The sequence below is a fragment of the Vibrio ostreae genome, from assembly GCF_019226825.1.
Lineage (GTDB): Bacteria > Pseudomonadota > Gammaproteobacteria > Enterobacterales > Vibrionaceae > Vibrio > Vibrio ostreae.
This window is the reverse complement of sequence record NZ_CP076642.1, coordinates 114920-172590: the sequence shown is the minus strand read 5'-3', so window position 1 is coordinate 172590 and position 57671 is coordinate 114920. Positions and strand designations below refer to the sequence as shown.

At 50.6% G+C, this 57671-nt stretch carries 52 protein-coding genes and 1 pseudogene (2 of these 53 running past the window's edge); 28 read left to right on the top strand and 25 right to left on the bottom strand.

The genetic code is table 11. The annotated features are described in order from the left end of the window. From KNV97_RS00765 to KNV97_RS00740, 6 genes are all read right to left on the bottom strand, one after another. Window positions 1-700, bottom strand: the 5' portion of a protein-coding gene (locus KNV97_RS00765) for an MDR family MFS transporter (RefSeq protein WP_136486761.1). It extends 527 nt beyond the left edge of the window; only the first 700 of its 1227 coding nucleotides appear in the window; it begins with the start codon at window positions 698-700; its stop codon lies beyond the left edge, outside the window. Further along, window positions 700-1512: an ABC transporter ATP-binding protein gene (locus KNV97_RS00760; RefSeq protein ID WP_218561862.1), complete on the bottom strand. Its 813-nt coding sequence runs from the start codon at window positions 1510-1512 to the stop codon at window positions 700-702. The genes KNV97_RS00765 and KNV97_RS00760 overlap by 1 nt, the downstream gene beginning before the upstream one ends. A gap of 2 nt (window positions 1513-1514) precedes the next feature. Next, complete coding sequence (locus tag KNV97_RS00755) at window positions 1515-2567, bottom strand: FecCD family ABC transporter permease (RefSeq protein ID WP_136486765.1); 1053 nt, start codon at window positions 2565-2567, stop codon at window positions 1515-1517. 713 nt (window positions 2568-3280) lie between these two features. Beyond that, a complete protein-coding gene (locus tag KNV97_RS00750; RefSeq protein WP_218561861.1) occupies window positions 3281-4246 on the bottom strand; it encodes a TRAP transporter substrate-binding protein in 966 nt (321 codons plus the stop codon). A gap of 43 nt (window positions 4247-4289) precedes the next feature. Next, complete coding sequence (locus KNV97_RS00745) at window positions 4290-5648, bottom strand: TRAP transporter large permease (protein WP_256611679.1); 1359 nt, start codon at window positions 5646-5648, stop codon at window positions 4290-4292. A gap of 21 nt (window positions 5649-5669) precedes the next feature. Beyond that, the gene (locus tag KNV97_RS00740; protein WP_218561860.1) at window positions 5670-6191 is read right to left on the bottom strand and encodes a TRAP transporter small permease; all 522 of its coding nucleotides are present in this window, start codon (window positions 6189-6191) and stop codon (window positions 5670-5672) included. A 369-nt stretch (window positions 6192-6560) separates the two neighbouring features. Between KNV97_RS00740 and uxaC the strand changes: the two genes are divergently transcribed. The 3 genes from uxaC (at window position 6561) to KNV97_RS00725 (ending at window position 11038) form a co-directional block, all read left to right on the top strand. Beyond that, a complete protein-coding gene (gene uxaC / locus KNV97_RS00735) occupies window positions 6561-7979 on the top strand; it encodes a glucuronate isomerase (RefSeq protein WP_218561859.1) in 1419 nt (472 codons plus the stop codon). 100 nt (window positions 7980-8079) lie between these two features. After that, the gene (locus KNV97_RS00730) at window positions 8080-9540 is read left to right on the top strand and encodes a tagaturonate reductase (protein WP_218561858.1); all 1461 of its coding nucleotides are present in this window, start codon (window positions 8080-8082) and stop codon (window positions 9538-9540) included. Between the two features lie 10 nt (window positions 9541-9550). Continuing rightward, window positions 9551-11038, top strand: a complete 1488-nt coding sequence (locus KNV97_RS00725) for a UxaA family hydrolase (RefSeq protein ID WP_322972673.1) — start codon at window positions 9551-9553, stop codon at window positions 11036-11038. Window positions 11039-11201: 163 nt separating this feature from the next. Here the strand turns inward: KNV97_RS00725 and KNV97_RS00720 are convergent, their stop codons facing one another. Then, complete coding sequence (locus KNV97_RS00720; RefSeq protein WP_218561857.1) at window positions 11202-11951, bottom strand: FCD domain-containing protein; 750 nt, start codon at window positions 11949-11951, stop codon at window positions 11202-11204. A 181-nt stretch (window positions 11952-12132) separates the two neighbouring features. On the opposite strand from KNV97_RS00720, the gene KNV97_RS00715 reads away from it, so the two are divergent. The 4 genes from KNV97_RS00715 to KNV97_RS00700 all read left to right on the top strand — a co-directional run bounded on the left by KNV97_RS00715 (window position 12133) and on the right by KNV97_RS00700 (window position 16647). After that, on the top strand, window positions 12133-12822 hold the full coding sequence (locus tag KNV97_RS00715; protein ID WP_218561856.1) for a DNA-3-methyladenine glycosylase I: 690 nt from the start codon (window positions 12133-12135) through the stop codon (window positions 12820-12822). A 612-nt stretch (window positions 12823-13434) separates the two neighbouring features. Continuing rightward, a complete protein-coding gene (pdhA, locus tag KNV97_RS00710) occupies window positions 13435-14526 on the top strand; it encodes a pyruvate dehydrogenase (acetyl-transferring) E1 component subunit alpha (RefSeq protein WP_218561855.1) in 1092 nt (363 codons plus the stop codon). Continuing rightward, window positions 14519-15502 carry an alpha-ketoacid dehydrogenase subunit beta gene (locus KNV97_RS00705; protein ID WP_136486775.1) on the top strand — a complete coding sequence of 328 codons (984 nt, stop codon included), beginning with the start codon at window positions 14519-14521 and terminating at the stop codon, window positions 15500-15502. Before pdhA ends, KNV97_RS00705 begins: the two co-directional genes overlap by 8 nt. Beyond that, window positions 15499-16647, top strand: coding sequence for a dihydrolipoamide acetyltransferase family protein (locus KNV97_RS00700; RefSeq protein WP_136486777.1), 1149 nt, complete (start codon window positions 15499-15501; stop codon window positions 16645-16647). The genes KNV97_RS00705 and KNV97_RS00700 overlap by 4 nt, the downstream gene beginning before the upstream one ends. A 155-nt stretch (window positions 16648-16802) precedes the next feature. Here KNV97_RS00700 and KNV97_RS00695 read toward each other — a convergent pair whose 3' ends face one another. Together KNV97_RS00695 and KNV97_RS00690 are read right to left on the bottom strand one after the other, a co-directional pair. After that, window positions 16803-17738, bottom strand: a complete 936-nt coding sequence (locus KNV97_RS00695) for an electron transfer flavoprotein subunit alpha/FixB family protein (RefSeq protein ID WP_218561854.1) — start codon at window positions 17736-17738, stop codon at window positions 16803-16805. Between the two features lie 50 nt (window positions 17739-17788). Further along, complete coding sequence (locus KNV97_RS00690; protein WP_218561853.1) at window positions 17789-18541, bottom strand: electron transfer flavoprotein subunit beta/FixA family protein; 753 nt, start codon at window positions 18539-18541, stop codon at window positions 17789-17791. Window positions 18542-18755: 214 nt separating this feature from the next. On the opposite strand from KNV97_RS00690, the gene KNV97_RS00685 reads away from it, so the two are divergent. After that, a complete protein-coding gene (locus KNV97_RS00685) occupies window positions 18756-20438 on the top strand; it encodes an electron transfer flavoprotein-ubiquinone oxidoreductase (protein WP_136486783.1) in 1683 nt (560 codons plus the stop codon). A 107-nt stretch (window positions 20439-20545) separates the two neighbouring features. On the opposite strand, the gene yghU is transcribed toward KNV97_RS00685, so the two are convergent. Then, window positions 20546-21406 carry a glutathione-dependent disulfide-bond oxidoreductase gene (gene yghU, locus KNV97_RS00680; RefSeq protein WP_136486785.1) on the bottom strand — a complete coding sequence of 287 codons (861 nt, stop codon included), beginning with the start codon at window positions 21404-21406 and terminating at the stop codon, window positions 20546-20548. A 314-nt stretch (window positions 21407-21720) separates the two neighbouring features. Here yghU and KNV97_RS00675 point away from each other — a divergent pair, with 314 nt between their 5' ends. The 6 genes from KNV97_RS00675 to KNV97_RS00650 all read left to right on the top strand — a co-directional run bounded on the left by KNV97_RS00675 (window position 21721) and on the right by KNV97_RS00650 (window position 30792). Next, window positions 21721-24177 (top strand): glycoside hydrolase family 3 C-terminal domain-containing protein, encoded by a 2457-nt coding sequence (locus KNV97_RS00675; RefSeq protein WP_218561852.1) that lies wholly within the window; start codon window positions 21721-21723, stop codon window positions 24175-24177. A 309-nt stretch (window positions 24178-24486) separates the two neighbouring features. Then, a complete protein-coding gene (locus KNV97_RS00670) occupies window positions 24487-25494 on the top strand; it encodes a helix-turn-helix transcriptional regulator (RefSeq protein ID WP_256611672.1) in 1008 nt (335 codons plus the stop codon). Window positions 25495-25648: 154 nt separating this feature from the next. Then, window positions 25649-26506, top strand: a complete 858-nt coding sequence (locus KNV97_RS00665) for an ATP-binding cassette domain-containing protein (protein WP_218561851.1) — start codon at window positions 25649-25651, stop codon at window positions 26504-26506. Continuing rightward, the gene (locus KNV97_RS00660) at window positions 26503-27318 is read left to right on the top strand and encodes an ATP-binding cassette domain-containing protein (protein ID WP_218561850.1); all 816 of its coding nucleotides are present in this window, start codon (window positions 26503-26505) and stop codon (window positions 27316-27318) included. The genes KNV97_RS00665 and KNV97_RS00660 overlap by 4 nt, the downstream gene beginning before the upstream one ends. 115 nt (window positions 27319-27433) lie before the next feature. Next, window positions 27434-28957: an ABC transporter substrate-binding protein gene (locus tag KNV97_RS00655; RefSeq protein ID WP_218561849.1), complete on the top strand. Its 1524-nt coding sequence runs from the start codon at window positions 27434-27436 to the stop codon at window positions 28955-28957. A 14-nt stretch (window positions 28958-28971) separates the two neighbouring features. Beyond that, entirely contained in the window at window positions 28972-30792 is a 1821-nt protein-coding gene (locus tag KNV97_RS00650) for an ABC transporter permease subunit (protein WP_256611669.1), read from the top strand. A 94-nt stretch (window positions 30793-30886) separates the two neighbouring features. Here the strand turns inward: KNV97_RS00650 and KNV97_RS00645 are convergent, their stop codons facing one another. Next, complete coding sequence (locus KNV97_RS00645) at window positions 30887-31444, bottom strand: helix-turn-helix domain-containing protein (RefSeq protein WP_218561848.1); 558 nt, start codon at window positions 31442-31444, stop codon at window positions 30887-30889. Window positions 31445-31643: 199 nt separating this feature from the next. On the opposite strand from KNV97_RS00645, the gene KNV97_RS00640 reads away from it, so the two are divergent. Next, entirely contained in the window at window positions 31644-32258 is a 615-nt protein-coding gene (locus tag KNV97_RS00640; protein ID WP_218561847.1) for a LysE family translocator, read from the top strand. Window positions 32259-32271: 13 nt separating this feature from the next. Here the strand turns inward: KNV97_RS00640 and KNV97_RS00635 are convergent, their stop codons facing one another. After that, complete coding sequence (locus KNV97_RS00635) at window positions 32272-32655, bottom strand: hypothetical protein (protein WP_136486801.1); 384 nt, start codon at window positions 32653-32655, stop codon at window positions 32272-32274. 466 nt (window positions 32656-33121) lie between these two features. Between KNV97_RS00635 and KNV97_RS00630 the strand changes: the two genes are divergently transcribed. The 5 genes from KNV97_RS00630 to KNV97_RS00610 all read left to right on the top strand — a co-directional run bounded on the left by KNV97_RS00630 (window position 33122) and on the right by KNV97_RS00610 (window position 37065). After that, window positions 33122-34126: a TRAP transporter substrate-binding protein gene (locus KNV97_RS00630; RefSeq protein ID WP_218561846.1), complete on the top strand. Its 1005-nt coding sequence runs from the start codon at window positions 33122-33124 to the stop codon at window positions 34124-34126. A gap of 90 nt (window positions 34127-34216) precedes the next feature. Further along, the gene (locus tag KNV97_RS00625) at window positions 34217-34723 is read left to right on the top strand and encodes a TRAP transporter small permease (RefSeq protein WP_168797039.1); all 507 of its coding nucleotides are present in this window, start codon (window positions 34217-34219) and stop codon (window positions 34721-34723) included. Window positions 34724-34725: 2 nt separating this feature from the next. Continuing rightward, window positions 34726-36015 carry a TRAP transporter large permease gene (locus tag KNV97_RS00620; RefSeq protein ID WP_218561845.1) on the top strand — a complete coding sequence of 430 codons (1290 nt, stop codon included), beginning with the start codon at window positions 34726-34728 and terminating at the stop codon, window positions 36013-36015. A 27-nt stretch (window positions 36016-36042) separates the two neighbouring features. Continuing rightward, the gene (locus tag KNV97_RS00615) at window positions 36043-36726 is read left to right on the top strand and encodes a GntR family transcriptional regulator (protein WP_218561844.1); all 684 of its coding nucleotides are present in this window, start codon (window positions 36043-36045) and stop codon (window positions 36724-36726) included. A gap of 84 nt (window positions 36727-36810) precedes the next feature. Next, window positions 36811-37065 (top strand): GlsB/YeaQ/YmgE family stress response membrane protein, encoded by a 255-nt coding sequence (locus tag KNV97_RS00610; protein WP_136486811.1) that lies wholly within the window; start codon window positions 36811-36813, stop codon window positions 37063-37065. A 213-nt stretch (window positions 37066-37278) separates the two neighbouring features. Here the strand turns inward: KNV97_RS00610 and KNV97_RS00605 are convergent, their stop codons facing one another. The 3 genes from KNV97_RS00605 to KNV97_RS00595 form a co-directional block, all read right to left on the bottom strand. After that, window positions 37279-37530 (bottom strand): DUF2999 family protein, encoded by a 252-nt coding sequence (locus KNV97_RS00605; protein WP_136486813.1) that lies wholly within the window; start codon window positions 37528-37530, stop codon window positions 37279-37281. 177 nt (window positions 37531-37707) lie between these two features. Further along, window positions 37708-37947 (bottom strand): YdcH family protein, encoded by a 240-nt coding sequence (locus tag KNV97_RS00600; RefSeq protein ID WP_136486815.1) that lies wholly within the window; start codon window positions 37945-37947, stop codon window positions 37708-37710. A gap of 199 nt (window positions 37948-38146) precedes the next feature. Then, window positions 38147-38950, bottom strand: a complete 804-nt coding sequence (locus tag KNV97_RS00595; RefSeq protein ID WP_218561843.1) for a MetQ/NlpA family ABC transporter substrate-binding protein — start codon at window positions 38948-38950, stop codon at window positions 38147-38149. 240 nt (window positions 38951-39190) lie between these two features. Between KNV97_RS00595 and KNV97_RS00590 the strand changes: the two genes are divergently transcribed. Further along, the gene (locus tag KNV97_RS00590) at window positions 39191-39940 is read left to right on the top strand and encodes a glutamine amidotransferase (RefSeq protein WP_218561842.1); all 750 of its coding nucleotides are present in this window, start codon (window positions 39191-39193) and stop codon (window positions 39938-39940) included. A 104-nt stretch (window positions 39941-40044) separates the two neighbouring features. On the opposite strand, the gene KNV97_RS00585 is transcribed toward KNV97_RS00590, so the two are convergent. The 7 genes and pseudogenes from KNV97_RS00585 to KNV97_RS00555 all read right to left on the bottom strand — a co-directional run bounded on the left by KNV97_RS00585 (window position 40045) and on the right by KNV97_RS00555 (window position 47870). Next, window positions 40045-40803, bottom strand: a complete 759-nt coding sequence (locus KNV97_RS00585) for an SDR family oxidoreductase (protein WP_218561841.1) — start codon at window positions 40801-40803, stop codon at window positions 40045-40047. A gap of 27 nt (window positions 40804-40830) precedes the next feature. Then, a complete protein-coding gene (gene mmsB, locus KNV97_RS00580) occupies window positions 40831-41733 on the bottom strand; it encodes a 3-hydroxyisobutyrate dehydrogenase (RefSeq protein WP_218561840.1) in 903 nt (300 codons plus the stop codon). Beyond that, on the bottom strand, window positions 41730-42887 hold the full coding sequence (locus KNV97_RS00575) for an enoyl-CoA hydratase/isomerase family protein (RefSeq protein ID WP_136486825.1): 1158 nt from the start codon (window positions 42885-42887) through the stop codon (window positions 41730-41732). Before KNV97_RS00575 ends, mmsB begins: the two co-directional genes overlap by 4 nt. Window positions 42888-42920: 33 nt before the next feature. After that, complete coding sequence (locus KNV97_RS00570) at window positions 42921-43715, bottom strand: enoyl-CoA hydratase (protein WP_218561839.1); 795 nt, start codon at window positions 43713-43715, stop codon at window positions 42921-42923. Window positions 43716-43742: 27 nt separating this feature from the next. Next, a complete protein-coding gene (locus KNV97_RS00565; protein WP_136486829.1) occupies window positions 43743-44897 on the bottom strand; it encodes an acyl-CoA dehydrogenase family protein in 1155 nt (384 codons plus the stop codon). Window positions 44898-45028: 131 nt separating this feature from the next. After that, window positions 45029-46523 (bottom strand): annotated as a pseudogene (locus KNV97_RS00560) (CoA-acylating methylmalonate-semialdehyde dehydrogenase). 114 nt (window positions 46524-46637) lie between these two features. Then, complete coding sequence (locus tag KNV97_RS00555) at window positions 46638-47870, bottom strand: thiolase family protein (protein ID WP_218561838.1); 1233 nt, start codon at window positions 47868-47870, stop codon at window positions 46638-46640. A 297-nt stretch (window positions 47871-48167) separates the two neighbouring features. On the opposite strand from KNV97_RS00555, the gene KNV97_RS00550 reads away from it, so the two are divergent. From KNV97_RS00550 to ahpF, 7 genes are all read left to right on the top strand, one after another. Beyond that, window positions 48168-48539, top strand: a complete 372-nt coding sequence (locus KNV97_RS00550) for a MerR family transcriptional regulator (protein WP_136486835.1) — start codon at window positions 48168-48170, stop codon at window positions 48537-48539. A gap of 169 nt (window positions 48540-48708) precedes the next feature. After that, entirely contained in the window at window positions 48709-49878 is a 1170-nt protein-coding gene (locus tag KNV97_RS00545) for an isovaleryl-CoA dehydrogenase (protein WP_136486837.1), read from the top strand. An 18-nt stretch (window positions 49879-49896) separates the two neighbouring features. After that, entirely contained in the window at window positions 49897-51498 is a 1602-nt protein-coding gene (locus KNV97_RS00540; RefSeq protein WP_136486840.1) for a carboxyl transferase domain-containing protein, read from the top strand. Window positions 51499-51513: 15 nt separating this feature from the next. Next, the gene (locus KNV97_RS00535) at window positions 51514-52344 is read left to right on the top strand and encodes an enoyl-CoA hydratase-related protein (protein WP_136486842.1); all 831 of its coding nucleotides are present in this window, start codon (window positions 51514-51516) and stop codon (window positions 52342-52344) included. Continuing rightward, window positions 52341-53288, top strand: a complete 948-nt coding sequence (locus tag KNV97_RS00530; RefSeq protein WP_136486844.1) for a hydroxymethylglutaryl-CoA lyase — start codon at window positions 52341-52343, stop codon at window positions 53286-53288. The genes KNV97_RS00535 and KNV97_RS00530 overlap by 4 nt, the downstream gene beginning before the upstream one ends. A gap of 218 nt (window positions 53289-53506) precedes the next feature. Beyond that, window positions 53507-54064, top strand: a complete 558-nt coding sequence (ahpC, locus tag KNV97_RS00525) for an alkyl hydroperoxide reductase subunit C (protein WP_136486846.1) — start codon at window positions 53507-53509, stop codon at window positions 54062-54064. Between the two features lie 156 nt (window positions 54065-54220). Further along, window positions 54221-55789: an alkyl hydroperoxide reductase subunit F gene (gene ahpF, locus KNV97_RS00520; RefSeq protein ID WP_136486848.1), complete on the top strand. Its 1569-nt coding sequence runs from the start codon at window positions 54221-54223 to the stop codon at window positions 55787-55789. Between the two features lie 65 nt (window positions 55790-55854). Here the strand turns inward: ahpF and KNV97_RS00515 are convergent, their stop codons facing one another. The 3 genes from KNV97_RS00515 to KNV97_RS00505 form a co-directional block, all read right to left on the bottom strand. Continuing rightward, window positions 55855-56415 (bottom strand): outer membrane beta-barrel protein, encoded by a 561-nt coding sequence (locus KNV97_RS00515; RefSeq protein ID WP_136486850.1) that lies wholly within the window; start codon window positions 56413-56415, stop codon window positions 55855-55857. A gap of 128 nt (window positions 56416-56543) precedes the next feature. Next, window positions 56544-57302 carry an alpha/beta fold hydrolase gene (locus KNV97_RS00510; protein ID WP_240798201.1) on the bottom strand — a complete coding sequence of 253 codons (759 nt, stop codon included), beginning with the start codon at window positions 57300-57302 and terminating at the stop codon, window positions 56544-56546. Between the two features lie 66 nt (window positions 57303-57368). Continuing rightward, a protein-coding gene (locus tag KNV97_RS00505) for a helix-turn-helix domain-containing protein (RefSeq protein WP_136486852.1) crosses the window boundary here: on the bottom strand, window positions 57369-57671 show its final stretch. 549 nt of this gene lie beyond the right edge of the window; only the last 303 of its 852 coding nucleotides appear in the window; its start codon lies beyond the right edge, outside the window; the stop codon is at window positions 57369-57371.

Below are 57671 nucleotides of genomic sequence, written 5' to 3'. Positions count from 1 at the left end.
GATGAAACAGGATCTGATACACACACGCCGCCATGACAAAACGCATGAAAGGCCGGTTTTGCAGCATCTGCCACCAGTCCGCCAGCACGCCCTGACGCTGTTGTTCAACACTATGATGCGTATCTTTTGGCAGGTAATACCATTGCAGTAGCAGCAGAATAAAGAACACCGCCGCCGCAGAAAGTCCGACCCACATGAAGCTAACAGCAAACAGGCTGAGACCAATTAAAGGCCCGAGTAACATACCAGCTTCGCTGGCCAGATTCTGCAGCGCAAACACCCGGTTGCGCTCTTTCTGTTGCGGATACTCCGAGGACAAATAGGCCTGGCTGCTTGGCGTAAACAGCGCACCGGCAAAGCCGGTACAAAATGCACCGAGCACTATCGCCACAAACGTGTCGCTGACCCCGAGTAAAAAGAAGCCGACAATCCGCACCGCACAGCCGATCAGAATCATCGGCTTGTAACCAAAACGGTCGCCCAGAGTCCCGCCAATCAGGAACAATCCCTGCTGACTCAATACCCGCAGGCCGATGATTAAACCGATATACCAGCCACTAAAACCAAGATTTTGCAGATGCTCAGCCAGATACGGCAGTAACATATAAAAGCCAAGATTAAAGCTGAAGCTGTTAAAGACCAGCACTCGCCCTGCTGCAGAGAGCAGACGCCAGTCATTCATCACGTGGTTAAGCTTCATTACGCTACCTTTTTCGACCGCAGAGTCCGTACAAACGGAATCCCGTTTTCATCACTGATCACCGTGGCTTCAACGTTATAAATATCCTGTACCAGTTCGGACGTCAGGATGGACTTAGGATGCCCGCAGGCCACCAGCTCACCCTCTTTAAGAACCAATAAATTATCGGCATACTGAGCGGCAAGATTAAGATCATGCAACACCATCAAAGTGATGTACTGCTGCTCACGCGTCTGAGTCACCAGGTGTTCGAGCAGGACATGCTGATGGTGTAAATCCAGCGCACTGACCGGTTCATCCAGCATCAAAATCTGTGGCTCGCGCATCAATGCCTGTGCAAACAGAATCATCTGACACTGACCACCACTTAACGTGCGTACATCCCGGTTGGCGAGGTGGGCAAGCCCCATACTTTGTAAGATCTCTAACGCCGCGTGCAACATATGATCTTCAACACGTAAACTCAAGGCATCCAAACGACCGAGTAACACGACTTCGATTACCGTCAGATTCACATCGAGATGAATATCCTGCGGCATATAACCGAAACGTTGCCGCCAATGTAGCAGTCGTTTTATATCGAGCGAATCCTGACCATGATGAATCGAGCCGCTATCCAGTTTGAGTTCACCAAACAGAGTTTTGAGCAAAGTGCTTTTTCCCGTTCCGTTCGGACCGAGAATCGCAGTCACCTGACCGGGCTTGAGCTGGAAACTGATATCCCGCGCCAGAGTGAGCGCACCGATCTGAATATTTAGTTTCTGTGCGGTCAGACATTTAACCGGCTCAGTCACGCAGTGTTGCTTCAACATGATTAACCTCGCTTAGCCACAATCAACCAGAAAAAGAACGGCACGCCGATGATGGCCGTAACAATACCTATCGGAAACAGAGCACCGGGAACAATTGACTTGGACAAGACCGAAGCAGTCGATAACAGGCAGGCTCCGATAATAAATGACAGGGGCAGAAAGAATCGCTGATCTTCGCCTACCAGCATCTTGGCAATGTTCGGCGCAACGATGCCAATAAATCCGATGATACCGACAAAACTGGTCACGGTGGCCGTCATTACCGCCACGATAAACAAGATCTTCAAACGTAAACGGGTGACATCAACACCAACACTTTTCGCCCGCTCTTCACCCAGACGTAACGCAGTGAGTTTCCAGGAATCCTGCATCAGAAGTAAGAAGCCGCCCAGAACCACGACAGCGGTGATCCCCAGATTGCCCCAGGTAGCTTTAGACAAACTACCAAACAACCAAAACAAAATCTGCTGACTCAGTTCAGGAGAAGAAACAAACTGCACCAGCGAAAGCAATGACTGAAACAAAAACAACAGCGCAATACCAGCCAAAATTAATTGCCCGGAACTGATATGACGCATCGACGCCAACATAAATAAGAAGCATGCCGACAGCATACAACATAAAAATGCACCGATGGGCACAGCAAGGTTGCTGTCTAAGCCTAACGAACCAATGTACAACATGATCGCAGCACCAAACCCCGCAGCAGCAGCCATACCCAGTGTATAAGGGCTGGCCATCGGGTTATTCAGCAAAGTCTGCATTTCAGCGCCGCCAACGCCCAAAGACCCGCCGACGATGATCGCCATCAGAGCAATCGGTAAACGCAGATTAGTCACGATTACCTGAGTAGAAGCATCAACTTGGAACGGGAGCCCAATAAATTCCAGTAAAGCATTCATAACATGCGAGGCGTTCAACATAGATGGCCCCGTCATAATATCGAGCACAAATGAAGCCAGTAAAACACTACCAAACAACATCAAAACCAACCAGCGCCGCCGCTCACTGCTACGTTGGTGGTCAATCGCTTGTAATAAAATTTCAGATTGCATCGTGGCTTACCTGTACATCAAAACTTATGGTTATCGGTCTGCGATACCTCGGGCATGAGCCCCTGCAACATAGTCCCGGACAAAATCACATCGTCCTTCTGTAAAAAGCGCAACACTCCTTACTCCGAGCGCCGGCTCTCACCTCACGATTTGCTATGCGGTCACGCAGCCGTTTTTAAATTCACACAGGGCGCTATACTATAACAACACACATCAATATCAATATAAATCGTTATGGTAATCACTATCATTTGTTAGCTCTGCGTCCCATCCTGCCCCACTCTAATCAACTGTTTTTTTTAAGTTAAAAGCCATAGGCCACGCCAACGCCACCATTCACACCGCTATAACACCGCTCAGCACGGCGACAACCACCCCGTACAGGTTCAAATTTAGTAATTTTATTACGTAAACACCGCTAATAAGGCGATGAAACTGATATTTATTGAATTAAAATTACAGTTTTGATTTGATCTAACGCACACAAAAGAGTAAAGTGTGACCCATACCTCATTTACTTATGTCGATAAAAGGTGACGCTATGTTAGATAAAAAACAATCACTGTCTGTTCGTGAGCTGTTCGGCATGCTGGCAATGTTTTCTGCAACTTCTCTGGTTGTGATGATGCTAAGCCTGACCTGGGTTAACATCTAATCCGGTCAACCCCTCGCGAAAGCAAGAAAAAAGGCACTGTTTACAGTGCCTTTTGTGTTTATGGAGTTTGTTGTATTTGCTCAAGCAACGGAACTAATTCCGGATTATCAGTTTTAAATTTATCGTACACAGGCTGAACTGCTGCCTGAAATTTGGCGACATCGCTTTCCACAAACGTAATATTATGTTGCTTCAAATCCTGAGTCGCTTTTTCTACATACTTAGCCCAGTTATCTTCCTGCACTTTAGCTGTCTCTTTGGCCGCTTTACGAATACCTTCTCGCTGTGCGTCCGTTAATGAGTCCCATACACTAGTCGACATGACCAATACATCCGGCACTACTGTATGGTTATCACGTGAGAATACTGTTTTTACTTCGTAATGTCGGGAAGAATAATAAGAAGGTACATTGTTCTCGGCACCATCAACTACGCCCTGCTGCATAGCCGAATAAAGTTCACCATATGGCAGCGGAACAGGCGTACCACCGAGGGCCTTAATCGTATCAATCGACAACGCCGAGTTTTGAACCCGAATCTTCATCCCTTTTAAATCTTGCGGTGTTTTAATTGGCTTGCTGGTATAAAAGCTACGTGAACCAGCGTCCAGAAAGGCCAGTCCGATAAAACCTGCATTGCGAGATGAAGCCAGGATTTCTTCGCCAATAGGTCCGTTCAGCACCGCATCATACTGTGCACGATCCCGATATAAATAAGGGAGTGAAAGTAACTTGTAATCCGGAGCAAATGTATTAAGTGTAGCCGCACTGGCTTTAGTAAACGCAACCGTGCCATTTTGTACCATTTGCAGACCTTCAGACTCATCACCTAATGTACCGTTCGGATACACTTTTACTCGTAATTGAGCCTCTTTGCGGACCTCCTTGGCAAAAAATTCCAGAGATTGGTGTACCGGATGCTCAGTTGGCAGTGCGTGAGACATTTTCAATGTGGCAGCATAGACATTGCTACTCATCAGCGTTGATACAGTGCAAGCTAAAAGCAGTTTATTCAGAGTTTTCATTTCACAGTCCTGTTTTACGTTATTGGCTTTAAGTTGTTTTTGTTTAAGAGCTATAGCCTGCCAAGTGTGGCAACCAGAGCGATAACGACGGAATTAAAGTGACGATGGCAAGCGTAATAACCATGATGAAGAACAGCGGAATCATCTTAGGCACGACCTGGCCTAATTTGGTTTCATAAACACTGCAACCGACAAATAAGGCGGTCCCCACAGGAGGAGTGCAGATACCGATGCACAGGTTGAACACCATAATGATGCCGAAGTGAATCGGGTCTATACCCATTTGAGTCGCTATTGGCAGAAAAATTGGCGTAAATATCAGTACCGCAGGCGTCATATCCATAAAGGTACCGATAATCAGCAGAATGATGTTCATCAGCAAAATGATCATCAGCGGGTTTTCAGAAGCTTCGAGAATAAAATCAGAAATAAATGTCGGAATATCCGCATTAGCCATAGACCAAGACATTGCTGAAGACGTCGCAACCATCAATAACACAATTGAAGTTGTCACCACACTGTCAACCAAAATTGGAAAGATATCGCCAGATTTAAGTTCTTTATAAATAAAACCTAGTAGTAAGCTATATACCACTGCAATGGCTGAGGCTTCTGTTGCGGTAAATATTCCTGCCAATATCCCGCCCATGATGATAATTACTAAACCCAGACTGGGTAGTGCATCAAGAACAACCTTACTGGTTTTTTCGGTAAACTCATACTTTTCACGTGGGATATTAAATTTCGCTCCCAGTAAAAATATCCCCACCATAATACCCAGTCCCATAAGTATTCCAGGTAAATAACCGGCAATAAACAAATACTGGACGGAAGTCGAACTAACCAATGCATACAGAATCAAAATATTAGAAGGTGGAATCAACAACCCTGCAGGACAGGAAGAAACATTTACTGCAGTAGAAAAATCCGCAGGATAATTATGTTTATCCTGCAATGGCCGCATAATACCGCCCACTGCGGCCGCAGATGCAGTCGCGGATCCCGAGAGCGCGCCAAACATCATGTTAGCAATCACGTTGACATGTGACAAAGCACCTGGTAGGCGCCCACCAAACAGCATCGCGAAGTTAATCAGGCGATTGGCAAGTCCTCCCCGGTTCATCAAATTACCAGCGACAATAAAAAACGGCAGAGCTAATAAGCCAAAGTTATTGAGTCCATTGGCGAGTTTCTGCGACATCAAAATCGAAGTTTTATCAATCGGAAAATCGACAAATACGGTCAAGAAAGCCGCTAAACCAATTGAAAAAGCAATCGGTACTCCAATGACCAACAACAACGCCAAAGTACCGAATAGCACGATAACAGGAAATAGATCATAGAAGAAATCAGGTGCATTTAGCAGAAATTCTTGTGAGAATAACAAATCGGTTAAAGTCATAATATTTTCCTACCGCAGTGATTATGCGTTTTGTTGACTGCGATTATTACTAAGGAAGTAAATAGCTCGAATAATATCGAGCGATCCGAAATAGGTAATTAATACTCCTGCGACAGGTACAACGAGATAAACATAACCAATCAATAAATGTTTACCGCCGATCACTATCCCGGGAGAAATCTGCCCATTGGCCAACGTTGATGTAACCAGTAAATATCCACCGTAAATAAATGCAATACTGGATAGCAGCACCACTATCGCATTAGTGATCACGGCTAAAACTTGTTTTCCCGTATCTCCGTATTTAGATGACAGCAACTCTAATGCTAGATGCCGCCTGATGGAAAAGGTATACGCGCCTCCCAGCACTCCTATCCATATTAACAAGTAACGTGACAGTTCATCGGTAAAGTTGGCCGGATCGTTCAAAACAAAACGCGTAAAAACCTGCCATACAACCGTAATGATCATTACGGCCATAAATAAGGTCAGCAGAACCCGCAACCCTCTGTTTATATATTCGTTGATTAACTCAATTATCATTGCGTTTCTCTTCTCATTATCGCTTCACAATATGATTAATCAGATCCGGATGATTATTCAGACCCGGGTCTTGCACTTATTTGTCCTTTAGTAAGCCACGATCTCGTTCTAAATTACCCCAGATTGGTCTAACTAATTACCAACATATAATACATGTAGTGCAGATAAAAAACCGACACCAGATCAAAAAACACTACTTTTTGTATAACAACTTGAAAAAATCCGATCCATTTAACAATTTAACGATAAATAGCCTAATTTTAGTGATTTTAAACACATAAAATCGTAATTAGTGACCTAGGACAACTTGTTAAAGGACGATTCTGATGTATCTTATTTGAAAATTGGTATAACAACTAAGGTTTGGGTATGACCACTTTCCTCTCTGAAAACTTTTTGCTGCATAATGACATCGCGCGCCGCCTGTATCATGAGGTGGCCGCGGACATGCCAATCATCGACTATCACTGCCACCTGCCTCCTCAACAGGTAGCGCAGGATTACCGCTTTCAAAACCTGACCGACATCTGGCTGCGTGGCGATCATTACAAATGGCGCGCAATGCGCAGTAACGGTGTTGAAGAACGCTTTTGTACTGGTGAAGCTACCGATAAGGAAAAATTCCTGGCGTTTGCACGCACGGTGCCGTTTACCATCGGCAACCCTATCTATCACTGGACACACCTCGAACTACGTCGTCCTTTTGGTATAAAAGACATGGTATTGAGTGAAAAAAATGCTCTGCAAGTCTGGGATCAGTGCAATGAAATGTTAGCGAGCCCAGAATTCAGCGCCCGATCGATCATGCAAAAAATGAAAGTCGAGATGGTGGGTACCACAGATGACCCGGTTGACGATTTGAGTGCACATAAACAAGTGGCCGAAGATGACTCTTTCCTGATACAAATGCTGCCCAGCTGGCGTCCCGACAAAGCATTCAACATTCATCTCGCTACCTTTACAGACTATGTGCATCAGTTAGCGGAAGTCGCAGACGTTGAGATCCATCTCTTTACCGATTTGTGCCGCGCGCTGAAAAAACGCCTGCAACACTTCGCAGAGCACGGATGCTGTATCAGCGATCATGCGCTTGATACCGTGGTATATGAAGACGCCAGTGAACAGGAGCTGGATTCCATTCTCGCCAAGCGTCTGGCAGGAAACGACGTGACACCTTTTGAAACCGCACAGTTTAAAACCGCTGTCCTAGTTTTTCTGGGTAAAGAGTACGCAAAGCGCGGCTGGGTGCAGCAATATCACATTGGCGCACTGCGTAATAACAACCAACGTATGTTTGAACTACTGGGCCCGGATACCGGTTTCGATTCCATCAACGATGGTGAAGTTGCGCTGCCACTGGCTCGCCTTTTGAATGCACTCGACCGGGATGACGCGCTGCCAAAAACTATCTTGTACTGCTTAAATCCGCGCGATAACGAAGTGATTGCCACCATGTGCGGCAATTTCCAGGGCGGCGGTATCGAAGGCAAGATTCAATTCGGATCCGGGTGGTGGTTTAACGATCAGAAAGATGGCATGGAACGTCAAATGACTCAGTTAGCGCAACTGGGATTGTTAAGTCGCTTTGTCGGTATGCTGACCGATAGCCGTAGTTTCCTGTCTTACACACGTCACGAATATTTCCGTCGCATTTTGTGCCAGATGATTGGTCAATGGGTCGAAAATGGTGAAGCGCCAGCTGATTTTGACCTGCTGAGCCGTATGGTTGCCGATATCTGCTACCACAACGCAAAGAACTATTTTGGTCTCACTGCACTATCACGGTGATCCCCGTCGACAGCCGGTCTGTTCGACAATCCAAATATTAAAGCCCTTTGATTGCTGTTGGTCTTTGGCCGACAGCAACACCCCGACATAGGTAACTATTATGATTCAGCTTAACCGCGATACTTTTCCCGGCCCATCTTATCCGACTAAAATCATCCAGTTCGGCGAGGGCAACTTTTTACGTGCCTTTCTCGACTGGCAAGTCGATCAACTCAACCAACACACAAATTTTAATTCTGGCGTCAGCGTTATCCGCCCGATCGGCGGCACCTTCCCACCCAGCCTCAACACACAGCAGGGCTTATATACCACTCTGATTCGGGGGCTGGATGAAGACGGCCAGGCGGTCTCTCAATCGCGTATTATCTATTCCGTCAATCAGGAATTATCGGCATATGATGAATTTGCGCAGATTGTGACTCTGGCCCACAACCCTGATACCCGATTTGTTTTCTCCAATACAACAGAAGCCGGTATTGCCTTCGTCGAGAGTGACAAACTCACCGATATCCCGCCGAGCAGTTACCCGGCCAAACTGACGCGTATGCTGTGGGAGAGATTTAATCATTTCGAAGGCGCCGACGACAAAGGATGGATTATTATCCCTTGTGAACTGATTGACTACAACGGCGCGGCTCTGCAAGCAATTATACAACGCTATATTGACCTTTGGGCGCTACCGGCAGAATTCCGTGCATGGGTCGATAATGCCAACACTTTTTGTTCAACTTTAGTTGATCGTATCGTCACCGGGTATCCGAAAGATGAAGTACCCCAATTGGAAGCGCTACTTGGTTATCAAGATACCTTTATGGTCAGCGCTGAAAATTTCTACCTGTTCGTCATTCAGGGGCCACAATGGCTTAACCAGGCGTTGTGCCTTGACCAGCTTGATGAAGAATATGCACTCAATATCAAGATTGTGGACGACATCAAACCTTATAAAGAGCGTAAGGTGGCCATTCTTAATGGTGCTCATACCGCTTTGGTTCCGGTTGCCTATCAGGCGGACATCGATACCGTAGGCGAAAGCATGCAGGATGAGCAAATCGCGGCCTACCTGAAACAGGTAATGTTCTCAGAAATCATACCGACTCTCTCTTTACCTGAAGATGAACTGATCGCATTCGCCACTGATGTCGAATACCGGTTTAAAAACCCATATATCCAGCATCAGCTGTTATCGATTGCGCTGAATAGCATGACCAAATTCAAAACCAGGATCCTGCCTCAGCTCTTAGCATATCAAGCCAATGAACAGCGGTTACCCCGCTACCTCAGCTTTGCTTTTGCGGCATTAATTACCTTTTATCAGGGCAAGCGGAATCAACAAACCTATCCCCTGAATGACGATCAGCCATGGCTGGATTTCTTCGCCGCACAATGGGCACAAGTTGAAGCTGGTCATTTATCTTGCCGTGAATTAGTGGACGCGGTATTGGCGAATGCCGAACACTGGGATGCAGATTTAACCAAGGTCCCTGGCCTTTCCGAATGTGTAACTGCCCATGTTGAGCGCATCTGCTCACGGGGAATGCGCAGCGCGTTGGCTGATGCATAAGGAGGGGAACGTGAACTCATTACTTAAAATCCATCCGCAGGACAACGTAGCCGTGGCATTAAGTGATCTCACGGCGGGTACGACTGTAGAGATCGACCAGCAGTCGATTACGTTGCAGGACGATATTCCTCAGGCTCACAAAGTCGCGTTGAAGGATTTTGCCTGCGATGACCTGATCGTGAAATATGGCGCCCCTATCGGACATGCTGTGACCGCGATTTCGGCTGGCACCCGTGTCGATCAGGACAATATACGCACGAACCTCAAAGAGTTAAGCGACTACCAGTATCAACCGGATTTCCAGTCCATAGACAGCACCTTGCACGACACTCCGGTCGAACTATACCGGCGTTATAACGGAGAGGTAGGGATCCGCAATGAATTGTGGATAATCCCGACCGTGGGTTGTGTCAATGCCATGGCCAGAATGATGAAAAAGCAACTCGAATCTCAGGCTGACATGACACAAATCGATGGCGTAAATGTATTTACCCATCAGTACGGTTGCTCGCAACTCGGCGATGACCATCAAAACACCAAAACATTGCTGCAAAATCTGGCAAAACATCCCAATGCGGGCGGTGTATTAGTGGTTGGTCTCGGCTGTGAAAATAATCAGCTCAATGCGTTCAGAGAGTCTCTGGGTGATTATGACCCGGATCGGATTGAGTTTATGATCTGTCAGAAACACGACGATGAAGTGGAAACCGGAGTCGGGTTACTCAGAAAGCTGTACGACAAAATGATGACTGACCAGCGCCAGCCAGGCTTTTTGCACGAAGTACGCTTTGGTCTGGAGTGCGGAGGTTCCGACGGTTTTTCCGGTATTACCGCTAACCCGCTACTGGGAAGATTTTCGGACTACCTTGTCGCACACGGCGGAACAACAGTACTGACAGAAGTACCGGAAATGTTCGGAGCGGAACATATCCTGATGAGTCGCTGCATCGATAAAACCACATTTGAAAATACAGTCGGCATGATCAATAACTTCAAGCAGTACTTTATCGATCACAATCAACCTATCTACGAAAACCCCTCGCCCGGTAATAAGGCAGGAGGCATTTCTACTCTGGAAGAAAAGTCGCTCGGTTGCACGCAAAAGGCAGGCCGTAGTCAGGTTATGGACGTACTGAGCTACGGTGAACGCCTGACCAAACCAGGATTAAATCTGCTCAGTGCGCCAGGGAATGATGCTATCGCCACTTCCGCTCTGGCAATGGCAGGCTGCCATATGGTGCTGTTCAGTACCGGACGCGGAACCCCCTATGGAGGACCAGTACCGACCCTCAAACTGGCCACCAATAGCGACTTGGCTAAGCGAAAACCACACTGGATCGACTTTAACGCCGGCGCATTAATTGAAGGCATCAGTATGGATGAACTGCTGGAGTGTTTTATTGAACGGGTCGCCGCATTCGTCAATGGTCAGCAAACCTGCAATGAGCGCAATGATTTCCGTGAGATAGCGATTTTTAAGAGCGGCGTGACGTTGTAATCAAACTTCACAACACTTTAACAGGCGGCCCAGAGCAGGTCGCCTTTTTGTACACAGTTCCAAACAACCGTTCGGTCAGCAACGATGATTTAACCAACCAGTAACACCAGACAAATGCCTGGCGTTACTGGTTTACACGTCAAGCTTGTATATTCATTGGAAATCAGAAGGTAGAAAGAGGACTTTCCGCAAACAAGAAACGATCATAGTCGTCGCTGGAACCGTCAAACAACATCTGTTTCGTATTTTCAATGTGTTGCCATACAGCCTGACGCGCAGCCTGCGGATCCCGTTTTATCAGGGCCTGAACAATATCGTCATGCTCTGTACACCAGCTGCGAATCTTGTTGTCTTCAATATGCTCGTGCAACTTTTTCCAATAGGGATTGTTTTCGCGATGTTTGCACAACATCTCTGCCACATGGACCACCGCGGAATTTTGTGTACAGCGTGCAAGCTGGATATGAAATTCACTATCCCAGTATGAATCACGGCTAAAGTCATCTGATTTGGCTTGTTCCTGAATTTTCATCAAAGCAACCAGATCCTGCTTAGTGGCCTGAGTCGCGGCGAATTCAGCAATGTTGCTTTCAAATAGCTGACGGGCTTGCAGCAGTTCAAATGGACCACAAGTTAACATGAAGCTGGCGTCGGTAACTAGCTGACTGGACTCAGTAACGGCGGAATCAATCTGAGTATTAATCACGCGAATACCTGAGCCTTTACGAACCTCAACGAACCCTTCGACTTCCAGCATGATCATTGCTTCACGGATGACGGTGCGGCTGACTTCCATTTGTTCGGCGATTAAACGTTCAGCAAGTAACATATCACCTACCTGGTATACACCGTCAGCTATTTCTTTTTTAAAGCGATTCGCTATCTTTTGATAAAGCTTAACGTTGGGTTCCATACTCATCTCATCAACAACTTGTTATACCAATTAGTGTAACATACACGATTATGAAAAAACCAAATAAAACCGTGCTGTCATTTATGTTTATTTTTCTGGTATCTAATCTTTCGTGCAGAAGTGCCTACGCTCCCCCGTTTTGATAACATACTGTTTTCTGATTCAAAACCGGGTGACAACCATGACTATGGAAAAGTTTGACGCCATATATCAGCGCGCTGCTGAACGTAAAGGTGGCAGTGATAAACTCGAAGCGTTAGTGAGTAAACCTCTTAGTAAGGACGAGCTGGCGGCGATAGCGGAAGATCGCTGGTTATCGGCATTCAGCATGAAAGTATTTCAGAGTGGTATTTCCTGGGCCGTGGTACGCAAAAAGTGGCCGGCGTTTGAAGAGTTGTTCTTTCAGTTTCGCATTGAACCTTTGCTGATGCTTTCGGACGAGATTTTGGAGCAAAAAGCGCAAGACCCAAGCATTATCAGGCATCTGGTGAAAGTAATGTCGATTCGCAACAATGCACAAATGATTTACGAAGCGCGCCTCACTCATGGTTCATTCAGCCGGATGGTGGCTGACTGGCCTGCCGAACGCATCACTGAACTGTGGGATTATCTGAAAAAGCACGGCGATCGCCTGGGCGGTAATACCGGCCCTTACACCCTTCGTCAAATGGGTGTGGACACCTTTATCCTGACGGGTGATGTTGAGGCTTACCTGCGTAATACCGGTGTCATCGAAGGTGGTAAAAATACCAAACGATCCCTGCAGGCAGCCACTGAAGCCTTTTGTCAATGGCGAGAGCAATCCGGCCGCAGCATGACCGAGATCAGTCAGATCATTGCCTACAGTACCGGTGACAACCACTTACAGTAAACCTAAAGCGATGCACGGATTTTTTGCCAACCTGACCATGCTGGCTCCCGCAACGTAGCAGTGACAAGTAATCTGCTGTTTGAGTCAACGTTAAGAGAAAGCTTCCCCCGGCTTTCTCTTTTTATTTCCGGCGTCCCAACGGACAATTTTCCTCAAAATGCAATCTTCACCATATTTGTGCAATTATTGATTGCAACTTGGCAGATATCTTCAATCTACTGATCTAAGCCCCGATAAATCCAGAATATTTCACTAACCTGTATCGGGTGTAAGCATTATTTTACTCTCTCATCTGCCCCGACTTTGTGCGATTTTTAACATTTTAGTTACACTTACCCTATCTGGTAATCGCAACATTGCTTGCTGGAACAAGGCGAAATAAGCCGTTCCGTGGCGTCGATCCAGACAGATTTGCAGCACATTATGTTTTACGATTTGAGAACTGCTTGCTTGAGCGACAATCAGTTTTATACATGAAGCCCCACAAGTATCGAGTATTGTTCCTAAATCGACCAATAGTCGCGAGCGTTTCCCGTCCGATTGTTGGTGAGTTTTATATGACATGTGATTGCCGGCAGCGCTTGACACTGCAGTGGCGAAAAGGAGCTTGAGATGAACGTTCAGGCACTCCCTATGGAGCGATTTATCGACCATCATGGCAACCTGCTCAGAGCACTACCGGCTTGGGCAGACATCGCAACACTGACCAGTTTTTATCGTGATATGTTGCTGACCCGAACCTACGATCACAAAGCTGTGGCCCTGCAACGCACCGGTAAGCTTGGTACTTATCCTTCCCATCTGGGAGCAGAAGCCGTTGGCATCGCTGTGGGTCGCGCTTTGCAGCGCGATGACGTCTTTATCCCCTACTATCGTGATATGCCCGCCATGTGGGCACGAGGTATCGCGATGGAAAAAAATCTCCAGTACTGGGGCGGTGACGAGCGAGGCAGTGATTTTTCCCCTGATCCTGAGCAGCACTGTCGTGACCTGCCATTCTGCGTTCCGATTGCCACGCAATGTACGCACGCAGTCGGTGTCGCCGCTGCCCTGAAAATTCAGGGACAACATCAGGCTGCCCTGGTGATGTGTGGCGATGGCGGCACCTCAAAAGGTGATTTTCTTGAAGCTATCAACTGCGCCGGGGCCTGGCACATTCCTTTGGTGTTTGTGGTGAACAACAACCAATGGGCAATTTCTGTTCCCCGCCATTTGCAATGCGCTGCCGAATTCTTATCGGAAAAAGCCAAGGGCGCCGGTATTCCGGGCATTACGGTTGATGGTAATGATATTGTCGCGGTTTACGACGCCGTGCGAACCAGCCTGGATCGAGCGCGCAAAGGCAAAGGTGCAACCTTAGTTGAAGCCGTCAGCTATCGCCTCAGCGATCACACCACCGCCGATGATGCCAGTCGTTACCGCAGCGAAGACGAGCTGCAACAAGCCTGGCAATTTGAACCGGTTTCCCGGCTAAAAACCTATTTGATGAACCAGAACTCCTGGAGTGAACAGGAAGAAGAAAACTGGCTGGAGCACTGTAAAGAGGTGGTTGAGCACGCCGTGCAACGTTATCTGGATTTACCTCCTCAGGCGCCTGAATCCGCTTTTGATTTTCTTTATGAGTCGTTATCTCCTGATCTGCACGCTCAGCGTGACGAACTGATCAATAAGGCGATGCGCATGCAAGGAGGTCAACATGAGTGAAATGACACTAGTGGAAGCGGTCAATCTGGCTCTGCATCATGAAATGGAACACGACCCCAGCGTCATCGTGATGGGCGAGGATGTGGGTGATAACGGCGGGGTATTTCGCGCTACGGTCGGACTCAAAGAGAAGTATGGTTTCAAGCGCGTCATTGATACACCGCTGGCTGAAGCGCTGATCGGCGGTGTCGCTGTCGGTATGGCGACTCAGGGACTGCGCCCGGTAGCCGAATTTCAGTTCCAGGGCTTTGTTTTTCCGGCCATGGAACATCTGATGTGCCATGCTGCGCGGATGCGTAACCGAACCCGTGGCCGTCTCACCTGCCCGGCGGTATTCCGGGCGCCATTCGGCGGCGGTATCCATGCACCTGAACATCACTCGGAAAGCGTTGAAGCTCTGTTTGCCCATATTCCCGGTTTTAAAGTGGTCATTCCTTCTTCACCACAGCGGGCCTATGGCCTGTTACTGGCGGCGATACGTAGCAATGATCCGGTGATGTTTTTTGAGCCCAAACGAATCTACCGCACAGTGAAATCGAATGTCACAGATAACGGTGAAGCGCTGCCCTTAGATACCTGCTTTACCCTGCGCAAAGGCCGGGATCTGACTCTGGTCACCTGGGGCGCATGCGTCGTGGAATCGCTGCAGGCTGCGAAGACACTCTCGTCACAAGGAGTTGAAGTGGAAGTTATCGACCTGGCCAGTATCAAACCGATTGATATGGCGACCATACAACGCTCATTGCAAAAGACCGGTCGTCTGCTGGTCGTCCACGAAGCAAGCCGCAGTTGCGCGGTCGGGGCGGAAATCCTCGCCCGTGTCGCCGAAAACGCCATGTGCTTGCTCAAAGCACCACCTAAACGGGTGACAGGTATGGATACCATAATGCCTTATTACAAGAATGAAGCTTATTTCATGATTCAGGAACAGGACATTGTCCTGGCAGCACGGGAATTAGTGGAGGGTTGGAAATGAAGTCATTTATGTTACCAGACCTTGGTGAAGGATTGGCCGAATCAGAAATTGTTGAATGGCACGTAAACGTCGGTGACTGGGTTGAAGTCGATCAGGTCGTGCTGACGGTCGAAACGGCCAAAGCTGTGGTGGAAGTCCCGGCACCTTATGCAGGTAAAATTGTCAGTCGCCACGGTGAAGAAGGTGATGTCATCAATATTGGTAGCCTGCTGCTTGAAATTGAAGATCAGGCCACCAGCCAGCAAAACGGTGACGTGAGTAAAAAACGCCAGGATGCAGCAACCGTCGTCGGTAACGTCTCTAATCAATCCCACAGCGTTGATGTCGACGACTTCTGGATCGGCAGCAGTGAACATGTTCAGCCGGTACAAAAACCATTAAGTGCGATGCCCGCAGCCCGTCTCCTCGCCAAACGCCTCGGAGTTGATTTACTGCGTGTCTCGGGAAGCGGTCCGGACGGACTGATTTTGGAAACGGATGTGTATCAGGCCGCAGATAAGCAAATTCCGGGAACCGAAGTCCTCAAAGGTGCACGCCGTACTATGGTTAATACCATGACGGAATCACATTTACAGGTCGCTGCCGTTACCATTACGGAAGAAGCCCTGCTGATGGACTGGAAGCCCGGTGAGGACATTTCTATTCGCCTGATTCAGGCCATCTGCTTTGCCTGTCAGCAGGAGCCCGCGCTCAATGCCTGGTTTGATGCCGATACCATGACTCGTTGTGTGCATAACGTGGTCAATATCGGTATTGCCGTTGACAGCTCGCACGGCTTGTATGTCCCGGTGCTGCGTAAAGCCAACGAGTTCGAACCCTCTGAGCTGCGCCAGTGGCTGGATAATACCGTTCAGGGGATTCGTGAACGTAAAATCGGTCGCGAGCAACTGCAACACGCCACCATCACACTCTCTAACTTTGGCGCCATTGCCGGCATTTTTGCCACACCAGTTGTTACTCCGCCTCAGGTCACCATCGTCGGGGCCGGACGCATAGTGGAAAGAGTAATGATAAAAAATGAGCAGTTGATGAACGTGAAAACCATGCCACTCTCTATCACATTTGACCACAGAGCCTGTACCGGCGGGGAAGCCGCACGCTTTGCGCGCGCTTTAGTCGACGATCTGCAGCGACCAAGCATGTAATATCGTGTCATGCCGGAACGACTCATCAATACCAACAGCGGCCAGTCTATGGCCGCTGTTTTTCATCCACTAAAGTGCTGGCAATGAGACAGTGTTTTTCGATACAGGAGCAAACTGTGTGAATCAGACCGGATTTGCCACATTGCCTTCGACGATTACAGCGCGTCAATCAACTTGGGCATAATCTCGAACAAATCCCCTACCAGCCCATAGTCCGCCAGTTGAAAAATAGGCGCGTCCGGATCGCTGTTGATAGCAACAATCACTTTAGAATCTTTCATGCCCGCCACATGCTGAATGGCGCCAGAAATACCGACGGCGATATAAAGCTCAGGAGCAACAATTTTCCCTGTCTGCCCTACCTGCAAGTCGTTCGAAACAAAGCCGGCATCTACCGCCGCACGCGAGGCGCCGATAGCCCCGCCCAGTTTATCTGCCAACTGTTCCACCAGCTGAAACTGCTGCTTACTGCCCAGACCACGACCACCCGATACGACAACACGGGCGGCGCCCAGTTGCGGACGTTCACTTTGCGCCTGCTGCCGCTCAATAAATTGCGACTGGGTGGACTTGATGACCTGCTCCAGCGCAGACACTTGAGCGTTGCCGCCTTGAGTCGACACAGAAGCAAACGCAGAGCTGCGAATCGTCATCACTTTAATCGCATCGAGCGATTTGACCCGGCACAGTGCATTGCCGGCATAAATCGGGCGCACCACGGTATCGGCGGACTCTATCTCAACCACATCCGAGAGTTGCCCGACATCCAGCAGCGCCGCAACCCGTGGCAGCAGGTTTTTCCCAAATGTGGTCGCCGGAGCAAGAATATGACGGTAATCTTTGCCCACATCGGCAATCAATTCAGCCATATTTTCCGCCAGATGGTGCTCATACACCGCGTCGTCTGCCAGCCAGACCCTGTCGATACCCTGACAAGTGCGCAGCGCCTCGGCAACCGCTTCACAGCCATAACCAATCACCATAACATCAATGTCACTATGCAGACTTTGTGCGGCTTGCAGGGTTCGTAAGGTATCAACCGCCGGATATTGACTGTTATGTTCAGCAATCACTAACACTTTATCCGTCATCGTTCGCTCCCGTTTCTGTCACGCTCGTGCACTCGCAAGAGATATCACGATTAATCAATCACTTTGGCTTCATTTCTTAGCTTGTCGACTAATTCATCGACCCCGGAAACAACTATTCCTGCTCTGCGTTGTGGCGGCGACATCACTTCCAGTACTTGCTGATGTTGAATCAGAGTGACACCCAGAGATTCGGCGCTGAGAACCTCCATAGGTTTACGCTTGGCTTTCATGATATTCGGTAAGGAGGCATAACGCGGTTCATTAAGGCGCAAATCGGTACTGATGATAGCTGGCAGGTTCAGCTTTAACGTTTCCAGTCCGCCATCAATTTCACGGGTGACCATCACGTCCTGGCCCTGTACCTGTACGGCTGAAGCAAAAGTGCCCTGCGGTCTGCCACTCAGCGCCGCGAGCATCTGCGCCACCTGATTATTGTCGGTATCGATTGATTGTTTACCCAACAGAACCAGGCCCGGCTGCTCTTTTTCCATTACGGCATGCAGCAATTTGGCCACCGACAAGGGCTCCGGGACCTGTTCGGTTTCGATATGAATCGCGCGGTCGGCACCCAAAGCCAACGCGGTTCGTAATTGCTCCTGGCACGCTAAAGCGCCGATTGAAACCACCACCACTTCATCGGCGCTGCCAGCTTCACGCAACCGAATCGCCTCTTCGACGGCGATCTCGCAAAATGGATTGATTGCCATTTTTACGTTGTTCGTTTCAACGCCTGAGCCGTCGCTTTTCACTCTTACCTTTACGTAAGCGTCAACGACACGTTTAATCGCAACTAAGACTTTCACATCGCCTCCTTATGCACTCGATTTTGCATCGGGGTTTTATTTTCACTGAGGAAAGCTGGCTAATACACTGTTTAATCGTACGTTAAGTTGATTATGCCCGCTTTTTTGATGATGCTAATTTGAGCTTAGTTTAGTTTACGTTTACGTCAACTGAACTATAGTTACTCCATACATGAGCAGAGGCGCCACGCAGCCATGAAACGAGGACGGGGACATGGAACGAGAATCGATGGAGTTTGATGTGGTCATTGTCGGTGCAGGTCCCGCCGGGCTGAGCTGTGCCTGCCGCCTGGCGCAACTGAGCCAGGAGCAGCAAGTTGAAAACCGCCCCGGACTCAGCATCTGTGTGGTGGAAAAAGGCTCGGAAGTCGGCGCCCATATACTGTCTGGCGCTCTGTTTGAAACTACAGCGTTGGATGAACTGTTTCCTGACTGGGCCAGCCGCCAGGCACCACTCACCACTCCGGTCAGTCATGATGAATTTACTTACCTGGTCACAGAACATAATCATATCCGCCTGCCACGCTTTGTCGTTCCTAAAACCATGCACAACAGTCAGAAAAATTACGTGATTAGTTTGGGGGAATTGTGTCGCTGGCTTGCGGTTCAGGCGGAAGAGCTCGGCGTAGAGATCTTTCCCGGCTTTGCCGCTGCAACAATAAACTATGCTGATAACGGCGCAGTCACAGGCGTCACCACATCCGATATGGGCCTGGATAAAAATGGCGATCAAAAACGCAGTTTTGAGCCCGGCATTGAACTCAAAGCCAAATACACCGTTTTCGCTGAAGGTGCACGCGGCCACCTTGGCAAAGCCCTGATAGAACATTTTGACCTCGACCGCGGCCGTCAGCCGCAGCATTATGCGCTGGGCTTGAAAGAGATCTGGCAATTGCCAGACGATCATCCCCACAACACGCCCGGTTTCGTGCTGCATGGCCTGGGCTGGCCGCTCAATGAAACCCATACCACCGGCGGCAGCTTTTTATATCACCTTGGCGACAATCAGGTCGCAGTTGGCCTGATCACCGACCTCAACTATCACAACCCGTATCTGAATCCGTTCGAAGAGTTTCAACGCCTCAAACATCACCCAGCAATCAGTCAGTATCTGACCGGTGGGCAGCGCATCGGCTACGGTGCGCGGGCCATCGCAAAAGGCGGGCTCAATTCTCTGCCCAAACAGCAGTTTCCCGGCGGGCTGCTGATAGGTTGTGATGCGGGCACACTCAATTTCGCCAAAATAAAGGGCTGCCATACCGCGATGAAATCCGGCATGCTGGCCGCTGAAGCCGTTTTTGCGGCCTGCCTGCAATCCGGCCAATCGCCGACTGAACCGGATTATCAAACCCGGTTCGAATCGTCCTGGCTTTACACCGAACTGGAACAATCGCAAAATTTTTGCGCCACTATCCACCGCTACGGCAACCTTGCAGGGGGCGTGATCAACAGCCTGGAGCAGAATGTCTGGGTGCCGCTGTTCAAACGCGCAGCCCCATGGCAGATGGAGGACCCGTTTGCTGATCACGAACGGCTTATTTGCATCAGTCACAGCCATCCGATCGATTACCCAAAACCCGATGGTGTACTCAGCTTTGATAAAGCATCCTCTGTCTATTTAACCGCAACACGCCATGAAGAAGATCAGCCTTGCCACCTTAAACTGCGCGACCCGACCATTCCGATTCAGGTGCACCTGGCAAAATATGCCGAACCGGCGCAACGCTACTGCCCGGCCGGAGTGTATGAGGTCATTCAGGTCAATGGAGAGCCTCAGTTTCAGATTAATGCCGCGAACTGTATCCACTGCAAAACCTGCGACATCAAAGATCCGTCACAGAACATCGACTGGTGCCCGCCGGAAGGCGGAGGCGGCCCTAATTACCGCAGCATGTAAGACAATTATCGCAGCATGTAACATCATTACCGTGGCATGTAACTCAGGTCAAAACACGCTAAGATCAAAAAAGAGAGCCGCAGCTCTCTTGTTACTTTGTTCGGCGTTTACTGAGGCTTTTTGGCCAGTGCCGCATCAATGTCAGCAGCGCTGTGGCGCTCTTCAATGCCTTCCCACTCTTCACCAAATGGTCGGTTAACAATACGGCCGCGCTGAACAGCAGGACGTTGCGCCATCATTTTCGCCCAACGCTGCACGTGCTGATAGCTTTGTACATCAAGGAATTCAGCCGCATCGTAAGCGTTGTTCAGTACCAGGTTACCGTACCAAGGCCAGATAGCAATGTCGGCAATGCTGTACTCTTCACCAGCAATAAAGGTGTGGTTTGCCAGTTGCTTGTCCAGCACATCCAGTTGACGCTTGGCTTCCATCGCGAAACGGTTAATCGGATACTCGAATTTTTCCGGCGCATAGGCGTAGAAGTGGCCAAAACCACCGCCCAGGTATGGCGCAGATCCTTGCAGCCAGAACAACCAGTTCATCACCTGCGTGCGCGCAGCCACATCGGTTGGCAACAGATGGCCAAACTTTTCTGCAAGATAGAACAGAATGTTACCCGATTCGAAAACGTTAATCGCAGCATCGCCGGAACGATCCACCAGCGCCGGAATCTTTGAATTCGGGTTAACCGCCACAAATCCGGAGCCAAACTGGTCACCTTCGCCGATGCGAATCAGAAATGCATCATATTCGGCTTCTTTGACACCCAGTGCCAGCAGCTCTTCGAGCATGATGGTCACTTTCTGTCCGTTCGGAGTTCCCATTGAGTACAGCTGGATCGGGTGCTCCCCTAGCGGTAATTCTTTTTCATGACGTGCGCCGGAGTCAGGTCGGTTAATACTCGCCCACTGACCGCCGTTTTCGCTGTCCATTGTCCAAACTTTTGGTGGTACATATACGTTAGACATTATGTTTCCTTATTGATGTTGGAGTTCGGCATACACAGATATAGGGGTGGCAGGCTCAGATAAAAACCCCTGCGACTCATTTAGTTAGATCGAATGGTTATGACTTGGTGACACAAAGCATAACCAGAGTCTGTGGCAAACTCGCCACCGATATCACATTTCACAACTCTTCCCCGAAATGTCAAATATTTCTCCCAGATGCAAAGCACGCCGGCGATGCGATCCCTTAAGGTATGAAGTGAGTACAGAAGAGCACGGAGACCACTCCGCTGACTCGTTCATTCATATGGAATAATAATTAATAAGGAAACACCATGTCTCAATTCAAAACGTTGCCTACATTAGTCACCATCGCGGTTGCCATGACCGTGTCTGGCACAGCAGTGGCCGCTCCGGCGAAAGACCACACCCAGATTCAGCACAACGGTGTCAAATATCGCAAGAAAGCGGAATCTATGGTGAAAAAACTCAGCCTGAGTGAGAAGCTAGACATCTTGTCTGGACCTGGCATGGATTTGACCACTTACCAAGGTCAGGACGCGATTAACCTGGATGAAAGTAAAGATGTCAGTGGCGTCGCCGGTTACATCAACGGCGTGAAAAACCGTAAACTGGACATCCCGGCGATTAAACTGGCTGATGGGCCTGCCGGCCTGCGCATTAATCCGACCCGCGATAATGATCACAGCACCTATTATGCGACTGCATGGCCAATTGGCTCACTACTCGCTTCAACCTGGGATACCCGCCTGGTTGAGCAGGTTGGTCGGGCTGAAGGTAACGAGGTCAAAGAGTACGGTGTCGATTTTCTGCTCGCTCCGGGAATGAATATCCAGCGTAACCCGCTGCTGGGACGTAACTTTGAATACTATTCTGAAGATCCGATTGTTTCCGGCCAGATTGCCGCCGCCATGGTCAACGGGCTGCAATCGAATCACATCGGTGCCACAATCAAGCATTTTGTCGCCAACAACGCAGAAACCAACCGCTTTTTCAACGACACCATCGCAGACCCGCGTACCCTGCGTGAGATCTACCTGCGCGGCTTCCAGATTGCGGTAGAAGATGCCCAGCCCTGGGCGATCATGAGCTCTTACAATCTGGTCAACGGTACTTATGTCAACCAGCGTCAGGACATCATGACGGATATCCTGCGCGGCGAATGGGGCTTTAAAGGCCTGGCGATGTCTGACTGGTTTGCCGGTAACGTATCCGGTTTGACCAGCGACTTTAGCGGTGATGTCGGCCGGGATGTCGAATCGGCGGCAAAACAGGTCAGTGCCGGCAACGATTTGATCGAACCGGGCGGCGTAAAAGCCGATCTGGCAGCCTCTTACGCGGCCGGCACACTGAGCATGGAAGCGATCGACAACAGTGTGGTCGCAATCCTGACCCAAGTACAGAAAACCCCGTCCTACCTGAACTACTCCTACTCGAATCAACCTGATTTGGATGCGCACGCCGAGCTCGCTCGTCAGGCTGCAGCGGAAGGTATGATACTGCTGAAAAACAGTAACGCTTCCCTGCCGCTCTCTTCTGGTGCCAAAGTCGCGTCATTCGGCACCACACAGATCAACACTCTCAAAGGCGGGACCGGTAGTGGTGATGTCAACGCCGCCTACATAGCGCACATTGCCCCGGCTCTGGAAGAGAAGTTTGAGGTCAATAGTGAACTGACGGATTACTACACGACCTATTTTGCCGAAAATAAGCAGACCAACGATGCCCTGCTCGGCGGTTATGAATATTGTGAAGAACCACCGGTCAGCGAACAGTTACAAATCCTGGTCGACGCCGCCGCGCAAAACGATGATGCAGCGGTTATCACCATCGGACGCCAGGCGGGTGAAGGCGGCGATCGCACCAATACGCGCGGTGATTACCTGCTGACCGACGAAGAGCTGCAGATCATCAACGCTGTCTCAGCGGCTTTCCACGCAGAAGGCAAACCGGTGACCGTGGTACTCAATGTCAACGGGGTGGTCGATAGCACTGAATGGTCAGATAAAGTCGACTCCATTTTGCTGGCCTACATGGGCGGTCAGGAAACCGGCAACGCGATCGCGGATATTCTGGCCGGTGATGTCAATCCAAGCGGTAAGCTCGCGCAAACCATGCCGAAATCCTACAGTGATGTCCCATCGGCACAGACCTTCCCGGGGACAGATATCGATAATGACGGATTGGTTGATGAGTCACATTACAACGAAGGGATTTATGTCGGCTACCGCTACTACACGTCGTTCGATGTCGATACCGCCTATCCGTTCGGCTATGGTATGTCTTACACTAACTTTGAATACCGTAACCCGACAGTGGTTGCCAACACCCTTGGCCGTAAAGGTAAAAAAGGCGGCTTGATTCAGCTCTCTGCTACCATTCATAATTCCGGCGATGTCGCGGGTAAAGAAGCGGCTCAGGTCTACGTGAGTGCTCCGCAGGGCAAACTAGATAAGCCGGCTATTGAACTGAAAGCATTCGCGAAGACTTCGCTATTGCAACCTGGTCAGAATGAGAAACTGGCGTTTACTATTTCTGCCCGCGATTTGGCCAGCTTTGACGCCAGTCGCAACAAGTGGATTATTGAACCAGGCGCTTATCAGGTCTACATCGCTCCGTCTTCAGATATCAATGGCAAGCTGAACGGCGCAGCAACCGCACCGGTTACGTTTACCGTCAGCAAGGAAATTGTCGTGAGCGAGACCACGCCAGGAGCGCTGGCTCTGCCACAAGGTGTGCCCACAGCAGGACTCATCACGGTCGCTAAGTAATCGCCTCTATAAACAGCGACCACCTGTGCAAAAAATCACTGGTACAAAGAGTCAGTTAAAAATAAGCACGGCGTCATTAACGGTTGCTCATTTTCTAAAAAGCCCGCATGCGGGCTTTTTAGTCTTATTAATGTGAGGAAAATTAAAAGTTTTCGTATCAAATAGACAACGCTCAGTAACAAGAATATTGCCTGACCTTATTTTTTGAATAGACATCACCAATTCATATTCCTTTACAAATAAAACCATGAAGACTGATATAATCATGCCTAATGATGTTGACTCATTTATATGGACATAAAAGGGTGAATGATGAATAGCAGTGTATCGAGCTCATTAACTTTTGGTATATTAAACCAACTATCCCAGCTTGGCATTGATAATGATGTTATTATTGAAAAGTGTGATATTAATCGTTATGAACTCAACAAAAAGCATGGCCGGATCAGCAGCCAGGCTCATTACGCACTGTTAGATGAATGTCGTCCTTATCAGAAAACCTTCTTTGCGCAGTCCGGCCTCGAGAACGCCTACTCCCTGTTTCCTGAACTGTTCAGTTTATGCTGCAATGAAGCGTCATTAGCCGATGCCATAAGGTCTTACGTAAGATACCGTGCTTTGATCGGCAATTGCGATCTGTGTGAGGTTGAGGTCACACCCAACGGCCTGAAAGTAGATTATACCGATCAAGGGCCAAATCAAATGGTCTCCAGTGCTGTGGCTAATTTTGCTTTTCTGCATGACATCAGCAGCCAGTACCTGGTCGATTTTCAGGCAGAAATAGGTTTTATTCATAATAACAACATCCCGGAAAAAATGATTAATCGCCGTTTTGCTACAAAATGCTTATTCGGCACCAGTCACAACTATTTTATTATCCGCTCCCCTCTGGTTAATCAAGCCAATGCATTATTTAATCAGCGTTTATATCAGTTACAGCGGCGCACTTTGGATAATATTCATCAAACGATTCAATCATCTTCATTCTCGGCCAGCATTGAAAATATTATCGCTACTTTGATGACCCAACATAACCTGACATGTGGTCACAGCACGTTAAACAAAGTCTGTGAATACCTGCGTATCAGTCGTTGGACATTAAATAATAAACTGAGTAATGAGAATCAATGTTTCACCGATCTTTATAACAAGGTTCGTCTCAATAAAGCGGTTGTTTTGCTGACTGAAACCAACAAAAGTATGAGTGAGATCAGCGAATTGACCCGTTTTTCCTCTCAGTCGGTGTTTTCTCGTTTTTTCCGGACTCAAACTAACATGTCGCCGATTCAGTTCAGAAAACACACTCAACTGCCCTAGAGCGAGGCTGCACTCTGATTTTTAGGGGGGACAGCACCTTTTCACCACGATTCATAAGCTGAAAAAACAACAGAAAGCTTTCTCATTTCGCCGTCTTTTGTTATGTTATTACATAACCAAGGGATAATGAGACGGCCCAACTATGCTGAGAAGCTTGAATAAAAGAAAATGTATACTGGATATCAAAGACTTATCAATTACGATTGATGGGTCCGAGCTGGTCAGTGACATCAATCTACAACTTTTTGAAGGCGAACGTGTTTGCCTGCTTGGCGCATCAGGTTCGGGGAAGTCACTGACGGCTAAGGCTATCAGCGGAACTCTAGCCCCGTACTGCAAGGTTGAAGGGAATATCCATTTTAATGGTGAATCAGTGACGACCCTGCCTGTTCTTGGCCGTCCGTCCACTGCACGTGTGGCAACCGTATTCCAGGATACGTTTAGCGCACTGAACCCGCTGATGAGCGTCGGTAAACAACTGGCGCTCAGTACCAATATTCATTCACAGCAAGCTTTACTGCCCTTACTCAAGCAGATGCAGCTCATCCCTGCCGATGACAGTGAGCAATCAACTGTTGAGGGGAAAGCCCTGCTCAATCGCTTACCCTCAGAGCTTTCCGGTGGCCAGCGTCAGCGTCTGTGCATTGCCTTCGCTCTGTTGAGTGGTTCCAACCTGCTGGTTGCTGATGAACCGACTACCGCGCTGGATGTCATCAATCAAAAACAAGTCATCGAGCTGCTGCAACAGTGTTGTGGTCAAGATGCCTGCCAGCATCCGGAGCAACTGCACAGCCGCCGTTTATCGCTGTTGTTCATTACCCACGATATCAACGTAGCGGCCCAGTTATGTGAACGGGGGATCGTGATGCACAACGGACGTATTGTCGAAGCCGGAACCATGCATCAGTTGTTAACCCAACCTGAGCACGAATACACCCGAAGCCTTGTACGTGCGGCCAATCAAGTCATTGACTGGAATGATCAATTTGCATCAGAGGTCAAAAGCGCATGAGCGTCTCCGTTATTGCCTCCGCCCCTTTTCTGCGTCTGAACGAGCTGAGCTATACCGTCCGCCAGTCGGAAGTGGTGCGTCACATCATTCGCGACCTCAATTTAACACTTGGCCAATACGAACGCATTGCACTGGTCGGTGAATCCGGCAGCGGTAAATCAACCCTGCTGAAACTCATTCTGGGACTGGCTTTACCGCAATGTGGTGATGTCCAGTGCGAAAGTGAATCATTGCGCCACAGGTCCTGGAAAGCGATGAAAGCCTACCGTCGACTGGTGCAATACATTCCGCAGGATCCACACACTTCCCTGCCACCGCAGCAAAGCGTTGCCCGCTTGCTGGCTGAACCGGTCAAGAGACTGGGTCTGGGCAACGCCGATCAGGCAATGCTGGAGCAGGCAGTGCGCCAAGTAGAGTTACCCCCGGAAATCCTGCAGCGCAAAGCGGCTGAATTATCCGGTGGTCAGGCCCAGCGCATCGCGTTAGCCAGAGCCCTGATCGTTAAACCTAAATTCCTGCTGGCTGATGAACCAACCAGTGGCCTGGACTTGCCTTTACGTAAACAGATGAAAGCCCTGCTGCGCAGCGTGTGCGAGCAAAATGGCATGGGTTTGCTGGTTGTGACTCACGATATTTCGATGGCATCCGGTCTGTGTGAACGCATGATAGTGATGCACCAGGGGCAAATTGTCGAAGACCGGATGACAGCAGACCTGCTGGCGAGTCCGGAGACACAGCACACGCAAAGGCTGCTTGATGCCGTGCCGCAAATTAATTTAACTCATCTGGCTTCGCAGGTGCACGCATTCTGACTGTATTGAGTTCCGATACGATTTTATAAACACACTTTTTTGTAAAAACACGTTTTGCACACAACCGGCGTCAACACGATTGTCTGCCAATTAATAAGTAAGGATATTTTGCTTCATGAAACCGCTCAAATCCTGGCTCGGGCTGGCTATGTCCGTTTCTCTGCTCTCGGGCTGCTTTGATTCTGAACAACAGCAACCAATCAACAGCGAAAACTCGGCCCAATCCTCTCGCATTAAGTTAGCCATGCTGCTGCCGCCGCGTTCCGGCCTGACTCCACTCAGCGACGATGCATTTAAATTGTCTCGCTGGAGCACAGCGGAAACGCTGGTCATTCTTGATCAAGAGGGTAATCTTGCGCCTGCCCTCGCCACCCATTGGGAACAACTGAGTCCGACAACCTGGCGTTTCCAGCTGCGCTCTGACGTGACGTTTCATGATCACACACCACTAACGGCCAAAGCCGTGGTCAACGCGTTAAGCACCGCAACCAGTGCAATGCCGAAACCACGTATTCTGGATGGCGTAACACTGCAAATCCGTGCTGATGGCGAGCACGCTGTGATCATCACCAGCGAAATACCGGATCCTCTGCTGGCGCAACGTCTGACCAGCCCGCAACTTTCAATTCTCGCACTCAGTGCGTATGGCGAAAATGGCGTCATCAATCCGGTGCTGGCTGGAACCGGGCCATTTATATTGACCGGCGTCAACGGCACCAGTTCAGCAACATTAGACCGTAACCCTGATTACTGGGGCGAACCCGCACAGGCCGAAGGTATTGATGTCAGCTTTGTTCCCGATGGTCTTGCCCGATCTTCAGCGTTACGTACTCATTCCGCTGATATCGTCGAAGCCATTCCTGTTTCTCAGGCGCCGTTACTGGATCAGTCTTTGATTCACGAAGTGCCAATGCCCCGTACCAACACTTTATATCTCAATACTCGTCACGGGGTAATGCAGGATCCGGCGATGCGTGCCGCTGCGCGCGATGCCATCAACCGGGCTCAAATCGTGGATAATGTTTATGAAAAGCGGGCCGATATTGCCCAAGGTTTGCTGGGGCCAGCGTTGCCCTGGGCCGCGAAACTGCGTCAGCCAGTCGCCAACCCGACGCCAGCAGCCCTGCCGGAAGGCGCGCATATCACCCTGGCTACGTTTACTGATCGCACCGAACTGCCTGAGGTCGCCGTGTACCTGGCTCAGCAACTTACAGATGCAGGCTTTACGGTAGATCAGGTGGTGCGCGAATACTCGCAGATCGAGTCTGATGCACTGGCTGGTCAATTTGATGCCTTTATTCTCTCCCGTGCCACCGTACTCGACTCCGGCGACCCGGTTGCTTATATGTACAGTGATTTCAGCTGCGCCGGCTCATTTAATATCGCTCAGCTTTGCCAGACGGACATCGATAATGCACTGCAGCACGCGGCTTCATTACCGGCCGGACCAGAACGTCAGCAGGCTATCATGGAGGCTGAGCGTCTGATCCTCGCCAGTGATGCCGCCATCCCTATGCTGCACGAGCGCGTTATCCAGGGTGAATCAGAGCGAGTAAGAGCGGCAGTGCGTGACCCGCGTGAACGCACGCTGGTCAGCAATCAGACCTACCTGGTGTCTGACCAACAGACCATGCAATAAGGTAGCGCTCATTTATGACTGAAAGTGTTGTTCAGCGCCGCCCGGATAACGGGCTTCGCTTTCGACGGCCAGGCTTGAGCAATCTGATTGATTGGTGCTCTCGCCTGTCCCCTGCCGGTTCAAGGATGGTCACTATCGGTTCACGCATCGCCACTCTGTGTGGTGTGGTGGTACTGGTCGCCCTGTTGCCCTGGTTATCCGGTCAGGATCCGGCGCTGGCTTTGCTGCGCGCGCGCTCTGCAGAGCAGAATCCGAGTGAGGAAGCTTTGCAGGCTATCCGTCAATCACTCGGGCTGGATCAAGGGCCGCTTGCCTTAATGTGGCACTGGCTGCAAGGCATATTCCGTGGCGATCCCGGCGTGTCCTGGGTATCGGGGCGTCCGATTCTGGATGGAATGCTCAGTGCGGCCAGCGTCTCGCTGACACTGATGGCGCTGGCACTGCTCGCGGCGTTTGTCATCGCTATCTGTCTCACGCTCCCGACTATTTACCACGGGCTGCGTGGCAACGCCTATCGCAGCAGCGGCACTCTGGCCGTCGCCATGACCGCGTTACCGGAGTTTTTACTCGCATCAATCTTATTACTGATTGGCGCAGTATGGCTGCGTTGGTTGCCGCCCTTCGGCTGGCAAGGCTTTAGCTATACGATTCTTCCGGCTTTATCACTGGCCATTCCGGCTGGCGGATACCTTGGACGCTTGTTGTCAGATGCGCTCACTCAGGTATTTACCGAGCCTTGGGTAGCAACCTGGAGTGTGGCGGGCATCAGCCGCTTTCATATCACCCTGGCAGTGATGAAACGCGCTCTGACAACAGTACTACCGATGATCGGCCTGGTGATGGTTTCACTGACCGGCGGTGCCATCGCGGTTGAAAAAGTTTTTGCCATTCCGGGCTTGGGCCGGGCGACGCTGGGTGCTGCGATTGCCAAAGATGTCCCGACTTTACAACTCGGTATCTTATTGATTCTGCTGTTTGCTTTTGTTGTAGGCATCAGTGTCAACCTGCTTAAAGCATTACTGCTTGGCCGAGCCCTGCATCAGGGAGCGATGCCAATGCCTAAAGAGTCGGATGTCACCGTCAGTCAGAGTACGCGCTGGTTACCTCTGCTCTGCCTGGCATTTCTGGCCGCGGTAATATTGTTCGGTTTGGGACGGGACCCTTACAATATCGCTTTTATGCGACTTGAACCTCCGTCTTTGGCTCTGCCGTTTGGAGCCGATGCCATGGGGCGTGATCTGCTTGCTCGAGTCGCCCATGGCAGCCTTTATACCTGCCTGCTTGCCGTGACAGTGTCACTATTTTGTCTGGTAATCGGCTTTATCATTGGCCAGTGGCCGCGTTTAATGGCCGGGCCGATTGAGGTGGCGAATGCCCTTCCGCCGGTCATCAGCGGCCTTTTGATCGCCGCCGTTTACGGCCCGGGACTATTTGGCGCCACCTTGGCGGTGGTGCTGGTGAGCTGGGCGCCACTAGCGGCACACGCAGCTGCGCTGACCACCGAAGTAAAAGCCAGACCGTATATTCAGATGCTGCCGCTGATTGGAGTGGGCGTGGTAAGACGCAATCTGTGTTACGTGCTTCCTGCCGTGGTTAAACCACTGCTGCGACACGCCATGTTGCGTGTTCCCGGCCTGGCACTGGCGCTGGCTTCGCTCGGTTTCCTAGGGCTCGGTGCTATGCCGCCCAGCCCTGAATGGGGCCGAATTCTGGCGGAGGGTATGCCGTACATTGAACGCAGTTACTGGGTGGTGCTTGCGCCGTCGCTGGCACTCATCGTGTTGTCGGTGTTTGCTGTCAGCGCAACCAACGTCTTTAGTCACAAGCGGCGTTAATCGGCGGCGCTGTACCACCAATCTCTCAATCCGGCTTGTCAGCAGCCAAGCCGGACTTTTTTCACTGCAACGCGAACAACGATCCTTGAACAATTTAATGGTATTCGGAGACCAGCATCGCACTGGTTTCCTCTTCCAAAGCTTCGAATATATGCGGCTGATCAGCGGCATACACCATATAGTCGCCTTGCTTTAACTCATACTCTTCGCCGATTGGCCCAAGTCTGGCTTTACCTCGGGTGATCAACACATGCTCAACGACACCAATATTGTGCGCCGCTGAAATATGTGGTTGGCCCGGTCTCGCTTCCACCTGATAAATATCACGGCTGACGTTTGGCGGGCAGGCAGCCAACAATGTCGCCTGATAATTTTCACCTTGCGACACCACTGTCATCCCTTCCCCATAACGAACCACTTTCGTTACCTGCTTAGGCTCTTGCAGTAAGCGTGAAAACGGAATATCCAACACCACACAAATGGCCCACAGCGTTTCAATACTAGGATTGCCTGATCCGTTTTCCAATAGAGATAAGGTTGATTTGGCTATGTTTGCACGCCGGGCAACTTCGGCAATGCTCAAGCCAGTCTTCTGTCTTTCAGACTTTAACTTGGCAGCAATCTCGGCAATTGGCGGATGATTCGCACTCATAACTCATAATTATCCTGTTGTGTGTAAACTCTCACTTTGGAACCGTTCATTAAATTGGTCAAACGTTTTATTTGACAATCTATTCAACGCTGTCCAATATCACTTTATCGTTCTTTTTATCGAACATTTAATACGATAAATAATCCATTGCAGTATAGCGCTACTGTTATCGTCTGCCAGCAAGGAAATACATTCATCTATGGAATACATTTTATCTGTGGTGCTGTTCGCCATCTCGTCATCCGTCACTCCTGGGCCTAACAATATAATGGTAATGACATCCGGACTTAATTTCGGCGTACGCAAAAGCATTCCACTACTGAGTGGGATCTGTATCGGCTTCGCCCTGATGTTGCTGCTAGTTGGTCTGGGGTTTGCGCAGTTGTTCAACCTATTTCCCGGATTGAATTTGCTGATTAAAGTCGCCGGAACTTTGTATTTACTTTATCTGGCCTGCCTTATCGCCCGCAGCGGGACCGTTGGGCAGAGCGGTCGACATGCACAGCCGTTCGGTTTTATCAAGGGAGTACTGTTTCAGTGGATCAATGCGAAAGCGTGGGTGGTGGCAATAGGCGCAATATCTGCGTTTACCACAGTCGGAGACCAGTTCACGCAGCAAAATCTCACTATTGCCACCACGTTCCTGATTGTTTCTTTTCCCTGTGTCGGGGTATGGCTGATGTTTGGGTCAATACTGCGTCGTTATCTCGACAATGTGACCTACATGCGCTGGTTTAACCTTTGTATGGCCGCCCTGCTGATCATCTCCGTCTTACCGGTCATCAGCGAAATCATCGTAAGCTACGCAGGATAAAGCTCTCCTGCTGTTAATGTTGTTTGTTTTCTGCGGCCTGTTGCTGAAAATAAGCCAACAATTCTTCACATACGTAGCGCAGCAGTAAATCGCTGCCCTGCGGGGTGGTCAGATCAAAATGCAGCCGCGTCGTGTGTTCCTGGCCCGCAATATCTACCAGCAGATTCACTTGCTGCGCTGAATCAGAACTGAGCGGGAAGCAGAACAAGCTCAGCAGCCGTTCTCCCTGCTCGGCGGCCTGTTCAAAACTCAGGTCATGCTGATATTCAAATTCCACCCGATTCTGGTGGGTGGTGCAGGTACAGACCCCGGCAGTCAGATACGGCGTTATCATGCCAGTGAACTCTGCCAGACTTTCAGCCACCGTAGTCAGTCGATGATTGAGATGATGCAACATGGATACCTCCTCTGTTTTGGGAAAGTCTTATTACTTAGATAATCATATGGCTTGGCAATCAATTGGTCTAAAAGTCATGTTTCTTGAAAAGCCATATTTACTGAAAAACCCTATTTTTTGAAAAACGATATGTGTTGAAAAACGCTATTTGTTGAAACGCCTCTCTATATTAAAGCGTATAAATCCCGCCAGCGGATTTAAAGCCGGCAAAGAGTGACCGTTATTGTCTCACTCAGTAGCTGTCAGCTTCCGATCTCAGTCTCACGCGTACCTGTCTATCCCGTAAGAGCCGAGTGCCGTCATGCCTGCCCTACAATAAGTATACAATGCAGAATATTTGCACATTATTAGTGCAGCTATACAAGGGTAAACAATGTAAGTTATTGTTATTTATAAATTTAACCATCTGGCATCCATATTGCTCTTGTATACAAGACACCCACCAAGGACAGGTACGAGGATTCCGATGAAAAACAGTTTAAAATTTATGTTCAGCACCCTTGCTCTTTCATTCTCTGCTATGAGTATGAATGCTTACTCCGCAACGTTAATTAAAGTACACAGCGATATGACGGAAGACAGCGCGCAGCAGGAAGGCATTGAACGCTTTAAGCAATTGGTCGAAGCCCGCTCTGACGGTCAGTATGAAGTCAAAATCTACGCCAATAACGCGCTCGGTAACGATGTGGAAGTCGCTCAGCAAATGCAGTTTGGTGCCGTTCAGGCGGCTCCGATTCCAACGGCAAAATTGAGTGGCTTTGATAAAGATCTGCAGCTGATTGACATGCCATTCCTGTTCCCGAGCCGCAAAGTTGCCTACCAGTTTCTTGATGGTGAAATCGGTGATGAAGTGCTGTCTGGCCTGCGCTCGTCAGGTTTTGAGCCGGCGATGTTCTGGGAAAGTGGTTTTAAACAGATGACCTGTAATGACCCAATTACCAAGCCTGCGGATATGCAGGATCGCAAAGTTCGTGTAATGGAAAGTCCACTGCTGATTTCCCAGTACAAGGCCCTGGGTTCAAACCCGGTGCCGATCGCATTCAGTGAAACTTACACCGCCCTACAACAGGGTGTGGTGGAGTGTCAGGAGAACCCGCTGGTTTCGATTTCACAAATGAAATTCTATGAAGTGCAAAAGGATCTGATGTTAACTAATCACGGTTACCTCGGTACCGCATTCGTATTCAGCAAGATCTGGTTCGACAGCCAGTCGGCCAAAAATCAACAACTGCTTATTGCGGCCGCACGCGAAGCCGGTCACTACCAGCGTGAACGTTCAATTGCACGCGAGGAAGTCTACCTGAACGGCATTAAACAGGCAGGCAGCACCGAAGTTATCTCACTGACTCCTGAACAGCTGGGCGAATTCCGCAATGCGATGTCTCCTGTTTATCAGGAGTTTGGCGCTAAGCTGAGTCAAGGTTTGCTCGATCGTGCTCAGGCAAAACTAAGCCAACTGTCTGAAATGTAACGGACTGGCAACTACAGTCTCCGTCAACCATTTCACCTCCGATTATCACTATTCAACGAGGATCCCGGGGCTGCCCCCGGGAGAATGCTTATGTGGAATAAACTCAGCCGCCTGCTGGCCCTTTTTGAGAACACCATCGTCGGTGTTTTGATCATCTACGCATCGGGAATGCTGTTTAGCCAGATTATCGCCCGCTCCGTTTTCAATACCTCATTTAGTTGGGCTGAAGAGAGCGTACGTTACGCCATTATCTGGATGGTGTTTATGGCCAGTAGCATCGCCTTTCGCAATAACGCACACATCAGTATTGATGTCATCAAGCAAGTGCTCCCCAAAGCGCTGCAAAAGCCATTTCAGATCCTGATCTGCGTGCTCTGCCTGATCACTACCTTTTTGCTCGCCTGGTTTGGTTGGCAACTGGCGTCGCGCATGATGATGTTCGGCCAGTTATCGTCGGCGATGGAGCTGCCGATGTACTGGTTCTATCTGGCTATTCCGGTCAGTTCTGTCTGTATGTTTATCCGCATCAGTGAATCTTTGCTGGCGCTGTTTAAACAGCCGAAACAACAAAGCGAAAACGTCTACGTGGGAGCGTGATCATGGGCTACAGTTTCTTTGCATTAACTTCAGGGCTGCTGGTTTTAGGCCTGCCTATCTTCGTGGCCCTGCTCCTGGCCGTCTTTATCGGGCTGCACCTGGGCGGCAGTACTCCGCTGATGCTCATCATCCAACGGATGTTTTCCGGCCTGGACAGTTTTCCGCTCATGGCGATCCCGCTCTTTATTCTGGCCGGCAACCTGATGAGCACCAGCGGCCTGTCGGCGCGTATTCTCAAAGTCGCGCTGTTGCTGGTTGGCCCGTTTCGCGGTGGCCTGGCGATGACAACCGTCACCGGCTCGATGTTCTTTGGTGCCATTTCCGGCTCCAGCCCGGCGACCGTGGTTTCAGTCGGACGCCTCATCCTGCCGTCAATGTTAAAAGAAGGCTATGACCGCCAGTTCAGTGTCGGTTTGCTGATGGCGACCGGTGCATTGGGCATCATTATACCGCCGAGCATTTTTATGATTGTGTACGGCGCCATGGCCGGGGTTTCGATTGGTGCACTCTTTATGGCCGGTATCGGTGCCGGCGCCGTGTACGGCTCGGTTTTTCTTGCCTACTGTTACTATCGCGCCCGCCGCGCCGGTATGCAATCACAGCCGTTTCCGAACATGTCTGAGCTGCTGGCGGCAATCAGAGAAGCAATCTGGGGACTGGCGATCCCGGTCATTATTCTGGGCGGTATTTACAGCGGCTTGTTTACCCCGACTGAGGCCGCTGCGGTCGCGGTTATCTACTCCGCCGCGGTCGGTCTGTTCGTTTATCGGGATCTGACACTGAAAGACATCTGGAAAGTGTGTGTCGACAGCTCAGTCGTCACCACCCAAGTGATGATCATCGTCTCTGCCGCTGCGGCATTCTCCTGGTATCTGACCACTTCCAGCCTGACCGATTCTCTGTCGGCAGCTCTGGGCCAACTCAGCGATAATCCACTGATGTTACTGCTTATCATCAACTGCATCGTGTTGATTGCCGGGATGTTCCTGGACCCGAACTCGATTGTGATCATTCTGGTACCACTGGTTGTCTCGGTGGCTCAGGCGGCAGGAATCGATTTGATTCACCTTGGTGTGATTCTGTGTGTGAACTGTGCGATTGGTATGTTCACACCACCGTTTGGTATGAATCTGTTCGTCGCCAGCAGTCTGGATAACGTCAGCTATGGCGAAGCCGTGCGCGGGTCACTGCCCTTGGTGTGGCTGGCTCTGATTGTGCTGGTGCTGATTAACGTCTTCCCCGCGATCAGTCTGTGGCTGCCAAGTGTGGTTATGCCGGGTATTGCTGGTTAACCCTCTGACTATCAAGGAGATCAGCCAATGTCTGAACACCCTAATTCACTGTCGGCATCACTGGTCTCTGACCCGTCGGTGCCTCTGGCGGACAGTATCCGGATTGCGCTCTCCGACGATATTCTGGCGGGAGTGATTGCCGCAGGTACTCGCCTTGATGAGGCTCAGCTTGCGCAGCGTTTCCAGGTCTCGCGGACTCCGGTCCGTGAGGCGCTGAAACAGCTTACCGCCAGTGGCCTGGTTGAACATCGTCATCGGCGCGGAGTGTTTGTCAGTGCCGTACCTGTATCCCGCCTGGCAGAAATGTTTGAATACGTTGCCGAGATGGAAACACTGTGTGTACGACTTGCTGCGGTCAAGATGACTCAGCAAGAACGCGAAGAGCTGCTCGCCATCCACCTTGACAGCCATAAGCATGTCACCTCGGGTAATATTGATGCCTATGACAAAGCCAATATCAAACTGCATGAGGCCCTGTTCCATGGCTGTCATAACCGTTATGTGGAAGAAGCCGTGCTCAGCGCCAGAGCTAAGGTTGCCCCTTATCGCAGGGCGCAGTTCAAACTGGCCGATCGCGCGCGCTCGTCTTTTGTTGAGCACGGTGAAATCGTCAAATCGGTCATCAAAGGTATGACCCATGAAGCCTCGGACATGATGCTAGCCCATATCCACCAGTCTTTCCTCGCGTCTTCGCGTTATGTCAGTCAGTAAGGACGCTGACCAAAAATTGTCATGCGCCCATTTTACTATGACACTCATAGACTATGCTTACACAAAACAACATAAGGAGTGCATATGGGTATCATCGCGTGGATCATTCTGGGTTTAATTGCAGGTGCTTTGGCAAAATGGCTGATGCCGGGACGAGATGGCGGCGGTTGGATAGCCACAATGTTGTTAGGTATCGGTGGTGCCTTTGTCGGCGGACTTATCGGCGGCGTGCTGGGTTTTGGTGGCGCCAATGGTTTTAATCTGGGCAGTATATTGACGGCGACCCTCGGTGCGATTGTCTTGTTGCTGGTTTACAACCGGTTCTTCAAAGGACGGTAGCCTCTAACAGGCGACAGCTTAACGATACGCCGAGATTATGGGTGAATCGAAGCATCATACTGATTAAAAAGGCTGCCTCATGCAGCCTTTCCATCACTTAGTTGTGGTTAAAACACTTAGTTGTTATTAAAACACTCAGCTGTTATTAAAACCAGGCGTTGAGTAGAGTCTTAGCTACGCAATGCCTGGTTCACTGTGAACTGACGACAACCTTTATTGTTGTAGTTTCGCTTTTGCTTCTTCAACTTTAGCGAAGTCCAGTCCAAGTTCTTCTACCGCTTCTTTAATCAAAGCCGGGTTTTGCATCACCTGGCCCATCAGCAGTTGCAGTTTTTCCTGCGGTAGACCAAGTTGGCTGATGGTGGCCATCGCCATCAGAGGATTTTGGGTCAGAGCCTGAAACACTTCGCGAATTTGCTGATCACTGATGTTGTTCTCTTTCAACAGCGCAATAATTGGGTTCATGAGATTACCTTTAGCTACTCAATAAAACAGAGCCGCAGTTTACCATCAGCGCGCTGAGGCGTGTACCGGCAATGATGCATAAAACCAGTATAAAGCGCAGATAACAAACAACCACCCATAGGGTGGCTGTTTGGCGGGCTGGTATTGTGGTTACCAACCGATGATTGTCGCCGGGTTTCAGACGTTCATGATTCGGGAATGGAGCCAATCTTTCAGCTCTGCCCGGTTGAGCTTCATCGAATTCATGTTGTGATCATCAATCGGTGCACCTCGCAGTTCTAACTTTCTAATTTCTCTGTCTAGTGCATCGTAATTTGACGCATTTTCTGCAAACGTATCATCGCTCGCGCTTAACTGGGAAATGGTGTCCATATGTTCTGGATACTCATGCGCTAAAGAGTGATTTTCGCCTAGCATAGAAACCTCGTTAAGTTGGTTGGTCACACAAATAAGGTGCGCACTTTTTGAGCCGCACAATAGTAAATGTAGCAGCCTGTAACCATGACTCAAGTCAGCATTTTTCAGGTTTCGTCATTCTGAGATCCATTTCCCAGACCGGGAAAAATAAAAAACCGCTATGGATAACCACAGCGGTTGAGTTGTCAGCCCTAACTCCTTAAAAAGCGGGCTCAATTGTGCCTTTAAAGGCTTGCTGCATATATTCACGGATGCCTTCAGACTGATAAATCTGGACGAACTTTTTATAATCTTCGTTGTCTTTGTCCTGCTCGCGCGCCGCAATTACCATCACCGCCAGAGGTGCCTGCTTGGATTCCAGATAAATCCCCTGCTTTTTCGGATCCAGCCCGGCTGACATGACATAGTTCATCGTAATTGCCGCAGCATCGACATCATCCAGAGTGCGTGGCAACTGAGCGGCATCCACTTCAACAAACTGAAAGTCCTTCGGATTCTCAACCACATCGTTCAGAGTCGCCTTAAATCCAGCCCCTTCACGTAAGGTAATCAGGTTGCTATCAGCAAACAGCAACAAACCACGTCCGCCATTGGTCGGATCATTTGGAATCGCAATGCGGGCGCCTTGTGGTAACTCATCCAGCGAGTGGTACTTATTAGAATATACTCCCATTCGCATCAGGATTGACTGACCAATTGAGACCAGGTGGGAATCGTGGCTGCTGTTGTAGTTATCGAGAAAAGGCTGATGCTGGTAACTGTTGAGATCAATGCTGCCATCTTCCAGCGCCGCATTCGGCGTAATGTAGTCAGAAAATTCGACCACTTTAACGTTTAAGCCCTGCTTCGCCGCTTCTTTGGCGACCGCTTCAGCGACCTGAGCATGAGGACCAACGGTTGCACCCACTTTTATTTCAGTATGTTCTTTCTGACCACAGGCCGCCAAACCTGCTACCAATGCCGCAGCCAGTGCCCATTGACCGACTCGCTTAAGTCCTTTCATTACTCTCTCCGTATGCTGTAGGTTACAGACGTTTAGCCATCTAAACCTCTATACTACGCGGGCCATTTTTTTATGCAAGCGCAATCTTTCTTTCTCAACGCTTCAATCATTGCTCCCTCTTTTGCCCAATTTTGGTGCTGGTTCACATCTTATGACGCAACAAATTCTCGTTGCAGTGAGGAGAATATTTCTCTAGATTGAAATTATGTTCAAGGATGAATATGAATCACAAGGAGCGCCATGAAAAAGTTATTAATCGTTAATGTGGGATTGCCACCTAAACCACAATTAGATACGTTCGGTAAATTTGAGCAATGGGCTAAAAACGTCATTGAGGCACATCGCCATCCGATACCGGCCAATCAGGCGGCCATAATTGAGTTTCACGACGGTATTAATCAACCACTGCCACACTCCGACCATCTGGCAGGCGTGATCATCATGGGCTCTTTGGCGATGGCGTCTGACAAAGAAGACTGGATGCTGCGCCTGTCACGGGAAATCGTGGATCTGGTTGAACGTAGTATTCCGCTGCTCGGGATCTGTTTTGGTCACCAACTGATTGCTCAGGCGTTAGGCGGCAAAGTCGGTTACCATCCAAACGGACTGGAAATCGGTACGATAGCCATCAACAAACAGCCGGATGCAGCGCAGGATCCTATCTTTAGCGATCTGCCAGCACAGTTCGACGCGCAGGCGGTCCATTATCAATCGGTACTGTCCTTACCTGAAAATGCCGTCCATCTGGCAAGCAGCGACTTTGAACCTCATCATGCCTATCGGGTCGGTGAATGTTGCTGGGGCGTGCAATTCCACCCGGAGTTTACCCCGCAAGTAATGAAGCTGTCGTTAGCCGGCTTGCAGCATGAATTACCTGATGATTATGAACGCAAGCAAGCGGCAGTGAAAGAGACCCATCATGCCAGACAGGTGCTGGTGAACTTTGCTGGCCTGGTCGAACAGCAAAATCAGTCACTGGGCGCGGCCTAATACTGCAAAAGATAAGCTGCGACAAAAAGGCAAGCCGTGATAAAAAAAGCGTCAGTGGATTCACTGACGCTTTTTGATACCTCAACGGTATTGCACAATAAAAATCACATGCGCAGGCCACCGTCCACTTCCAGCACCCGGCCAGTAAAGTAGTCATTCTGCAGTATATATTTCACCGCCTGGGCAATTTCGACCGGCTCTCCCATCCGCCCTAAAGGCACCATTTCTTTAAGACGTTCTACCGCCTCTGGTTTCATCTGGTCTGCCATCGCAGTATGAACGATACCTGGAGCGATCGCGGCAGCCCGAATACCATAGCGAGCCAGCTCTTTCGCCCAGCAGGTCGCCATTGTTGCGACAGCAGCTTTAGAAGCTGAATAATTCGTCTGGCCCATGTTGCCGGCCCGCGAGACACTGGAGATATTGATGATCACCCCTTTACTGCTGGTTTCGATCATTTTCACTGCCGCTTCGCGTCCACACAGAAAGGTTCCGGTAACGTTCACGTTCATCACACTATCAAACTGCTCGAGTGACATTTTACTGACCACGCCATCTTTCACTTTGACCAGCAGACCATCCCGCAATATGCCGGCGTTATTAATCAAACCGTCTAGCTGGCCAAAATCAACCACAATGTCGTGAAATGCGTCGACTACCTGCGCTTCATTGGTGACATCCGCTACATAATAAATCGCTTTAGCACTGAGCATATGACACTGCCTCTGAGTGTCTATCAAAGCCGCTTCATTAGTATCGATTAAGGCGAGATCAGCCCCCGCCTGAGCAAGCGTGACCGCCATCATCTGCCCCAGCCCCTGGCCTGCACCCGTAATTGCTATCACACTCTCTTTGAGATTCATTTGCAGCCTCCTGTTGATCTCTGCCTGTCAGCCCCGGGAACGATAGAACTCAAACAGACTGGAAAAATCCCGTTCCTGGTTGCCATTCGCATTGTGATAGGCATAAAGATTACGTGCCAGCGAACCCATCGGAATCGATGACTGGCTTTTCAGAGCGGCATCAATACCCAGACCAAGATCCTTTTGCATCAACTGACTCATAAAGCCCGGTTTGTAATCATGGCTGGCTGGCACATTTTCCATTACACCGGGACACGGATTATATAATTCCAGGGCCCAGTTTCTGCCTGAACTTTGCAGCATAATGTTAGACAACACTTCAGGATCAAGTCCGTTGTCGATGCCTAAATTGAGAGCTTCACACGTTCCGGACATCAAAATACCCAACATCAGGTTATTGCATATTTTCGCCATCTGGCCGTCACCGGCTTTACCAGCATGGAAAATGTTTTTCCCCATGTGTTGCAGAACCTGCCGGGCTTGTTTAAATGCCGTATCTGTCCCGCCGACAATAAAGGTCAGCGTTCCGGCCTGAGCCCCTGCCACGCCACCCGATACCGGCGCATCCACAAAATCCAGCTGTTTATTGGTTGCCTGCTCGGCAACAATCCGTGCCGACTCAGGGTCTATGGTGGAAGAATCAATCAGAAACGTGCCGGGCTTAACCAGATTCAACAGACCCACCGCCCCGGAATGATCGCCCAGATACACCGCCCGGACATGCACGCCGGCAGGCAGCATCGTAATCACCGTATCAGCGCCCTGAACCACTTCCTCAACAGAATCAGCCACCTTAGCACCCAGCGGTTGCAGCCGTTTCACAGCTTCGCGATTGAGATCAAACACCTGCAGGGCGAGGCCTGATTTGATCAAATTTTCTGCCATGGGAGAACCCATGTTACCCAGTCCGATAAACGCTATCGTCTTCATGCCACGCCTCCTTGAGGTGGAATTGACTGATGCACCTGTTCTAAACTTGCCAGTGGATGAATTTCGTCCGGCCATAACGAGGTGAAGAGCTGGTCTATCACCGCATCGTCCACGCTGGCGACACTTTTGAATGTCCAGTGGGGTTCTCCATCTTTATCGATAAGACGTGCCCGGACGCCTTCCTGAAACTCGCCCAACAAACCACTGCGCACCGATAAACTCAGCTCAAGCCTAAAGCAATCGGCCAGACTCAGTTGCTGGCATTGGGTAATCTGGCGGTAACAGATATGGGCCGAGATCGGACTACCAGCCGCAAGGTTACGCCGGGCGGTATCAATCCATTTGTCCTGCCCTTCGATTGCGAGTATCTGTTCGCACACCTGAGTCAGAGTATCGGCTTTAGTTGCCGATTGGATTTTAGCCAGATAAGGCAGTAGCTGGCTACTGACCCCGTCATCACCATCCTTTGCCACCAGTTCATCGAGTACCCGGCTGACCTGTGCCAGGTGATTTCCCTGCCAGTCCAGAGCCTGCAGCACCGACAGCAAAGGCGAACGGTCCTGGTAATGCAGTAAGTAATCGGCCATGCGAATATCAATAGCATCAAAGGCATTGACCGACGCGCCGGTCAGGCCCAGAAACAGGCCAATGCCCGGTGCTAAACGGTTCAGGAACCAGGTGCCACCCACATCAGGATACAGGCCGATACTGATTTCCGGCATGGCCAGACGGCTGCGCGGGGTGACGACCTTGTGACTGCATCCCATGAACAGTCCCATTCCGCCACCCATAACAATCCCATCTCCCCACGCGATGATCGGTTTGGTATAGGTGTGGATCAAATAGTCACACTGGTACTCAAGTGAAAAGTATTCGGTGCAGAACGCCTGAATCTCTTCATCACTTTTATCACGCATGACATTGTGCATAGTGCGGACATCGCCACCAGCACAAAACGCTTTTTCTCCACCACCTTCAAGTAAAATACACACCAGATTATCATCGTGTTGCCACCGTAAAAGCTGGTCAAACAGCAAGGCCAGCATGTTATAACTCAGAGCATTGAGCGAAGCCGGATTGTCTAATGTCGCGACGCCAATTTTATGGACATTATCCCGGCACCTCAGCTCCTGAAAGCTGACACGGTCAGTCATATCTCCTCCTCACATTGATGTTTATCTTCTGACCTAACGGTTTTTCCAGTGCGGTTTGCGTTTTTGCAGAAACGCCTGCACGCCTTCGGTCTGATCTTCAGTATCGAACAGGTTGAGGAAGTATTCGCGTTCTTTGATCAAACCTTGCTGGTGAGTCGCATAACGAGTCTGCTGAATGAGTCGCTTGCAGGCAGCCACGGAAGACGGTGACTGATTTTCCACGTTCTGCGCCATCTCAAGCGCGCAAGTCAGCGCCTGTCCTTTTTCTACCACCTCTTCCACCAAACCTATCTGCCGCCCCTGCTCTGCTGCGATCTGCTCACCACATAAAATCATCCGCTTCGCCCAGCCTTCACCGACCAGAGCGGTAAGATTCTGCGTTCCGCCAGCACAGGGCAGTAAACCGACTTTGGCTTCAGGTAACGCTAAAACAGCTTGCCGCTCTGCAACCCGAATATCGCATGCCAGCGCGACCTCCAGACCACCGCCCATCGCATAGCCGTTAATGGCAGCGATCGACACCCCACGAAACGTACTCAGGGTTTCAAACGCTTCGCCAAACACGCGCGCCATGGTGTGAGCTGTGGCCTTATTGCCATCGGCAAACAGCTTGAGATCAGCTCCGGCCGAGAAAAACTTGTCGCCCTCCCCGGTCAGTACCAGGGCATAAATATCTTTGTCATTATTGAGTGACTCCACCAGCCCTTTCAGTTGCACCAGACTCTGTTCTGTCCAAGTATTGGCAGGCGGGTTGTTCATGGTAACCACCGCTACATGCTGACGTACTTCAACCTCAATGGGCGTTACCGAATTAATGTTTTCAGCCATAATCGCTCCGTAAATTGCTCTTTCCCGCTACCAAATCGCACACCCTTCACTGAGTAACCGCCGCGCGATGATAAGACGCATAATCTCATTGGTCCCTTCCAGGATCTGATGTACACGCACGTCACGAAAATGGCGTTCGAGCGGATATTCACGGATGTAACCATAGCCGCCATATAGTTGCAGCGCCGCATCACACACCTGAAAACCAACGTCGGTAGCAAATCGTTTCGCCATTGCGCAGTAAGTGGTCGCTTCCCTGTCCCCGAGATCCAGTTTACTGGCGGCATAGCGCACCAGTTGGCGCGCCGCTACTAACTCGGTTGCCATATCAGCCAGCTTAAACTGCAGCCCCTGAAACTGAGCCAGTGACTGACCAAACTGTTTGCGCTCCTGCATATACTGTGTGGCCTGATTGAGTGCCTGTTGTGCGGTGCCGACGGAGCAGGTCGCGATGTTAATCCGCCCGCCATCCAGCCCTTTCATGGCGAAGGTAAATCCTTCCCCTTCCTGTCCGAGTAAACCGCTTTCCGGCACCCGGACGTTTTCCAGGGTCACCGCGCGGGTCGGCTGGCTGTTCCAGCCCATTTTGGGTTCTTTGCGTCCGTAACTGATTCCCGGCGTGTCAGCCTGTAGCACAAACGCAGAAATGCCTTTTGCTCCTGCTTCTCCGGTACGCGCCATCACTACCAGTACATCGGTTTCACCAGCACCGGAGATAAAGGTTTTGCTGCCGTTGAGGATATAATGGTCACCTTGCTTGCGCGCTGTGGTGGTGAGTGACGCTGCATCTGAGCCGGCATTTGGCTCAGTCAGACAGTACGAGCCCAGCCATTTGCCATACACCAGTTGCGGACAGAAATAGGCTTTCGCTTCCTGAGTCCCGAAGCTGGCGACCATCCAGGTCACCATGTTATGAATAGTCATAAACGCGGTGGTCGAGGTGCAGCCCATCGCAAGTTGTTCAAACACAATCGACGAGTCAAGGCGACTCAGTCCAAGGCCACAATCTTCTTCAGGCGTATAAAGCGCGAGAAAACCCAACTCTCCGGCATCACGTAACACCTGTTTGGGGAAAAACTGTTCTGCATCCCACTGCGCAGCAAATGGTGCCAGACGTTCACTGGCAAACTGGCGCGCGGTATCGGCAAACGCCCGTTGATCTTCATTCAGTTCAAAGTCCATACTGAGCTCCGTATCTGTCTGTCCGTTTTTGTAGCCTTGCTTTTTCTCTGTTGAGCTCTTGCTCTGTCTTTTGCCTGTTTATGCCTCTGCCTGACAGTCAAGGTTGCCTGCGCTGCAGAGGATTGAGTCACTTATCTGAGATGAATGGTCAGGTTAGGCCCGCCGGGAATATCATCCTCAAACCAGCGCGCGGTGACCGTTTTGGTTTCGGTAAAAAAGCGCACGGCCTGCTTGCCGTAGGCGTGCAAATCCCCGTAGAAACTCCCGCGCCAGCCGGTAAAGGAGAAGAACGGCAGCGGCACCGGGATCGGCACGTTAATCCCGACCTGCCCGACCTGAACTTGATGCTGGAATTTACGCGCAGCACCACCGCTGGCGGTAAAAATCGACGTGCCGTTGCCATAAGGATTGCGATTAATGACAGTAATGGCTTCTTCCAGGCTGTCCGCCTGCATACACACCAGCACCGGACCAAAGATCTCCTCACGATACAGGCTCATCTTGGTCGTCACACCACTAAACAGGGTCGGCCCGACCCAGTTACCCTGCGGCAGCCCATCAACCGTACATTGGCTGCCATCCAGTTCGCACACCGCCCCCTGATGTTTCCCCTGTTCAATCAGGCTCAGCACTCTCTGCTTCGCCTGCGGGCTGATAAGCGGCCCGTAAGCGGCGTGCTCATCATCCCAGCGTCCGGGCCGCATGGCGGCCATCGCCTGTTTAAGATCCGGCAGCCAGTGGCGCGCTTCCCCGACCAGAATGGCAACCGATATCGCCATGCAGCGCTGACCCGCCGCCCCCCACCGAGGCACCCACCAGGTTATTGATGACTTGTTCTTTATTGGCATCCGGCATCACGACCAGATGATTTTTAGCCCCGGCAAACGCCTGCACCCGTTTGAAATGGGCAGTGCCTTGCTGATAGATATATTGCGCCACCTTGACCGAACCAACAAAAGAGATGGTTCGAATATCCGGATGAGCGAGCAGAAAGTCGACCTGCGCTTTGCGGCCATGCACTATCTGCAGTACGCCTTGCGGCGCTCCGGCCTGCTCAAACAGTTGTGCCAGGCGCACGGAGGTCAGCGGCACCTGCTCTGAAGGTTTGAGGACAAAGGTATTACCCGCTGCAATCGCCAGCGGAAACATCCACAACGGGATCATCGCCGGGAAGTTGAATGGGGTAATACCACAACAGACGCCGAGCGGCTGAATAAGCGAATAAGTGTCGATATCAGACGCGACATTCTCAACCGTTTCCCCCATCATGTTGCTGGCGATATTGGCGGCCTGTTCCACCACTTCAATCCCGCGCCATACGTCGCCCTTGGCATCCGCTGTGGTTTTTCCGGTTTCCTGTGACAGCAGTTGCGCCAGTTCATCATGATGCTCTTTGAGTAAATGCTGATAGCGCAGCATCAGCCTGGCCCGCTCCGGTACCGGGACTTTTTTCCACAACTCAAACGCGGCCAGCGCACTACGCACTGCAGCGTTCACCTCTTCTTCCGTGGCACAAGGCAGGTGTGCTAAAACCTCATTTGTGGCCGGATTCGTGACGTCCACCCACTCCTGGCTCACCGACTGGCGAAACTCACCATCAATAAATAACGGGACAGAATGACTCATAATCGGATCCTTTCAAGTCAGCTCGCACCGGGATCAGCCCGGTCAAACTGACAGCAGAAACGGGACGCTGCATGCTATGCAGACTCAGTAGCAGGAGATTAGTCAAGCAGAACATCATGACAGCGGCCCCTCATCAGGCACCGGCACTTCAATCGCTACTGCGGTCGCTTCACCACCCCCAATGCACAACGTGGCGATACCGCGCATGACTTTTTTGTGTTCACGGTTACCATCCACGCCTAAAGCCTGTAACTGACGCAGACTGTGAATCAAAGTAACCAGAATTCTTGCGCCACTGGCACCAATCGGATGGCCGAGAGCACAGCTGCCGCCTTTGACGTTAACCCGGTCGACATCCAGATCCAGCTTTTGGATCGCAATTTGAGTCACCACAGCGAACGCTTCGTTGATTTCCCACAGGTCGACCTCATCGGCTGACCAGTCGAGCTGTGAGAGCAACTGCTCAATGGCATACACCGGCGCTAAGGTATATTCAGACGGATGCCTGGCGTGGGAACTATGACCGCGCATCACCGCCAGAGGCTCAATACCCTGCACAAGAGCACTCTCGTCATCCATCAACATCAAGGCTGAGGCGCCGTCGGCTATCGCGCTCGAATTGGCAGCGGTCACCGTGCCATCAGCACTGAATGCAGGTTTCAGCCGGGCAATTTTTTCCAGCCGGATCGAACGCGGGTGCTCATCGTAATCGAGTATTTCCGCCCCTTGCTCCAGACTCACCGGCGCCATCTCGGCAACGAATAGTTGCTGATCCTGCGCTTCCCAGGCACGCTGCGCTGACAGCGCCGCCCACTCGTCCATCTGCTCACGGCTAAATTGCAGTTTGTCGGCAACTTGCTGGGCATAAACCCCCATCAAATGGCCTTCATAGGCATCCTGCAATCCGTCGAGAAACATATGATCGTAGGTTGTTTGATGGCCCATCCGCATACCGCTGCGCGAGTTGGTCAAAAGATAGGGTGCATTGGTCATACTCTCCATGCCACCAGCAATAATGCAGCGCGCGGCACCGGCGTTGATCAAATCATAGGCCAGCATCACGGTTTTCATACCCGAACCACACACCTTGTTAACGGTGCTGCAGCCGATAGAGTACGGCAGCCCGGCCGCCAGTGCGGCCTGACGGGCCGGCGCCTGGCCACACCCAGCCGTCAGCACACAGCCCATCAGCACTTCGTCGATCTGCTCAACCGGCGCTGACGCGGCATTCAATGCGGCCTTAATGGCCAGCCCGCCTAGTGCGGGGGCAGAATAATCTCGCAAAGCACCCTGAAAGCGCCCGTGCGGTGTACGTTTGGCAGATACAATCCAAATGGCTTTTCCCATGCCCTCGTCCTCGGTGTCGTTGACGAAAGTATTCACCACAAGGCGCTTGTTATAGGCGGGTACAACTGAACACAATCGCCTCGTTGATTTTCTGAGGCGCTTCAACCCGGCGATTTTCGCCCAGCGGCTTCTTGACGTTTACGTAAGCATAGCACTAACATTTACGTAAACGTAAAGAAACAAACTAACAACAATAACAATTTATCACCTGGCTCTGTCACAGGTGACTGACAGCACAAACGTCCCTCATCGCTGGTTTCAGACCAGCCCTAATGAGCAGTTGGAGGACTTCGGTCAGTGGAAACTTTTAAAATCAGCGAGCTCGCCAAGGAGTTCGATATTACAACCCGCAGTATTCGTTTTTACGAAGACATGGGCTTAATACAGCCAGAGCGCAAAGGCACAGTGCGCATCTATCAGCGACGGGATAAGATCCGTTTGAAGTTGATTTTGCGTGGCAAACGTCTGGGTTTTTCTCTGGCCGAAATTCGCGAGTTGTTTGAGCTTTACGATGCTCATCAGGGCGAGACACAGTTAGTGAAAATGCTCAATATTATTGAGGATAAAAAGGCGGTTTTACAGCGTCAGCTGGATGACATCGGAGCCGTAATGGGAGAGTTGGAGGCTGCGCGCAAACGTTGCGAGCAGGCTCTGAAGGTTAGTAATTAGCGATTCCAAGTACTGATTTCTTCCTGTTACTGATGTCTTCCAGGTACTTATTTATTCAAGGTAATAGGCGCTTCCTACAACAGCATTTTCATCTTTCGTTAGCTACTTTCTGTGACCACAGCGTTTGTTCTGCCCGCTGTGTCTGCGCAAGGAAAGACGCGGAGGTGTTATGAACAGCCAGTATCAGCCACTTAGTTTCGGATTGGGCGAAACCATTGACATGTTGCGAGAGCAGGTCAATGCGTTTTCTGCTCAGCATATCGCCCCTATCGCCGACCATATTGACCGGCAAAACCAGTTTCCCGAGCACCTGTGGGCGTTATTCGGCGAAATGGGATTGCTGGGCGTCACGGTCAGTGAGGAATACGGCGGCGCGCACATGGGATACCTCGCCCACGTCATCACCATGGAGGAGATCAGCCGCGCCTCCGCTTCCGTCGGCCTTAGTTACGGGGCTCACTCCAATTTGTGCGTTAATCAGATTTTTCGCAACGGCAATGCCGATCAACGGGTCAAATATCTGCCCAAATTACTCGATGGTGCCTGGGTGGGCGCACTGGCGATGAGCGAACCGAATGCCGGCTCCGATGTCGTCGGCATGCAGCTCAAAGCCGAACGACGCAATGACCACTTTGTGCTCAGCGGCACTAAGATGTGGATCACCAACGGACCGGATGCCGATGTGGTGGTTGTGTACGCCAAAACGGCCGCCGAAGCCGGTTCACGAGGCATTACCGCCTTCATTGTTGAGCGGGAATTTCCCGGCTTCTCTTCAGCCCAGAAGCTCGACAAACTGGGTATGCGTGGTTCCAATACCTGCGAACTTGTCTTTGACCAGTGCCGGGTGCCTTATGACAACGTGCTCGGCAAAATCAATCACGGCATTGAAGTGCTGATGAGCGGGCTGGATTACGAACGGGTTGTTCTGGCCGGCGGCCCGCTGGGCATCATGCAAGCCTGTCTTGATCTGGTCCTGCCCTATATTCACGATCGCAAACAGTTTGGTCAGTCGATCGGCGAATTCCAGCTGGTTCAGGCCAAGGTCGCCGACATGTATACCCGTCTGAATGCTGCGCGTGCTTATGTGTATGCCGTCGCTGGCGCGTGTGATCGCGGCGAAGTGACCCGTAAAGATTCGGCCGGAGCCATTCTGTACAGTGCTGAACTGGCCACACAAATGGCGTTAGATACGATTCAGCTGTTAGGCGGCAATGGCTATATCAACGACTTTCCGGCCGGCCGCCTGCTGCGCGATGCCAAGCTGTATGAAATCGGCGCCGGAACGTCAGAGATCCGCCGTATATTGATTGGGCGGGAACTGTTCAACGAGTCACGTTAAACCTGTAACGGAGTGCGTATGGCCGTGATTAACAGCAAAATCAAAACCAGCTCTGAACTTTACCAACGCAACCTGGAACACATGACTACACTGGTAGAGCAGCTTGCTGAGCACAGAGCAACCCTGCTGCAGGGGGCGGGCGAACAAGCGATTGAACGCCAGCGTCAGAAAGGCAAACTGCCGGTACGCGAGCGGGTGATGCAGTTGCTCGACCCTGCCAGCCCCTTTATCGAAATCGGTCAGTTTACCGCGTGGCAGGTTTATGAAGACGATGTGCCCTGCGCAGGTGTGGTCGCCGGCATTGGCACCATTCACGGCATTGAGTGTATGGTGGTCGCCAATGATCCGGCCGTCAAAGGCGGCACCTATTATCCACTCACGGTAAAAAAACATCTGCGCGCCCAGGAAATTGCCGAACGCTGCCACCTGCCCTGCGTCTATCTGGTTGACTCCGGCGGCGCTAATCTGCCTTATCAGGCCGACGTTTTTCCGGACCGCGACCATTTCGGGCGTATCTTCTACAATCAGGCCCGCATGTCCGCCAAAGGGATCCCGCAAATCGCGGTGGTGATGGGACTATGCACCGCGGGAGGAGCCTATATTCCGGCCATGGCAGACGTATCGATTATTGTCCGCCAGCAAGGCACTATTTTTCTCGCCGGGCCGCCGCTGGTCAAGGCCGCGACCGGTGAAGTGGTCAGTGAAGAAGAACTGGGCGGTGCGGATGTGCATTGTAAAAAATCCGGTGTCGCTGATTATTACGCGGACAATGACCAGCACGCACTCTCCCTAGCCCGCCAGGCGATCGCCAGCACTAACTTTCCACCCACACTTGTGCCTGATTCGGTGCTGCCGCCACGCTATGACGCCGCAGAAATGTACGGGATCGTTAACGCTGATCTGCGTTTGTCGTTTGATGTACGCGAAATCATTGCCCGTCTGGTGGACGACTCTCAGTTTGATGAATTTAAGGCTTTGTATGGCAGTTCACTGGTCTGTGGCTTTGCCACGTTACACGGTCACGCGATAGGTGTTGTGGCCAATAACGGCATCCTGTTTTCCGAATCAGCGCAAAAAGGGGCCCACTTTATTGAACTGTGTGCCAAACGCAGAATCCCGCTGCTGTTTTTGCAGAATATCACCGGATTCATGGTCGGAAAAAAGGTCGAAGCGGAAGGCATTGCCAAGCATGGCGCGAAACTGGTGATGGCCGTCGCCTGTGCCGACGTGCCTAAGTTTACCGTCATCATTGGCGGCTCTTACGGGGCCGGCAACTACGGCATGTGCGGCCGAGCCTATAATCCGACCATGATGTGGATGTGGCCCAACGCACGCATTTCCGTCATGGGCGGTGAGCAGGCCGCAGGGGTGCTCACCCAAGTAAGGCATGACATTCAAGCCCGGCGTCAGCAAGAGTGGTCAGAATCAGAAGCCGCCGCCTTCAGGCAGTCGATTGTCGAGTTATACGATACCCAGGGCAGCCCCTATTACGCCAGTGCCCGCTTATGGGATGACGGCATCCTCGACCCGCTCGAAACCCGCGACACTCTCGGACGTGCATTGGCGGCTGTGCTGCGTGCGCCAATCGCCGACAGCCAGTTCGGTATTTTCCGTATGTAAACCAGGAGTCGCGCCATGAACCCAGCTCAGCCAAGTGTACTGTGTGAACTATCCGCCAGCGGTATCGCCAGCTTAACTCTCAACCGTATCGACAAATCGAATGCATTTGATGATCAGATGATTGCTTTGCTCTTGCATCACCTCAACGATTTGGCCAAAGATACCAAGGTACGCCTGCTGGTCCTCAAGGCCAATGGCCGCCATTTTTCTGCCGGTGCCGATCTCAACTGGATGCGCGCGATGGCAACCAAATCACATTCGGATAATCACAGCGATGCCGCCCAGCTGGCGCTGCTGATGCAGACCCTGGATACTTTTCCCCATCCGACTATTGCTGCAGTGCAAGGCTGTGCATTCGGCGGCGCACTGGGCATTATCTGTTGCTGCGATATCGCGCTAGCCAGTGCCGGTGCCCGCTTTTGCTTAAGTGAAGTGAAACTGGGTTTGATCCCGGCCACCATTGCCCCCTATGTGTGCCGAACCCTTGGCCAGCGACAGGCACGGCGCTATATGCTGACCGCCGAACCGTTTGATGCCGCCAGCGCGCTGCAGATGGGGTTAATTCATCAACAGGTCAGTGACCAGCCCCAAGATTTATCGCTGGCGGTGCAACAGCTTTGCGAGCAAATCCTGCTCAACAGCCCCGCCGCCCTGACGCAGGCCAAAGCCCTGTGCCAGCGCTGCGCCGACAGCCCGCTCGATCAAAAACTGATCGCTTATACCAGCCAATTAATCGCCGACATCCGCGTGTCCCCCCAGGGCCAGGAAGGGCTGAGCGCCTTTTTTGCCAAACGTGCGCCAAACTGGATTCCCCCTTCAGGCGGCAACACGGGAGAACCTCAATGAAAGCGCTTCTTTCCCGGGCAGGCCTCTTGTGCGAATTTCCACCAGCCGTCACTCTGGTTGAAGTCGGTGCCCGTGACGGGCTGCAAAATGAAAGTGCGGTCACTAGCGCGGCTAAAATCGCGCTGATTGACCAGCTATCGGCCAGCGGTCTGACTTATATTGAAGCCGGTGCGTTTGTCTCCCCCAAATGGGTGCCGCAAATGGCAGACTCCCATGAAGTGTTCAGCGGCATTCAACGCGCGCCGACCGTGACTTACTCGGCGCTGGTTCCCAACCTGCGCGGCCTCGAACAGGCCATCGCCTGTCAGGCGGATGAGATCGCCATCTTTACTTCAGCTTCGCAGGGCTTTTGCCAGCACAACATCAATTGCTCAATCGAGCAAAGCCTGCAGCGCTTCGAGCCCGTTGTCAGCCAGGCACAACAACTAGGACTCAAAGTCCGCGGCTATCTCTCCTGCGTGGCTGACTGCCCTTATGACGGACCGACACCACCCGAACAAGTCGCCAGTGTCGCCGAAGCATTGCGCGACCTCGGCTGCTACCAGATCTCGCTTGGCGATACGATCGGCACAGGCACGCCACTGCGTATCGCCCGGATGCTTGAGGCAGTCCGGAAACAAGTGCAGGCAAAGCAGTTAGCCGTGCATTTTCACGATACCTGGGGGATGGCTCTGGCCAATTTGTATCAGTCGCTGTCAATGGGCATTACCACCATAGACTGCAGTGTGGCAGGCTTAGGTGGCTGCCCCTACGCGCCAGGCGCGGCGGGCAATGTGGCGACAGAAGATGTGCTCTATCTGTGCCAAGGACTGGGAATACACACCGGGGTCGATCTGCAGCAGGTCGCCAAGGCGGGCTGGGCTATCAGCCATATTCTGGGCCGCAGGCCAATATCTAAAGTCTCTCTGGCCCTGTACAGCAAGCTAACGCAAAAGAAAACCTAACCAGCTGTAAAATAGAAGAAAAATAAAATCCGACCTCCTGCTCTCACCTTTCTGGATCTTCCTCTCTCGTTTGCACCAAAGCTTACTAAGCGCATTTTTGGATAGAAATCACCTATCAATTTAATAGCAATAAGCGATTTTTCTTAATCTCGACTTGGTGGGAATATAGTTCCCGAAGACAAGACATTCCAACCAATAACTTAAAGGAAACTCGGAATATGATTAATACTAAAATCAAACCATTTAGCGCGACTGCATTCAAAAACGGCGAATTCGTAGACATCACAGAACAGGACGTTCTGGGTAAATGGGCAGTATTTTTCTTCTATCCTGCGGACTTCACTTTCGTATGTCCGACAGAGCTAGGCGACCTTGCAGACCATTACGCTGAGCTTCAGTCTCGCGGTGTTGAAGTGTACTCAGTATCGACTGACACCCACTTTACTCACAAAGCATGGCACGATAGCTCAGACACTATCGGCAAGATCAACTACTACATGGTTGGCGACCAAACCGGCAACATCACCAACAACTTCGGTGTAATGCGTGAAGGCCAGGGTCTTGCAGACCGTGCAACATTCCTGATTGATCCAGAAGGGACTATCCAGGCTATGGAAATCACTGCTGAAGGTATCGGCCGTGACGCAGAAGACCTGATGCGTAAAGTGAAAGCAGCGCAATACGTCGCTTCTCACCCAGGCGAAGTATGTCCGGCAAAATGGAAAGAAGGTGAAGAGACTCTGGCTCCGTCACTGGACCTGGTTGGCAAAATCTAATCAGACTTTCTAGCAAAATTAATCCGTAATCCCATGATTACAAGATGATTTAAGAGCTGGCCGGGCGCTCTACCTGACGACCTGAATGCCCGGCTGGCTCTTCCTTTTATCCAGAGTGACCACTCCATTTAAAATAAATAATAAAGGTATCCCGGTATGTTAGACCAAGCGATCAAACAGCAGTTATCTCAGTATCTGGCGAACTTAAAACAGCCAGTCCGTCTAGTGGTCAGCCTAGATGAAAGTAAAGGCGCGCAAAATATTCTTGAACTGGCGAATGACATTGCTTCGCTGAGCGAACTTGTCAGCGTGGAACGCGACGACAATGCCAGTGATCGCAAGCCTGTCATGACAGTAACCAACCCGGACAAAGGCACCTCTTTGAGTTTTGCCGGCGTCCCTATGGGTCATGAGTTTACTTCTCTGGTTCTGGCACTGCTGCACTCAGGCGGCCATCCGATCAAACTCGATCAGGCCACGATTGATCAGATTGCACGACTGGACAAAAAGCTGGACGTGGAAGTGTTTATCTCCCTGTCATGCCAGAACTGTCCGGATGTAGTGCAAGCCTTCAATATGATGGCCGCGATTAATCCAGATATACGCACCACCATGATCGATGGCGCCCTGTTCCAGGATGAAGTAAAACAGCGCGATATCATGGCAGTACCGAGTGTATTCGTAAATGGCGAACTGTTTGGTCAGGGTCGTATGACACTGGCTGAAATACTCAACAAGCTAGACGACGGCGCAGCAGAGAAAGCGGCCGCCAGCCTGAACGAAAAAGACCCATACGATGTACTGGTTGTGGGCGGTGGCCCGGCTGGTGCGGCAGCAGCAATTTACGCAGCCCGCAAAGGTATCCGTACCGGTATTGTTGCTCAGCGTTTGGGTGGCCAGGTGATGGACACCATGGCAATCGAGAACTTTATCTCGGTGAAACACACTGAAGGACCAAAACTGGTGGCGAACCTTGGTGAGCACCTTAAAGAATACGGCGTTGATATTATTACCGAACAGCAAGCCGAAAAGCTGATGGGCTCGGAATTTACCGCCGACGGCAAAATCCATGTCAATCTGCAAAGTGGCGCGACTCTGAAAAGTAACAGTATTATCCTGAGCCCTGGTGCACGCTGGCGTGAAATGAACGTACCGGGCGAGCAAGAATACCGTAATAAAGGGGTTGCCTACTGCCCACACTGTGACGGTCCGCTGTTCAAAGGTAAGAAAACCGCCGTCATCGGTGGTGGTAACTCAGGTATCGAAGCGGCCATTGATCTGGCAGGCATCGTAGAACACGTAACGGTACTGGAATTTGCCGACACATTGCGTGCCGATCAGGTGCTGATTAACAAAGCGAATTCACTACCTAACGTGGATATCATCACCATGGCACAGACCACCGAAGTCATCGGTGATGGTAAGCGCGTGACCGGTCTGGCTTATAAAGATCGTAATACTGACGAAATCAAGCAGCTTGAACTGTCCGGTATCTTCGTTCAAATCGGTCTGGTTCCAAACACTGAGTGGTTGAAGGATTCTGCGGTTGAACTTTCAAACCGCGGTGAAATCGAAATTGGCAGCCGCGGTGAAACCAGCATGGCAGGCGTTTTTGCGGCCGGTGACGCAACCACCGTACCTTACAAGCAAATCATCATTGCGATGGGTGAAGGTGCAAAAGCAAGCCTGGGTGCCTTTGATTACCTGATTCGTAAACAAGGCTAACAAGCAGAATGAAAGACAAGGGCGAACCACTGGTTCGCCCTTTTTTATATCAGGTAAATCAGCAACTAAAGGTGGTAAACCAAATTGACGTTGATGTTATCACCCTCAAAATTGACACCCTCAACGCCGAAACTGTCGTCAAACATCCTGAACCACTCCACTTGAAGCTCAAGCGGCTGACCTTTATTGATCGCCATTCCTACACCATACTGAATTTCTGTTTCAGTCTCAGAATAGCTATCGATTTTGCCTTTAACTTTCCCAGCACCAACCAGACCATAAACTGTAAAGTTTTCTGAAATAGGGATAATTCCTCGCCCCAGTAAGCTAAACGCTGTATCGACTTCAATTGATGATCCGAATGCATCATAGTCTGATATATTGCCATAACCGCGAAACTCAACCGCAAAATTCTGGTGTAACTGATAACCGACAATAAGACCAAGCAAGCTGTTATCAATATTATCTGAGCCTACTCCATCAACTTCTATATCCGCATCCACATAGGCATAAGCCAGGCCGATATAAGGATGAGGTGCAACAGATTGGGGATTATAATCCGCTGAGAACACTGTGGTTGAAAACAAACAACATGGAATGAGCAAAAGCTTTTTATATCCGTTCATAGTAACCCTCTGACGTTGTGATTAAACTATCAATTAAAAAGTTGGCGATATTGAAAGAAAAGCAAAGTCGTCAAATTGTTTATGTGAATAGGTGCACACTAAATTAACAAATATATCAGTTATTCGTGCTACAACCACTCAGTCAGCTGATGACACAGCCAGTCCGGGTTATCGAGCGGTATATCATGTCCGTCCTGTTGATTGATGACCAGACTGCAACCCCAGGCAAGCGCTAACGCCTGCGTCGCTTGGTAACTGACCAGGTGATCGCACCGTGACGAGATAAAGCGAACCGGGCATGATGGTTTTATCGCCCGAAAACGCATGGCCGCCACCAGCTGGCGGAAGAAATTACCGCTTTGCATCGGATAACGCCGCTCCAGTTCCGCCCAATCGTTAATCACTTGCTGATCAGGCGGGCGATTAGCAACCATAGCGTAAATCAGTTCAGCTCTGCGCTCGGGATCAGCACGCAAAGCGCTGAGAATGGGGAGATAATTTTGCGGGCGCAGCCGCTGATAAAACGGGCTGAATCCACGCGCCGTGGTGTTGATGCACAACAGGCTCTGAACCTGGTGCGGATAATTGTGCGCCCACTGCAACCCCACCATACCGCCCATAGAAATCGTTATCAGATCAACCCGTTGATCCTTGGGCAATTGATTACGCAAACTTTCAACCATGCCATCAATGTGACAGGGAGAGATTTCTCTGCAGCGGGTGCCGGCACCAGGAATATCGAGGCAGATAAAACGACGCTGCGGAAACAGACATTGCAGACGTTGCGGTAAATCACCCCAGTGGTATTTGCCGCGGAACAAACCACGAATCAGTACCGTGTTCTGGCTCAAAGACGGTGATAAAGACAATAAAGGTGGTACCGACATACACGACTCTCCGTGATACGCCAGCACGAAAAAAGAGTGAGGGCTGACGATACCTGAAGTTTAAGACTAGCTGTGACGTGAGAGTTTGAACTGCTTCGGAGTTACACCAAACTCTTTTTTGAACAGGCGGATAAAGTGGGAAATATTTTCATAGCCAAGTTCAAGCGCCGTGTCAGTCACCGACAAATGACTAAGGTAGCGCCTTGCCTGCTGCAACTTGAGCCGGGTCAGGTACTCTTTCGGAGTCTGGTTAGTCACTAGTTTGAACTTCTGGCTGAAATTGGGCAGTGACATCTGCACTTCTTCTGCCAGTTGCGAGATCGACAAGACTTCGCTGACCGATGACTTCATAAGGCGAATTGCGCGATG

Coding starts and splice junctions, on each gene's coding strand:
- KNV97_RS00760 (WP_218561862.1), bottom strand. CDS start 1,512: ATGTTGAAGCAACACTGCGTGACTGAGCCGGTTAAATGTCTGACCGCA.
- KNV97_RS00755 (WP_136486765.1), bottom strand. CDS start 2,567: ATGCAATCTGAAATTTTATTACAAGCGATTGACCACCAACGTAGCAGT.
- KNV97_RS00750 (WP_218561861.1), bottom strand. CDS start 4,246: ATGAAAACTCTGAATAAACTGCTTTTAGCTTGCACTGTATCAACGCTG.
- KNV97_RS00745 (WP_256611679.1), bottom strand. CDS start 5,648: ATGACTTTAACCGATTTGTTATTCTCACAAGAATTTCTGCTAAATGCA.
- KNV97_RS00740 (WP_218561860.1), bottom strand. CDS start 6,191: ATGATAATTGAGTTAATCAACGAATATATAAACAGAGGGTTGCGGGTT.
- uxaC (WP_218561859.1), top strand. CDS start 6,561: ATGACCACTTTCCTCTCTGAAAACTTTTTGCTGCATAATGACATCGCG.
- KNV97_RS00730 (WP_218561858.1), top strand. CDS start 8,080: ATGATTCAGCTTAACCGCGATACTTTTCCCGGCCCATCTTATCCGACT.
- KNV97_RS00720 (WP_218561857.1), bottom strand. CDS start 11,951: ATGGAACCCAACGTTAAGCTTTATCAAAAGATAGCGAATCGCTTTAAA.
- KNV97_RS00715 (WP_218561856.1), top strand. CDS start 12,133: ATGACTATGGAAAAGTTTGACGCCATATATCAGCGCGCTGCTGAACGT.
- pdhA (WP_218561855.1), top strand. CDS start 13,435: ATGAACGTTCAGGCACTCCCTATGGAGCGATTTATCGACCATCATGGC.
- KNV97_RS00705 (WP_136486775.1), top strand. CDS start 14,519: ATGAGTGAAATGACACTAGTGGAAGCGGTCAATCTGGCTCTGCATCAT.
- KNV97_RS00700 (WP_136486777.1), top strand. CDS start 15,499: ATGAAGTCATTTATGTTACCAGACCTTGGTGAAGGATTGGCCGAATCA.
- KNV97_RS00695 (WP_218561854.1), bottom strand. CDS start 17,738: ATGACGGATAAAGTGTTAGTGATTGCTGAACATAACAGTCAATATCCG.
- KNV97_RS00685 (WP_136486783.1), top strand. CDS start 18,756: ATGGAACGAGAATCGATGGAGTTTGATGTGGTCATTGTCGGTGCAGGT.
- yghU (WP_136486785.1), bottom strand. CDS start 21,406: ATGTCTAACGTATATGTACCACCAAAAGTTTGGACAATGGACAGCGAA.
- KNV97_RS00675 (WP_218561852.1), top strand. CDS start 21,721: ATGTCTCAATTCAAAACGTTGCCTACATTAGTCACCATCGCGGTTGCC.
- KNV97_RS00670 (WP_256611672.1), top strand. CDS start 24,487: ATGATGAATAGCAGTGTATCGAGCTCATTAACTTTTGGTATATTAAAC.
- KNV97_RS00660 (WP_218561850.1), top strand. CDS start 26,503: ATGAGCGTCTCCGTTATTGCCTCCGCCCCTTTTCTGCGTCTGAACGAG.
- KNV97_RS00655 (WP_218561849.1), top strand. CDS start 27,434: ATGAAACCGCTCAAATCCTGGCTCGGGCTGGCTATGTCCGTTTCTCTG.
- KNV97_RS00650 (WP_256611669.1), top strand. CDS start 28,972: ATGACTGAAAGTGTTGTTCAGCGCCGCCCGGATAACGGGCTTCGCTTT.
- KNV97_RS00645 (WP_218561848.1), bottom strand. CDS start 31,444: ATGAGTGCGAATCATCCGCCAATTGCCGAGATTGCTGCCAAGTTAAAG.
- KNV97_RS00640 (WP_218561847.1), top strand. CDS start 31,644: ATGGAATACATTTTATCTGTGGTGCTGTTCGCCATCTCGTCATCCGTC.
- KNV97_RS00635 (WP_136486801.1), bottom strand. CDS start 32,655: ATGTTGCATCATCTCAATCATCGACTGACTACGGTGGCTGAAAGTCTG.
- KNV97_RS00630 (WP_218561846.1), top strand. CDS start 33,122: ATGAAAAACAGTTTAAAATTTATGTTCAGCACCCTTGCTCTTTCATTC.
- KNV97_RS00625 (WP_168797039.1), top strand. CDS start 34,217: ATGTGGAATAAACTCAGCCGCCTGCTGGCCCTTTTTGAGAACACCATC.
- KNV97_RS00620 (WP_218561845.1), top strand. CDS start 34,726: ATGGGCTACAGTTTCTTTGCATTAACTTCAGGGCTGCTGGTTTTAGGC.
- KNV97_RS00615 (WP_218561844.1), top strand. CDS start 36,043: ATGTCTGAACACCCTAATTCACTGTCGGCATCACTGGTCTCTGACCCG.
- KNV97_RS00610 (WP_136486811.1), top strand. CDS start 36,811: ATGGGTATCATCGCGTGGATCATTCTGGGTTTAATTGCAGGTGCTTTG.
- KNV97_RS00605 (WP_136486813.1), bottom strand. CDS start 37,530: ATGAACCCAATTATTGCGCTGTTGAAAGAGAACAACATCAGTGATCAG.
- KNV97_RS00600 (WP_136486815.1), bottom strand. CDS start 37,947: ATGCTAGGCGAAAATCACTCTTTAGCGCATGAGTATCCAGAACATATG.
- KNV97_RS00595 (WP_218561843.1), bottom strand. CDS start 38,950: ATGAAAGGACTTAAGCGAGTCGGTCAATGGGCACTGGCTGCGGCATTG.
- KNV97_RS00590 (WP_218561842.1), top strand. CDS start 39,191: ATGAAAAAGTTATTAATCGTTAATGTGGGATTGCCACCTAAACCACAA.
- KNV97_RS00585 (WP_218561841.1), bottom strand. CDS start 40,803: ATGAATCTCAAAGAGAGTGTGATAGCAATTACGGGTGCAGGCCAGGGG.
- mmsB (WP_218561840.1), bottom strand. CDS start 41,733: ATGAAGACGATAGCGTTTATCGGACTGGGTAACATGGGTTCTCCCATG.
- KNV97_RS00575 (WP_136486825.1), bottom strand. CDS start 42,887: ATGACTGACCGTGTCAGCTTTCAGGAGCTGAGGTGCCGGGATAATGTC.
- KNV97_RS00570 (WP_218561839.1), bottom strand. CDS start 43,715: ATGGCTGAAAACATTAATTCGGTAACGCCCATTGAGGTTGAAGTACGT.
- KNV97_RS00565 (WP_136486829.1), bottom strand. CDS start 44,897: ATGGACTTTGAACTGAATGAAGATCAACGGGCGTTTGCCGATACCGCG.
- KNV97_RS00555 (WP_218561838.1), bottom strand. CDS start 47,870: ATGGGAAAAGCCATTTGGATTGTATCTGCCAAACGTACACCGCACGGG.
- KNV97_RS00545 (WP_136486837.1), top strand. CDS start 48,709: ATGAACAGCCAGTATCAGCCACTTAGTTTCGGATTGGGCGAAACCATT.
- KNV97_RS00540 (WP_136486840.1), top strand. CDS start 49,897: ATGGCCGTGATTAACAGCAAAATCAAAACCAGCTCTGAACTTTACCAA.
- KNV97_RS00535 (WP_136486842.1), top strand. CDS start 51,514: ATGAACCCAGCTCAGCCAAGTGTACTGTGTGAACTATCCGCCAGCGGT.
- KNV97_RS00530 (WP_136486844.1), top strand. CDS start 52,341: ATGAAAGCGCTTCTTTCCCGGGCAGGCCTCTTGTGCGAATTTCCACCA.
- ahpC (WP_136486846.1), top strand. CDS start 53,507: ATGATTAATACTAAAATCAAACCATTTAGCGCGACTGCATTCAAAAAC.
- ahpF (WP_136486848.1), top strand. CDS start 54,221: ATGTTAGACCAAGCGATCAAACAGCAGTTATCTCAGTATCTGGCGAAC.
- KNV97_RS00515 (WP_136486850.1), bottom strand. CDS start 56,415: ATGAACGGATATAAAAAGCTTTTGCTCATTCCATGTTGTTTGTTTTCA.
- KNV97_RS00510 (WP_240798201.1), bottom strand. CDS start 57,302: ATGTCGGTACCACCTTTATTGTCTTTATCACCGTCTTTGAGCCAGAAC.